Raw genomic sequence first — 57,126 nt, forward strand, 5'->3', positions numbered from 1 at the left:
CTTTTAAAACATCCTCTTAGAGTCAGCTTTGATTCACCAGAATACACAGTAGACGCAGTAGGAATGGGAACATTGCGTCTGTTGGAAGCAATTCGAGACTACCAACATCGTACCGGAATTCAGGTGCGATTTTACCAGGCGGGTTCTTCAGAAATGTACGGTTTAGTACAAGCAATACCTCAAACTGAGACAACGCCCTTTTATCCCCGCAGTCCCTATGCCTGTGCGAAAGTTTACGCTCACTGGCAAACTGTAAATTATCGTGAATCTTATAATTTATTTGCTTGTAACGGCATACTTTTTAACCACGAGTCACCACGGCGGGGTGAAACCTTTGTAACCCGCAAAATTACTAGAGCGGTGGCTGGTATCGTTGCTGGGAAGCAGAAAAAGATTTACATGGGTAATCTAGATGCCAAGCGAGATTGGGGCTATGCAAAGGATTACGTGAAAGCAATGTGGTTGATGTTGCAGAAAGACCAGCCAGACGATTACGTAATTTCGACTGGTGAAACCCACTCAGTGCGTGAGTTTTTGGAACTGGCATTTAGTTATGTGAATCTCAATTGGCAAGATTATGTAGAGTTTGATGAGCGTTACCTCCGTCCATCTGAGGTAGAGTTATTGATTGGCGATTCTACCAAAGCACGCGAGAAGCTAGGCTGGACACCATCAGTAACCTTTGAAGAACTAGTTTCCTTAATGGTAGAAGCAGACTTACAAGCATTGGGCCACACTTCACCCAATGGAAATGGTTCGCAATTTCCAGATGATATTGCGACTATTCGTCAAAAACTAGGCGCTTTGCACTTCTGATTCGGATCACAGAGGATAAAAATATGACAGCCTTAGAACTAAAAAATAAACGCATTCTCGTCACCGGTGGGTCGGGGTTTCTAGGTCGTCAGGTGATAGATCAACTGTGTAAAGCAGGAGCCGATCGCGAGAAAATTACAATACCGCGATCGCGCGATTGCGATCTACGTGTCTGGGAAAATAGCCAACGTGCAGTTGACCAGCAAGACATAATCATCCATCTAGCAGCTCATGTCGGTGGCATCGGTCTGAACCGTGAAAAACCCGCAGAGTTGTTCTACGATAACTTGATCATGGGAACCCAGCTAATTCACGCTGCCTATCAAGCTGGAGTAGAAAAATTTGTTTGTGTTGGCACAATCTGCGCCTATCCTAAATTCACTCCAGTACCATTCAAAGAAGATGATCTTTGGAATGGCTACCCAGAAGAAACCAACGCCCCTTACGGAATTGCAAAAAAAGCACTTTTAGTTCAATTGCAATCTTACCGTCAGCAGTACGGTTTTAATGGGATTTATCTACTGCCAGTCAATTTATATGGCCCAGAAGATAACTTTGACACAGGAAGTTCCCACGTTATTCCAGCATTAGTTCGTAAAGTTCACGAAGCCCAAATTAAAGCGGAAAAACAACTCCCTGTTTGGGGTGATGGTAGTCCCACCCGTGAGTTTCTGTATTCAGAAGATGCAGCGCGAGGGATTGTGATGGGGACTCAATTCTATAACGAATCGGAACCAGTTAACTTGGGAACCGGTTATGAAATCTCCATCCTGGATTTAGTAACTCTAATCTGCGAATTGATGGAGTTTAAGGGGGAAATTGTGTGGCAAACTGACAAGCCTAATGGTCAACCCCGCCGTTGTTTAGATACTGAACGGGCCAAGCAAGCCTTTAATTTCACGGCTCAAGTAAGCTTTGAGGAAGGACTAAAGAATACCATTGAGTGGTATCGTCAACACGCTGTATAACTATGTACTGCTGAATGTAGAGTGATACAAGCTGGGCAATGTCCAGCTTATTTTTTTGGCGATATAAATTTTATGGACAAAGTTAATCATCAACTAAATAAAGCAGAACTGCGTCGCACTCTACTCAAAACACGTCAATCAATGTCCATTGGAGAATGGAGAGAAAAAAGCGATCGCATTAGCTCTCATTTACAAAACTCTACTTTGTTTACCCAAGCAAAAACAATACTTGCTTATTTCAGCTTTCGCCAAGAACCTGACCTCAGTCCCCTATTTGCCAACACCAAATACTGTTGGGGATTTCCTCGCTGCGTTGATAAATCCTTATGTTGGCATATTTGGACACCTGATGATTCTGTCCAAAGCGGCGCTTATGGCATTGCTGAACCACATCCTGACGCTCCAATCTTAGATGCTGCGGAAGTAGATTTGATTCTTGTCCCCAGTGTAGCTTGCGACCATCAAGGATATCGTTTGGGTTATGGCGGTGGATATTACGATCGCTTGCTCAGTTTACCGCAGTGGCAGACAAAGCCGACTATCGGAATTGTCTTTGATTTTGCCTATATCTCCCAAATACTGATTGAACCTTGGGATAAACCACTACAAGCTATTTGTACGGAAACCGGATTGACTCGAAAAGGTTGAAGGATTCAGGATAATGAAGACATCTCATAAAATGTTTTATGACTAACCCAACGTCATCTACCACTGAGCAAGAAGCAATAATCGACGATATTATCGCAACGAGCCTCCAAGCTCAACAAAAAAATGGCCCAGACCTCCGCCAAATTCATAGCAAAAGTCATGGACTCCTTTGGGGAGAGTTTATTATTGAACCCAATCTTCCTGAAGACCTGAGAGTAGGTTTGTTCAAAACGCCCCAAACCTACCCTGTGTGGATTCGTTTCTCTAGCGGTGGTTCACCTCAAAAGCGTGGGAAATTCCACTCCGATAGCCAGCCTGATGTTCGTGGTATCGCCATCAAGGTGATGAATGTGGACGGGCAAAAAGTCTTGGATGATGAAGAAAAAACTCAAGATTTTATACTTAACAATTATCCGATTTTCTTGACTAAAGACGTTCGTGATTATGCCGATCTTTCTCAAGCAGGTAGTGGAAAACTTAGCCCAGAAAGGCTGGAAGAACTTGGTTACGCCTTTGCTATCTTGCAAAAAATTGGCAGCCACAAGGTAGGAAATCCACTTTTGATTCAATATTGGAGTATGGCTCCCTTTAAGTTTGGCGAACGGATTGTAAAATTGTCTGTCAAATCTCAACAGCCTGAACAACCACCAGAAACACTTCCAGAATCAGAAAATTACCTTCGAGAAACGCTGGTAAAATATTTGACTGAAGAAGGAAGAGAAGCGTCTTTTGACTTCCTAATTCAGTTTTATGTAGACGATGAAAAAACGCCAATTGAAGACCATGTTAAAGAATGGCAAGAAGCAGATTCACCATTTATTAAAGTTGCAACTGTCCGCATTCCCAGCCAGAAGTTTGACTTTGAAGAACGCAAACGTTTAGATGAGGGTTCGCTATTTTCCCCTTGGCATACACTGCTAGAACATGAGCCTGTTGGAAGTGTGAATCTCTCTCGCAAGAGGCTTTACAGCGAACTTGCAAAGTATCGACGAGAAGAAATTGCCCAACGTTCGCGGGAACCAAAACCTTATGTCGCGGTTGAAGATTAACTACTGTGAATTTGCTTCAAACTGTAAGAGGTTGTTTGGAAAGTGTGTGTACAAAATCAGACTTTCTAGCAATTAAATCTAATTAGTAAAAATTGAAATACCAAGATTACCGACTTTTAAAATAAGTCAGTAATCTTGGTTTAATGAATAAAGAATTGTATAACTGCTGTAGATCGTTTTTATGAGACTAATGGCTCAAGAATCTGAGAAATATTTAATTTCTGCAACATAATGCCTTTTATAAATTGGGAAAAATTATGAATAAAGATAATGAAATAACTTCAACGACTTCTTTGATATTCTGGAAGAATTAGGGAGTTCAAAAAGTGAAGAGACTTAATTGTATTAATATGTGAATAAATTCCATAACAGAATTAGGTGAATTTCCCAGATTTTTAATGATAGGTTAGAATAAAATTAAGCAAATTCTCAAGTAAAGCCATGTCTGACTCAGTTCAGTATGTCACTAACACAGAGGGAAAAAAAGTTGGAGTACTGTTAGATTTAGAAACTTATCAACAGCTAACTAACTTATCTGTAGATTCAGAATTATTGATTGGTTTAAATCTAGATGAGTTGCAAGCATTGGCAGAAAGTTATTTATCTCCCAAAGCTCAGATACAGTTACAGGAATTATTAGTTAAAAATTCGGATAATGATTTGTCAGATGACGAAACTGAAACCTTAGACAGATTATTGGCACAGGTTGACCAATTAAATATTCTTAAAACTAGAGCTAGATATACCTTAAATATTTTTCAAAATAAACAACAACTAGCGTGAGTGTTTACATTCCTGTTGAATTACAAAATAAAATTTGCAAAATCAAATGCTGAACTGGAAAAAATCACGATCGCAAATTCTGCTAATGTATGCGCTGTTGGGAGCGATCGCACTGGTGATGCTCTTTCCTTTGCTATGGCTAATAAGTACAGCCTTAAAATCGCCTACGGAAAATATTTTTCAGTCACCGCCACAGTTGCTACCCAGTCAACCAACACTAGATAACTTCTCTAGTGTGTGGAACTCTCTACCTTTTGGACAATATCTGTATAACAGTACTTTGGTGTCAGTGCTGACTGTGGGCTTAAATCTGCTGTTTTGCGCTTTAGCTGCCTATCCGTTGGCAAGATTGTCCTTTGTCGGGCGAGACTGGATTTTTGTGGCGATCGTCTCTACGATTATGATTCCCTTCCAAATCGTGATGATTCCCCTCTATATTTTGACAGTCCAGTTAGGTTTGAGAAATACTTATTTAGGGATGATTTTTCCGAGTTTAGCTTCTGCCTTTGGCATTTTTTTGTTGCGCCAAGCTTTCATGAGTGTCCCCAAAGAAATAGAAGAAGCCGCCAGGATGGATGGCAGCTCAGAGTTAGGATTATGGTGGCATATTATGTTACCAGCAGTTCGCCCTGCACTAGTAACTTTAGCTATTTTCGTATTCATTGGTGCTTGGAGTGACTTTTTGTGGCCTTTAATTGTCATCCAAGACGAAAGTTTATACACTCTTCCTTTGGGCGTCGCGAAGCTAGCAGGGACATTTTCCCTTGATTGGCGGTTGGTAGCTGCTGGCTCAGTAATTGCGATCGCCCCAGTCTTGTTACTATTTCTGTTTTTACAACGTTACATTGTACCCACGGAAACTGGTAGCGGCGTCAAGGGTTGAAGGGGGCAGGAGGCAGGGGGCAGGAGGCAAGAGGCAGGAGGCAGGGGGCAGGAGGCAGGGGGCAGGGGGCAGGGGAGGAAAACTATTGATTATTGCCCAATCCCCAATCCCCAATCCCCAATTCAATAAGCACCAGTCTTTTTAAATACCACCCAAATAGTTTTAACAATCAGACTCAGGTCATAAGTTACAGACCACTTGCGCTGATAATCTATATCCATCTTGACAATGGTTTCAAAGTCTGTAATGCTGGAACGTCCATTAGCCTGCCATTCTCCGGTAATGCCTGGTTTGACTCGCAATCTATCCCAGTGGTGTGGATCGTAATGGTTAACTTCATCAAGAGTCGGTGGACGAGTACCAACTAAACTCATGTCCCCTAGCAAAACATTCCAAAATTGGGGTAACTCGTCCAAGCTAGTACGCCGCAAAAATTTACCCACAGGAGTAATGCGAGGATCGTCAACAGATTTAAAGATGTGACCTTTAGCTTGGTTTTCAACCAAATGCTTGAGTTTATCGGCATCGACGATCATGGAACGGAATTTCCAAATGCGGAAAGTTTTTCCGTTTAAACCACACCGAATTTGGGAATAGAATATTGGACTTGGCTCATGAATAAAAGTAGCAATTGCTACAGGAATTGCTACCATAAATGTAATAATCAGCCCTACAATGGCTCCAACAATGTCAATTAATCGTTTTCTCACACTTAAAGTTGAAGGGTGTGAAGGCTGTTGCGAACAATTAACTGAATAAAGATAAAGATTATTCACGAGGGCTAACTTATTTTATAACAGGAATTTTTGCATCAGTAGTGTAGACATAAGACATAATTTTTAGGCGATTTTTACTACTGTTGGTTGTCGCCACTACTGAGTGTTAATATACACAAATTTTAACCAATAAAAAAACCAAAAACCCAAAATTTACAGAATCTTTCAATTAAAGTGATAGATTGTAAATCTACAATATTTTTTCCATCCAATAAAAAAGATCCTACTACGGTACACATCCAAAAAGTTACTTTCTTGAAGTACTAGTAGCACTTTGCAAAACTCCAAATGCTTATGAAGTAAGCATTTGGAGTTTTGAGCCGATACGTATCATTTTTGATGAAAAACTCCACCCATAAGGAGATAAAGTTTTTGGACATGGGGAATGGGGCATGGGAAAGAAGTTACTAATGCCCAATGTCCAATACCCCAAGCGACGGGGCGACTATCCCTATCCACCCACAAGAGGATGGAGTTTTCCGTCGCTTTCAATGAACCTCTAAGGCAAAATTCACTGTGTATGGTTCCTCCAGTGATTGCTGATTACTAGCCTTGATTGCATCTAGATAGCGACGCAAAGACAACAGTTGTTGGGAATTGGGACGATAAGTGAGACTCCCTTGTTTTTCAAAAAGTGGTGCTGTGGCGATCGCCTGATAGTCAGGATTTTCTTGCGAACTCTGGGTGAGCCAGGTTGATTCTGTGACTGAAGGTATCAAACCGGAAGGCAATTCGCCTTCCAAAAAAGCCAGCAAGCGTTGCTGACAAGTGCGAGTATTAATCCCACGACCCTCAAATAACTGGATAACTTCACCGAAAGATAAGGATCGCTCTGGTAGCAACCGTAGCAATTCTGTAAACAAGAAATAATCAGTGTATTGTTGCCTGGGTATATCTAATATTTGGGGATGCAGAGGCAGCATCGCCAAACCATAAGCAACCCGACTGCAATTAGGAGCGCCGTTTTCGCCGAGATATAAATCTTGCATAATCTTGGCACTGGGGAGTTTTTGCCGTAGCCAACGGTTCACCGTCCCGACACAAGCCACTCCACCAGTCAGGATCGCTTGATTAATGGATTCTGTAGGGATGCCACGAGCTACCAATAACTTGTTGAGTTCTCGATTCAGGCGGCGCACAAAGGGGATAAATACCTGGCTTTCTAAGTCTCGTCGCTGCAAAATCCACCGTTGATCGGCTAATTCCAGGGTAAAAGAGTCTTGGTGTTGCAAAATCAGCTTTAAGGCTAATGCCGCATCTAATACCGCCTGTCCCAGTAGAGAACTTTCTAGACGCTGCTGGAGGCGAATTCGAGCGGTGATATCTGGTTCTCCGACTCTGGGTAGTTCTAATTCTTCCAACCCTAAAGTCTGCCAACGCATTTGGTCTAAACCAGGAATTGAGGGTTGCCATTGCCAAGGATTACTGGTAGTAGTTTTGCGGCTTGGTGTTTCTGAGCGTGATTGCCGAGATTTCGGTGGCAATAGCAGTTGGCAAATAATATCTTGCTCAATTCCCTTGCCAGCATAAGCAAAACTGTGGAGCATGAAATCATTGTATGTCAATTGCTGCAAGCTTTCTGGTACATTCACCAGCAACATTTCTGTGGCAGTTGTCCCAATGTTAATCACAAGGGTGTTGCCAACAATGGGATGTTCGCTGGTTTTTGCTGGATGAGAACCTTGAGCATCGCTTAATTTTATTTGCTCACCGTTAGCAGCATCGAGTTCCGGGAGTAAACTAGCGATCGCTTCTTCGACAAAAAAGACTTGCTGTGGATGTTGAATGAGTTTGCTAGTGAGTAAAGCTTCCCGCACGTTAAAGCGGTATTGTTCCGAGCAGCTAGATGGACAGGTGCAAATTACACCAGCAATATTATTGATAATCTTGGGAAAATTTTGTTCGCTGATTCCAACAGCAGCAGCCATTAAACTAGGGGTAGTACAAGTTTTTTCGGATTTGAGGGTTAATAGTAGCTTAGAGAGCGATCGCACAACCCAAATCAAAGGCCCTGCGGAAAATTCATTTAATTGCAAAACAGGTTCCCATTTCTGTCGTTCACTCTTGTAGGGAATGGCTACTTGTAAATAGGGCTTCAACTGAGCCGAGTAGAGATTATTTGTCGTCGAATCTGCTGTTGCTCTCGGTGTTGCAGGAGTGGTAGCCGAGCGATCGGGCACTTTATCTTGGGCAACAGCCGCAGGTGCCGATTGCTCATGTGTTTCTACACTTTCGTTTTCACCGTGAGGGATAGAAGCTGTAGGCAGATAAACCTCTGTTGGTAAACGAAACGATTCCTGGAAGGAACTTGTTCCCGGCGGATTTTCTGCTGACCAATAGATAGGATGTACAACAAAAGTCGAGCGATTTAACAATGCGGCAGAAATTCCTGTTGTACCTAAATCAATTCCTAAATACCAGACTGATTCTAGAACATTGGGCGAAACTTCTGGATTATTTATGGAGTTGGAAATTGATGGTAAAGAACTTTCTTGAACAGGAGTTGTGACTTCCTTTTTTTTTTCAGTTTCTATTAGGGGAACTGCCAAACTGGGTAAAGCAGCAGTTGAGGTATTCTCTACTGCTTGAAGATTTTCAGAGGAAGTTGTGGGGATTGTGTCTTGAATGTTATCAAGTAGTTCCGAGAAAAGATCCAGGTTAGTAGCTGGCTGCAACTCAGAATTTAGCTGCTGATCAAAATTAGCCAAATCCCGATCTAATTGCTGCAACTGTTCTGCATCTAAAGAAATATCAGGTACGGCTGGAGCCTGGTTTGACTCAATAGAAAGCAAGTTTTCTTGGGGTGAAGCAGCGATGTAGTTATCTGAAGAAGGTTCTGGCTGATCATCGGGAATTAATGCTTCCGATGTGGCAATATTTTCTCTGCGATCGCCCGGCGTGTCGTAGACAGACACGAAGCTAACAGTAGGCTTTGGCAACTCAATTTCTGTTACTTCAGGAGTAACTGATGCTGTAATTGTGGTATCCTCCACAGAAGATGATACTTCCAGCAGTTGTTGCTCACTATCAGTATCAGGCAATAGGTCAGTTAGGGTATTAATTGTATCAACACTAGCTGGCTGAGTGTCGAGTTGCACCGGGAAACTGTCTGTTTGTGGGGTAGAGAAGCTAAGAAGTGAGTCTAGGTTAGTCTCCTCTTCAAAAAATAGTTCTTCCTGTGGTTCTGATGAATCTGTGGTTTCTCCTAAAGTCTCTTGGGTTGAAAGACTCGTCTCTGGTGTCACAACCGTAGAATCAACAGTTTGAGGAACAGGTGGAGCCTCAGCAATATTCAACGGTGATGGAGAGGCTGTAGAAGCAGATAAGTCATTTGTGGCAATATCGAGGCTTGAATTATTAACATCACCAACGCCAAATAAACTAGCGTAAAGTTGGTCTACTTCATCACCAATTAATGCAGAAATATCTTGCGATAATTCGGTCGTGGTTTCAGAAGATTCAGAAGAATCTAAACCAAGCTGCAACAGCACTGCATCTAAATCTTCTGTGAGGGTAGTCTCCTGTTCCTCAGAATTAAGAATGAGTGGAGATGAAGTTTCTGGCTGTATAAGCTCCAAAGATTGGGGCGTAACTTCAGCAGCGATCGCAGTTGGTTCAACTAATGATGCTGGTGAAGATAGTGTTTCAGATTCTCCCCTCAAGAAAGATGGCTGGGAACTAGGGGATTCTTGCTGCAAATGCTGGGTCAAATTATTGAGAAAGCTGGCCATCAGCTGTTCGCCTTGCATCCCCTTGCTATGCATTCTTGCTAATGCTTGCGACAGGGATTCGTAATAAGTATTAATGTTGCGCTGTAGTGCCTCAAAGACTACATTCACCGTCCCATCTAGGGATAATAGGCGTTGATCCAACTCCCTGGCTAGATGGGTTAACCGCTCCACACTGTCTGGTGATTCTAAAAAAGTTTGACTTGCAGAGTTTGTGTGATTAGGTGCTCTTGAAGAACTGGCGGAATTTTCCCCCGTCTGTCCTACCAGTGGCGTTAAAGTTGGCACAAGACGACTCATGAGTACCTGTAAAAACTCGGTAATCATCTGCTCCTGGTTTGTCAACTGTTGCGCTAGGGAGTAGTTTTGCAAACGTTTTTGTTCTAACTGTCTAATTTCCTGTATGAGAGTGGCTCGCTCTTGCAAAAGCGATTCTAATTCCGATCGCAACGGCTGAATCAATCTCGAAAATTCATTTTTTAATTGTCCGGCGCCAACACTATTCTGTTCTTGACTGGGTTCAATCTGCGGTAGTGGATACTGGTTATAATCACGATCAATAAATTTTGTTAACAAAGGCGAGCGCGATTCTTCAGAAGACTGATTTGGGATGCCGCTCTCTAATGCTTCTTTTTCTTGCAACTTCACCAAGAAGTCCCGAATTCTTTCTAAAACTTCTTTAGGCTCTTGCGCCTGACCAGAAAGAAATCTAGACAGGCGCTTGCCACCGCTGGCAAGCAAGTTGTCAATGTCTGCAATCAACTTTTGAATTTCATCTGCACTGGAAGTCACTTTTGTCACCTTACGTAGAAAATTATGTCAACTAATGTGACAATTACAAAAAAGGCAGGAGGCAGAAGGCAGGAGGTTAGGAGTATCAATTGAAACTAAAGTTTCACTCTTCTAAAGCCCAGTTTATAAAAAGAATGATACCGAGATGCACAGGGCGAGGTATAAAGCATCCTTATTTCAATCTCACGTTTTTAAACGTGGGTTCCTCCTGCCTCCTGCCTTGTCTACGACACGCTGCGCGAACGACCTCCTGCCTCCTGAATTTACAATCACCGTAATCCTATGGGGATCTTGCTATACGCAGCATCAACCATAGGAAAAATTTTGAGTGGACAAAGCCACTACTTGAACTTGTGACTGTCATTATGTTATGGATTACTGGGAGTCGTGGCAATATTCAGTCAGCGTTTGTGGGAGAAGCTTAGTTTTGCAGGTCAAGTGGTTGCCTATTTTTGCAAATCGCTAAAATACCTGAGCAATAATTTACTCCCTTTAGTATCATTGATGTTGTTTGCCTATATTCTTAACTAATTAAGTTTGCAGTGCAGCTAGCCCCTAAGCAATACAACCGCCGGCTATAAACTACTTTTTGCAAAACTTTTGTCCTGTTTAAACTTATAGGTAAAGATTATTTAGAAAAACGTTTTTGTCGCTTTCTTATGTAGCATAGTTTAGTTTTCTCTTGGAAAGGGAGCTGTGCAATGATGGCTTAGGCTAAAAATGGCGCTCTTGTTTGTTGTGTGTATATAGCAGCTTCAATAAAAATGTGGTAATGGAAGACCGATATAGCTTGCAAGCACAGGCTAATCCCTGGATGATCACCTCCGCTCCCTTTTTTCAAGGGTTGCCAGAACCCGCTGTGGAATCAGCCCTCATCCATCTTGTCACCCGTACTCACCCAGCCAATCAGGTAATTCTGCTGGAAAATGACTGGGGTGGTTCTGTGTATTTTATTATGGATGGATGGGTAAAAATTCGCACCTACAATCTGGAAGGAAAAGAGGTAACACTGAATATTCTTGGCAAAGGGGAATTATTTGGTGAAATGGCGGCGTTAGATGAAGTACCTCGTTCCACAGATGTGATTACCTTAGCCCCGACGGTAATTGGTAGTATGCCTGCTCAGGATTTTGTCAAATTACTTCAAATAGAACCCTTGGCAGGAGTTAGATTGGCGCAACTCATGGCACGACGATTGCGGCAAGTAAATCGCCGATTGCGGTTGCGCGAATCTGATAGCCAGTCACGGGTAGCAGATACATTGCTATTTTTGGCAGAAGGACAGGGAAAAAAAGGGCAGACAGGAACCGAAATACCCAATTTACCTCATCGGGAATTGAGTAGTTTGAGCGGACTGGCGCGGGAAACAGTAACACGAGTGTTGACAAGGCTAGAAAAAAAAGGCTTGATTAAACGGGATCAAGATACTATTTGTATTCCCGATTTGTCAGCCTTAGAAAGAATGATAGTTTAACCGATCGCGCCCAAGATTCCTCAACTTCTCTACGAGACGCTACGCGAACAGCTAAGAAAAGTTGGCGATGAATGGGCGCTCTGGGACTGGGCACTGGGTACTGGGGAGAAATTATGAGTAAGATTTGGTTGGGCTATGAATCTCCATATAAATCTTCCCAATCCCAAGTAAAACCAGTCCCCAATCCCCAATCCCCAGTTTAAGAACTTGTCAGATATGAGTATTTTAGATTCTCTGCCAGATGAGCCGGAGAAAGATCCATCGCCTGAATCTCCAACTCCTCAGAATCATTGGTTAGACAAAGAACAGCAGTTAATGCCTCCTCAAATCAAGGCTGTTGCGCCCTTGAGGATGGTGGAAACGGCGTTTTTAGCCAGTACCGCTAGCCTAATTTGGTTTATTAATTTCTACTTTCCCTTGGGCCCTGTTTTGCGGATATTTTTTCCGGTGCCGATCGCTCTAGTTTATCTGCGTTGGGGCAAACGTGCAGCCTGGATGGCAGCACTCACTTCTGGGTTACTGCTGACAGTATTGATGGGGCCAGCCCGCAGTTTGCTGTTTGTCATGCCCTACGGGTTTATGGGCGTGCTTTTGGGAGCAACGTGGTATCGTCGTCGTGTTCCCTGGATTGTTTCTATCACCTTGGGTACGCTGTTGGGTACTTTGGGAGTTTTTTTTCGGCTGTGGTTGCTTTCTATATTGTCGGGTGAAGACCTGTGGATTTATGTGATTACCCAAGTGACTGAGTTCATTGAGTGGGTATTTTTGAAGCTGAGTTTGTTGGTGAGTCCCAGCGTATTTTTGATTCAAGTGGGAGCGATCGCTTTAATTCTACTCAACAACTTTATCTACCTTTTTGTGGTACACCTAGCAGCATGGTTCCTTTTTGACCGTCTGGGTAACCCCATTCCCCGCCCACCACGCTGGGTACAAGTCCTCATGGATTATGAGGTATAGTCATTTGTCATTTGTCATTTGTCATTAGTTTTTGGTTAAATGATGAGTCCTAACTAATCAGCAATGCCCAATGCCCAATGCCCAATTCCCAAATTCGTATTTATACCCAAAAAGAACAGGGTGAAGAATGGCTACGACGATATCGTGGCTGTCTACCCGTATTTGCTTGTGTTTTAGGATTTACTGAAACTGGTTTAATTCCAGGAATTTCGGCGGCTGGTCGCACTCCAGAGGATCGGAAATATACTGCTTGTGCAGATGCCGAATTTTTGTATTATGGCCCGGAATATAAAGCCCAATATCCCTTACCTCCATTAGCAGCTGGGGCTTCACCTGTGCTGATTTCTCGCGCTGTCTTTGAATCACTAAAGATACCAGTTCATTTATTTAATGCTGGTTTACCTCAGCCTCCTGCTGTGCCAGTAATTGATTTGGGTGGCGCTCCTGCTAAGTGTTTAAGTGGAGGTGCTGCGATGGAAATCACAACGGTACACCACTTGTTTGAACAAGGGCTACTTTGGGGAGAACGCCTTGCTGCCAATATCCAACAGGGGTATCTGATTGTCGGTGAATGTGTCGTTGGAGGCACTACAACTGCCCTGGCAATCTTAACTGGTTTAGGTATAGATGCTGCCGGAAAAGTTAACAGTAGCCACCCTGTTTGTAACCACGCACAAAAATTTGCATTAGTGAAAGCTGGGTTGGAGAAGATGAAGGGGAGCAGGGAGCAGGGAGCAGGGGGAGAAAATTTTACTTTGTCCTTATCTTCCCCTGTTAACCCGTTGGAACTTGTTGCTGCTGTAGGTGATCCCATGCAAGTGGTGGTAGCTGGGATGGCGATCGCAGCTAGTCGTAGTTGTGGTGTAATGCTTGCTGGTGGGACGCAAATGCTGGCGGTTTATGCGCTCATCAGTGCGATCGCTCAAGCTTACGCCTTATCATGGCAACCAGAAGCAGTAGTTGTGGGCACAACCCGCTGGGTAGCAGAAGACCCTACTGGCGCTACAGTTGACTTAGCCCTCAACTTAGGAAAAAGCAGCTTAACTCAGAGTGGAATAACCCCTCCTCTATTGGGAACTTATCTGAGCTTTGCTAATTCTCGTTATCCCCAACTGAGAGCTTATGAGGAGGGCTTTGTGAAAGAAGGTATGGGTGCTGGAGCCGCTTGTATAGCCGCCCATCTTAGCCAAGATTGGCAGCAACCTCAACTTTTGGCAGCTATTGAAGCCCAACTTGAACGACTAAGTACAGCATTTCATTAGGACTTCCAAATACAAAAATACTCAATTATTTCTGCTATTGAGAGCGATCGCACCCTAATAACCCCAATGCACCCTAATACTTGTCCGTTAAGGGAAAAAGGGGAAGGAAAAAACCTTTAACCTTTACCCTTTAACCTTTTCCCAAACCAAATTCTAAGTTTAAAATGCAAAACCCGAATAGTATTGCAATGCACTCAATCAGACGAGAGTGCAACCAGAGATAATTTGATTATTTATAAATATTCAAAAAATACTTCAGGTACTAATCTTAATTCTCCAGATTGAAAGCGAGAGATATCTATCCATAAAGCTCTATGCTTATGATTTTGTGATTCTGAAAAAATTAAACTTTCCAGTTGATAAAATTTTGAATCAGCAAAGTCACATTGATAAAGCTGAATAATTTCATGACCTTGCCTACCATTAAATGTAAACAAGTTCTCTATACAACCTAGATATTTAATATTCGTTAAGTCTGCCTGAATTTCTTCTTGAAACTCCCGTTTTAAAGCGTCGTGGCTGGTTTCCCCAAATTCAACCCCACCGCCCAAAGCACGATAAAAGGTTTCTTGTTTGACGGGATCGTAGCCTTCAGAAAGAAATATGCGTTCGTCATCCCGAATTAGCCCCAAGGCTATTACCCGAATTTCACCTGCTTTATTCATTTTTGTAACTAATTATCGTAAATAGACTGAGGACGACTTTCGCTATCCTCAATCGGCCAATCTGGATTTTCGCCGCCGATGTACAATTCTTCAATGGTGACATATTCCTGACTTAGCTGAGTGAGGGCATTGATTAAAATATCTAGAGCGATCGCATCACTCGTTCCCAAATCAAACCAACAACGCCCCCACTGGCCCTCATATTCAAACTCACCGATATTATGCATCAGTGCTAGCAGACTTTTGTCATATCCTTGTTCATCATAATTCATGTAGCTGATATCAAGTCCAGTGTCCTGCACCTGAAGATTCTCGGCATTAAATGCACCCAATTTACCTAGATAAAACCAGGAATTGAAAACTTCTTCTACATATTGCTTTTCACGCGCAGAAGGATTTGTGCTGAATTTTAGCCAAATCCACATATCAAAAGGATTAATTTCGCGGAACTGAATCTCCATTTTGGTCTAATATCTCAATTACTCTTCTGGAAATAAGCATATCAAAGTAGGGCATGGGGAATGGGGCATAGGGCATTGGGAAAAAGTTAATCGCCAATGCCCAATACTTCAACAAAGTTTCACAGTGAGCCTGTCGAACTGCTCAGTACAAGTCCCTATGCCCGATTATCCAGGATTATTGAGGCTAGCAGCCCTGTTGCGTTCACCCTCAATTTGTTTGACTAAATCACCTGGGAGTTGAGATTTTTTAGTCAATGCTTTGTCAAAATTAGCGATCGCTTCCTGGATCATCTGTTGGCTTTTTTCTTTTTGACCCAGTTGTTTAAGGATTTGGGCTTTGAGATAATAAATTTCCGGATTATCGGATGTGGTTTTAATCGCCCGGTTGACATACTCTAGTGCCTGTGGATACCGTTTTAAATCTCGGTAAGCAAGGGCAACACCCCGATCCACTAGATACTGAGGAGCAGCATTTTGTTCTAAACGTCTAATTGCCTGATCTGGGCTAGCAAAAGGCAAATTAACCGCTAACAGTAAATCCATATAGCCTTTGATTAAATTCAGTTCTGGATCGTTGGCAGAAATTGCTTCGGCTTTGTCTAAATATTCATAAACTTGTCGCAACCGACTAAAAGCTTGCGGTACACCATTTACAGTACCTTCACGGGTAAGAACTACTGCACCCTCTAAAAAATGGCCAACAGCAGTGTATAAATTACCACGCAATGGATCGCTAGAAATCAGTTTTTGTCCGTTTTCTAGAGTTTTCTGACTATAAGTGCCTAGTTTAGCCCAATCTTTATTTCCGTATGCTAAAGATGCCTTCATCGCATAAGCTAAAGGTTCATTTGGCTCTTTGGATACTGCTTGTGCCAGATAACGCTCTGCGGCTGGATAGTTGCCTTGTTGGAAAATTGCTTTAAAAGCTGCTTCTGTTTGGTCACCAATTTGATGAGGTTCGCGATCGCGAAACGGATCGCCAGCCAGGGAGGAATTTACCCCCAAATTAAGTGCGATTGCCCAAGGGGCAACGCCAAAGGCGATCGCAGCAGCAAAAGCAGTCTGAGTAAGGGTAGTGAATTTAGCAGACACTACTAATCGAGGCGAAGAAAACCTTTTAGTCATTTTAACCCTTAGAATAATTGCGGTTGAAATAGTTGTATGTGTTACTTAGAATGCAAAAAATGGTTAATTTTAACTTGCCTCTGCTTCAAGCAAAATTTTTTATATAGAGGTTGACTTTAGTCATTTTTCCATGTTTCCAGGCTGGTTATAGCCATTGTTTAAGGGTGAGTCTGCCACAATGGAGAAAAATGTGGATAATTTTTGCTGCTAGATTAAGGTGTTAATCCTTTCTTTGAATTTTTCAGATGCTCTCAGTGTAGCTAATCAGTAATTTGCTGACTTTTTGGTAATCTTAACAAATGCTCTATCTCCGAAATCTAATTTATCACCCTACAGCGTGTCCAACAGCGATTCTCAAATCGATCAACTTGGAATTAGCACCCCAGCAGCTAGGTCTGATTATTGGCCCGAGTGGTTCGGGAAAAAGTACCTTACTAGAGATTTTGTCGGGACTAGCTGAACCCACTACTGGCGGACTGTTCTGGCGGGAACAAGAACTTATGCCCGAACAGCTACAACAATTGGCTGGGTTGGTATTTCAATTTCCAGAGCGGCACTTTTGCGGTGGTTCAATTTTAGAAGAATTGCGTTTAGGACATCCTGAATTAGGGTCAGAACGAGTCAGACAGGCGTTGAGTGAGGTGGGATTAGAGCATTTATCGCTTTCCGCCGCCCCCCATGCTTTGAGTGGTGGTCAGCAACGACGTTTAGCTTTAGCAGTGCAATTGATTCGCCAGCCAAATTTACTGTTATTGGATGAACCCACAGCAGGATTAGATTGGTCAATGCGTCGGCAACTGGTAAATTTATTAGCGAAACTGAAACAAGATTGGACACTGTTGATAGTGACACACGATCCTGGGGATTTGTTAGCGATCGCAGATCGTTGTTGGACACTCAACCACGGCGAACTACAATCAGTAGACCCAAAGACACTAGAATCCAAAGTTAAAGAACCTCTACCATCCGTATAAGAAAAGAGCAGGGGAGCAGGGGAAGCAGGGGAGCAGGGGGGCAGGGGAGCAGAGGAGAATAATAATTCCTGACAAATGACCAATGACAAATGACAAATGACAAATGACAAATGACAAATTGCCTGAGATGGCAGAAATCTGGCAGCAAACTCTCAATTGGCAGCCAAATGTCGAACAGCAGGAACAATTCCAAAAACTTTATGAGTTAATCCTAGAAGGTAATCGCCAACTAAATTTAACTCGGATTACTGACCCCCAAGAGTTTTGGGAAAAACATCTCTGGGATTCTCTACGAGGAATTGCACCCCTGTTATCAGCAAATTTATCCCCGGCTTCCCCTGCTCTCATCGATATTGGTACAGGCGCGGGTTTTCCGGGTATTCCAGTGGCAATTACTGTACCTAATTGCACCATTACTCTTCTGGATTCCACACGGAAAAAAATTAATTTTCTCGACAATATATTAACTGAACTTACCCTTACCAATGTCAAAACTCTTGTTGGTAGGGCTGAAGAAATCGGTCAGCATCCCCAGCATCGACTAGCTTACGATATTGCATTGATCCGTGCTGTAGGGGCAGCCTCCGTCTGTGCAGAATATACTTTACCACTGCTCAAACAGGGAGGTTTAGCCATAATTTATCGCGGTAATTGGATAGAGGACGAAACAACTGCTTTGCAGAATGCTGTGAAGCAGTTGGGTGGCGTCATTGAATCAATCGAACAATTTACAACACCCCTGAGTCACAGCATCCGGCACTGCGTGTATTTGCGTAAGGTAGCTACCACACCAGTTCAGTTTCCCCGTGCTATTGGTGTACCTACTCAAAAACCCCTTTAATTAATTCGTAATTCGTAATTCGTAATTATAAAGGGTACAAGTGTCTACTCATTGTAATTACGAATTACTTTGACAGGAACGGAAGATCAACTTTTATTTATTTCCTTGTCCCAATGTTTAAGCAAATTTACTTGCTGCTGCAAATCGCTTGTTAATCTCATCCCAATTAATCACGTTCCACCAAGCATCTAAATAATCGGCACGGCGATTTTGGTAATTGAGATAATATGCATGTTCCCATACATCATTACCGAGGATGGGATATTTTCCTTCACTTAAGGGACTATCTTGGTTAGCTGTAGTTGTGACTTCCAGCTTGCCATCTTTGTTACGCACTAGCCAAACCCAACCACTACCAAAACGACCAGCACCAGCTTCGTTAAACTGTTTTTTAAAAGCTGCAAAACTGCCAAAATTTTGATTAATTGCGGAGGCAATATTTCCTGTTGGTTCTCCCCCACCTTTGGGCTTCATAATTTCCCAGAACATTGAGTGGTTGACATGACCACCGCCATTATTGCGTACTGTTCTGCGAATATCTTGTGGTACACTGTCAAGTTTTTGCAACAGTTCTTCAACACTTTTGCCTTTGAGTTCTGGGTGTTTTTCTAACGCTGCATTCAAGTTTTTTACATAAGTTGCATGGTGTTTATCATGATGAAACTGCATCGTTTTGCCATCAATGTGTGGCTCCAGTGCTTCGTAGGCGTAAGCTAAAGGTGGTAGTTGGATAGCCCCTGTTGTATTTGGTGTTGTGTTGGGAGTTGTGTTGGGAGTTGCAGTGTTTCCTTGGTCAGGAGATTTCTCTGCCAATGCACAAGCCTCTAATGTAAAAGCACCCGCACCTGCTGTGAGTAAAAACAAGAAATGGCGTCGATTAATAGTCATATAAGTTTTTGCAGCGAATCCATTAAGTCTCTATTGCAGTTTTTATTTTCTTAGATTCTGGCTACAAAAAATTGGAAATTTGCGATTATTACTGGCAGTTTAATAAACTTTTTTAGATTGCACAATATTTGGCGTGTGCCTGTTCGGTGCTACAAGAATCCGCGAAGCCTGTACCCTGCTGACTGAAGACATTTACACAACCAAGGGTATCGTTAGACTACGGCTGATTATTAAGAAGTCAAACACTAAAAGGAAGCTAGCTACTCGATCAATCCCAGTGGTTGAAGACTTGCGGCGGTTACGGTCTAATTCATCAATAACGCACTGAAAAAGTTTGTTCAACAGTTAGATTTAAATCTGGAAATGTTGGCGACTCTATACGGTCGTCTCCTCTAAACTGTTTACCACGATATTCACCCTCATCACTTAAAGAGTAAATTGTGATTGTTGGCTGTTTGGGGTCGCCTATCAATTCTTTGCTACCCAAAGCAGCATAATCCACAATCCAATATTCTTGAATACCCATTTCTTCATAGTCAGCAAACTTTTTATGATAATCATCTCTCCAGTTAGTACTGATGACTTCAATTACTAATGGAATTGAATCTGGTTTACTAAGAATAGATTGTTTCTCCCATAATGGTTCATTACCCAAGTTAGAAAAATTCATTAATAAAACATCAGGATAGTACCCTGACATTTTATTTTCTGGCTTCACTGTGGCGGTTTTAGGTATACCGTAATTAAGTTTAAGACGAAGACACTCATACCCTAACATCATTGTTAAAAATGCTACTATTTGCTCGTGTTTGCCTGATGGTGGCGGCATTTGAATAATATCTCCATCGTGTAATTCATAACGAATGTTTTCCGGTTGTGTTTCTAAAAACTCTAAATATTCATCAAATGTAAATAGTTTTTGTAGTGATTGAATCATTATTTCATCCTGATTATGGATATAAACACTTCTCACTGCTGTAACCTGAAAATTAACAGTTAACGGGGTGTAGCGGCCAAAGGTGAAAGTAAATCGGCATGGGCCAGCCAAGATTCTTACTCAGCAAGAGATACAGCAAATTTTCGCTATTGGGTTAACAAATGACCGCGATCGCACGACGCAAGAGCAAAGTCAGAGTTACCCGCTTATAATATTCTGTCTCCAGTTTTGGGATCAAACACAAACAATTGATTCAAATCGAGCTGTAGAGAAAGCCGATCGCCTGGACGCGGACGCACATCCCCACCTACCTGAATATTCAACACCACCGCCGAACCAGGTAAACCAGCACGAATCAAAGTTTCCCTTCCCAGAGGTTCCACCAGTCTAACTTCAACCGATAGCAGCCCTGAATTTTGAGTCCTGTTAATGGTTGCGGGATGTTTCGCCCCCTCTGCGTTCGTGTTAATTTTTATATGCTCTGGACGAATCCCCAAATTAAAACTGTGTCCCTGACGCAAATGTAATTTCTCTTTCACATCTGCTGGAATTTCTAATAACTGTCCACTCACATCAAAACCGTTATTTTCATAGATTGCAGGCAAAATATTCATTGGTGGATTGCCTAAAAAACTTGCCACCATCTGATTAGCAGGACTTGCATAAATAGTCTGAGGATCGCCGATTTGTTGAATCCGCCCTCGATTTAGTACGACGATTTTATCAGCCAAAGTCATCGCTTCAACTTGATCGTGGGTGACGTAAATAGTTGTAATGCCTAATTCTTGATGTAGCTGTTTCAATTCTGCCCTTGTATCATCGCGCAATTGGGCATCTAAATTAGATAAGGGTTCATCAAGTAAAAATACTTGTGGTTCACGAGCGATCGCTCTCCCTAATGCTACCCGTTGTTGCTGTCCCCCAGAAAGTTGTTTGGGTTTACGATCCAGCAAGTGATCTAGAGAAAGCGATCGCGCCACATTCATCACCCGTTCTTGAATGATTTTGCGGTCAACCTTCCGCATTTGCAAGCCAAAAGCGATGTTCTCCGCCACACTCATGTGAGGATAGAGAGCGTAGTTTTGGAACACCATCGCTACATCCCGTTGTCTGGCTGGGATATTATTCACCAAGCGATCGCCAATAAAGAGTTTACCTGATGTAGCGGTTTCTAAACCAGCGATCGTTCGCAAAATTGTAGACTTACCACAACCTGATGGCCCGACTAAAACCCAAAATTCGCCATCAGGAATTTCAAAGGTAATATCCTCAATAGCGGTGACATTATTGAATCTACGCTTAATATCTTCTAGACGAACATTTGCCATGATCTGATTAAAGTTAATAGTTAGGAGTTAGGAGTTAGGGATTTTAAGTTTTGAGTTTTAAGTTTTAAATTAAAAACCTCTTCAACTCATAACTAATAACTTCTAACTCATAACTGTGTCCAAGCAGGGTGAGAGAGTAAAGAAGCAAAGACTCGTACTCCCCGAAGTTGATTAGAGAGGGGTAAGTGACCTTTAGGCGCACTCAAATCCCAGGTAAACTCATTAGGGTATCTCGTCCACGTATTACCTGCTTTCCAGCCAATTTTCGGCCAGAAATTCTCCCAATTTTTACCCAAACTTAACCAGATTTCTCGCTGCACTGAAAAGCCAAATTTACCTTCGGAGTGGACTAACCAGAGGTTGTTAATGGTTTGCAAGTCAATAGCCGAGGTATTTTCTACCTCAGTAAAATACAACCATTTTCGTTGTACAGCTGTTGGCCCTGATAGTTCACACATTTTTTCGATGGTGACGCGATCAGCTGCTTGGAAGTCTTGAACAGCAAGTAGCTGTTGCAAAGAATTGTAGTTAATCCCGCACTCTGATTTTAGAGGTACAATTCCCTCAGGAAAACAAGAGCGCAGAAATTCTTTGGCTTGAGGTGCATCAGAGTTGTAGAGGACTTGGTAAGCTTTGCCATCAATCCAATTCGCTGGGTTCTCACGTCGTTTCAGTAAAAATTCCATCAACACGTCTAATCCCTCATTACCCAACTCAGCTAATTGTGGGATTATCTGCTGTTGGACTTTTTCAGACCCAGCGATTAACGGTCGTCGGAGGGAGTCGATGTCATTTGCAGGGCCTGATAAAATCATTGGGTCTGTCATGCCATTCTTGTGTTAACGGTCAGTGAAAGAGCGGTAAGCTATCGGGCATTCTCTAAAGTGAAGCACTGATAGCGAAAAGTAGTTTACTATTTTTGATCGTACAAAATTGCGATCGCTTCACTGAATCCCACACTAAATCCCCAAATAATGTACAAGGGGAATAGGGGGAAAATCTGGAGACTAGGGACTGGGAACTGGGAACTGGGGACTAGGGAATGGGTACTACGACTGAGGGGACATGGAGGACAAGGGTGAATTATTGAAAAAATCACCTCGTGTCTCTTCCCAATCCCCAGTACCCAATACCCAATCCCCAGTACCCAAAATACAAGCCTCCCACATAAGGTTTTTTAACTAGCAGCGTATCGATTAGGAGTGTGTGAACGATGTACGAAAAGATTACCCCCCCCGCAGCCGGAGCAAAAATCACCTTCAAAAATGGTGAACCAATCGTACCGGACAATCCAATTATCCCCTTTATTCGCGGCGACGGCACAGGTATAGACATCTGGCCTGCTACCCAAAAAGTTCTCGATGCTGCGGTAGCTAAAGCATATAAGGGTCAGCGTCAAATTAGCTGGTTTAAGGTTTACGCTGGAGACGAAGCTTGTGATTTATACGGTACTTATCAGTATTTACCTCAAGACACTCTCACAGCAATTGAAGAATATGGTGTAGCTATTAAAGGGCCTTTGACTACTCCCATTGGCGGGGGAATTCGTTCTTTAAATGTGGCGCTGCGACAAATTTTTGACTTGTATGCTTGCGTGCGTCCTTGCCGTTACTATGCAGGTACGCCCTCACCCCACAAAAATCCCGAAAAGCTGGATGTAATTGTTTATCGGGAAAATACAGAAGATATTTATTTAGGCATTGAGTGGCGACAAGGTAGCGAAATCGGCGATCGCTTAATTAAAATTCTCAATGAAGAACTAATCCCCGCCACCCCAGAACATGGGAAAAAACGCATTCCTCTTGATTCTGGTATTGGCATCAAACCCATCAGCAAAACTGGTTCTCAGCGCCTAGTGAGACGTGCCATTAAACACGCCTTGCTATTACCCAAAAACAAGCAACAAGTGACTTTGGTGCATAAGGGCAACATCATGAAGTACACCGAAGGGGCTTTCCGCGACTGGGGTTATGAACTAGCAACTAGTGAATTCCGCCAAGAAACTGTCACTGAACAAGAATCTTGGATTTTGAGTAACAAGGAAAAAAATCCCAATATTTCCTTGGAAGAAAACGCCCGCCAGATTGAGCCTGGGTTTGATAATCTTACCCCAGATAAGAAAGCGCAAGTTGTCAAGGAAGTTGAAACTGTTCTTAACACAATTTGGGCAACCCACGGCGATGGCAAATGGAAAGAGAAAGTTTTGGTGAATGACCGAATTGCTGACAGTATTTTTCAACAAATCCAAACCAGACCGGATGAGTATTCGATTTTGGCGACGATGAACTTGAACGGCGATTATTTGTCTGATGCTGCTGCTGCCATTGTTGGGGGATTGGGAATGGGACCAGGAGCAAATATTGGTGATTCTAGTGCCATATTTGAAGCTACCCACGGCACTGCACCCAAACACGCCGGCTTAGATCGGATTAATCCTGGTTCAGTGATTTTGTCTGGTGTGATGATGCTGGAATTTTTGGGTTGGCAAGAAGCCGCAGACCTAATTAAGAAAGGTTTAAGCGATGCGATCGCCAATAGTCAAGTCACCTACGATTTAGCCCGGTTGCTAGAACCGCCAGTTGAACCCTTAAAATGTTCTGAATTTGCCGACGCAATTATTCAACATTTTGGTTAAGTACACTGATGCCAGTCAACTGATTTACAAACAGGCTGGCAATCCAATACTGCTTGGGTAAAGCATTTTGAACTCGGAATTGGGTTTTGGGAAAATGTTAAAGGGTAAAGGTTAAAGGTTTTTTCTTTCCCCTTACCCCAAACCCAATTCCCCAAAACCCGGCAAGTATTGGCTGGCAATCTTCCGAACACGCAACATCTGTCGATAAACTAGCGCCTTTTGCGTGAGGCGATCGCTTCTTAAATTTGGCAAAATAGTTAGGAGTGCGATCGCCTTTTTCAAAGCATTTGGGATACAAAGCTACCAAAGCCTCTAGTCTTGGGGTAGCGCACCGTACAACAGTACGAATAAGCATAGGACATATTTATAGTAACTATGGCGTAAACTTTTTCAACATAGATACACGACACTAGTTATAATTTCCTATAAGTTGAAAAAACTCTTAAGATTTAGCGTAATTATTGCGCTTCTCTCAGACCGACTAGCTGACAACCACATTAGGAGGACTATCTATGGCGCTTGTACCACTGCGGCTGCTGTTGGATCACGCAGCTGAAAACGGTTACGGCATCCCAGCTTTCAACGTTAACAATTTGGAGCAGATTCAGGCAATCCTGAAGGCTGCTGTCGAGACAGATAGCCCCGTAATTTTGCAAGCTTCACGCGGCGCTCGTAATTATGCAGGAGAAAACTTTCTCCGCCACTTAATTTTGGCGGCGGTAGAAACCTATCCTCACATTCCCATTGTCATGCACCAAGATCATGGCAATGCTCCTGCTACCTGCTACTCAGCAATTAAGAACAACTTCACCAGCGTGATGATGGATGGTTCTTTAGAAGCTGATGCAAAAACACCCGCTAGCTTCGAGTACAACGTCAATGTTACCCGCGAAGTTGTAAATGTAGCTCATGCTTTGGGTGTGAGCGTTGAAGGTGAACTCGGTTGTTTGGGTTCTCTAGAAACTGGTGCTGGTGAAGCTGAAGATGGTCACGGGTTTGAGGGTACACTCGACCACTCACAACTTCTAACCGACCCCGATGAAGCTGTTGAATTCGTAGAAGCAACCCAAGTAGATGCTTTGGCTGTTGCCATTGGCACAAGCCACGGTGCTTACAAGTTTACCCGCAAGCCTACTGGGGAAATTTTGGCAATCAGCCGCATTGAAGAAATTCACCGCCGTTTGCCCAACACCCACTTGGTAATGCACGGTTCTTCTTCTGTACCTGAAGATTTGCTTGCACTGATTAACCAGTATGGTGGTGCAATTCCTGAAACCTACGGTGTACCTGTAGAAGAAATCCAAAAAGGTATTAAGAGTGGTGTACGTAAAGTAAACATCGACACCGATAACCGTTTGGCTATTACTGCTGCTGTACGTGAAGCTTTGGCTAAAAAACCAGAAGAATTTGACCCCCGTCACTTCCTCAAGCCTTCCATCACATATATGCAGAAGGTTTGTGCTGAACGCTATCAGCAATTTGGCACAGCTGGCAACGCCAGCAAGATTAAGCAAATTTCTTTGGAAGATTTTGCTGCTAAGTATGCTAAGGGTGAACTTAACGTTGTTACCAAAGCTGCTGCTAAAGTTTAATTTTGACAACTAAATAAATAGGAGCATAGCAAAACTATGCCCCTAAAAAACTGAGATTTTTAATGTTGTCAGAAACCGGGTAAACACCCGGTTTTTTGTTTTATTCATCAAGGATTAGGAATAAGGCATGGGGCATTGAAAAGAGGCAGAGGGACGGGGGGCTGAGGAGAGGAATTTTCACCCTGCTCCCCATTCCCCATTCCCCATTCCCCATTCCCCATTCCCCATTCCCCAATCCCCATTCCCCAATCCCTAAAACACCCGATGCTGCAAAGAGGGCATTTGACGGCGGACTTGTTCGAGCCTAGTAGGCTTGATTTCTGCGATCGCAATTCCCGGCTTTTCCCCAGCATCGGCTAAAATTACACCCCAAGGGTCAATAATAACGGCATGTCCGTGGGTTAGACGGCGGCTGTAGTTGTTACCTGTTTGGGCAGGAGCAATGACGTAGGCGGTATTTTCGATGGCTCTGGCTTGTAGTAATACTTGCCAGTGGTCTTTGCCAGTAAAGGCGGTAAAAGCAGCGGGAATAAAGATAACATCAGCTCCCTTATCTGCCAGGTGACGATACAGTTCAGGGAAGCGGACATCATAACAAATAGAAAGTCCTAGATTACCGAGTTTTTCTGAGAAATAGACGGGGGGGAGTTGCGTACCAGCTACAACCGTGCTGGATTCGCGATAAGTGTTACCGTCGGGGACATCAACATCAAATAGGTGTACTTTGTAGTAGCGGGCAAGTTCTTGACCGTTTGGGTCAATGAGTAGAGTTGTGTTATAAACTTTGCCTGTATTGTCTACGGGAAGTGGAAAGCTGCCGCCCAAGATCGTAATTTGAAAGCGTTGAGCCATTTTTTTGAGAAATTTTTCACTTTCAAGAGCGATCGCATCCCCTTGTGCGAGTTTATCTTTTTCTTCTCCCATATAGGAAAAGTTTTCTGGCAAACCCACCAATTCAGCACCTTGACGCACGGCAAGCTCTATTAATTCTTCTGCCTGTGCCAAATTTTTCTGTAGATCGGGCACACTGGTCAATTGAATAGCGGCGGCTAAATAAGACTTCATAGATTCAACAACGAACAGTTGATTTATGGAAGATAGATTATCAAAATATATCGCTACTTCAACATTTGTGGAACTTAATTAGAAATACATCAGCTAAGATTTTCTTCTAAGAGACTTGTTTTATTGTTGCTCTTAATCTTCCTCTGGGTTCTAACAAACTAACTAAGATCGCAATTAGGTTGTGATCAAACCCTGATAAAAGCTGTCTGGTATGAAAATTTCTGTATTTACATAGCAACTAATACCAATCTGGACTGGTGTGAATTCTTATGTTTTCAAATCGGTATAAATTTAGTTATTGAAAGCTACGGGAAACTCCATCCCTTTGTGGAGAGGGATAATCGCCCCGTCGCTTGGACATTGGGCATTGGTAACATAACATCATTCCCCATGCCCCATGCTCCATTCTCTAATGAGTTGTTTTTGAGGTAGAAAATTCCTAAATATCTTATCAAACTGTATACAAATGTAAACAAGTTTGAAAAACGATAAATTACGCCTCTCAAACTTGTTTATAAAAATTAACCTCAAGTTAGAAGAACATGGATAACTCAAAAGGATTTTATTGCCTATTGAGTTTCAAAGATACTTTTCAAGAGTGGAAGCTAATGTAGTTTTAGGCACGGCGCCAACCACCATATCGACTTTTTGTCCACCCTTAAAAATCATTAATGTAGGAATGCTGCGGATGCCGTACTGACTAGCAACATTAGGATTTTCATCAGTATTGACTTTTACGACCTTTATTTGACCTTTGTACTGTTCGGAGATTTCATCGACAACAGGAGCTACCATACGGCATGGTCCGCACCAGGGTGCCCAAAAGTCAACTAAAACGGGTACATCGCTATCGAGTACTTCTTGCTTGAAACTAGAATCGGTAACTTGTGCGGCTGTTGACATGCCTAAAACCTTCGCCAATAATATCTGAGCTTGGTGAAAATTCTACCATAGCAAAAACCTCAGCTTGGGAGTGCGAGGATGTACATTTGCAAAGAAGCTCTAGAATTTATTTACAAACATAAGGAACCGCCCGAACAGTAGTCCGGGCGGAGTGTGGTGTGAGGAGTGAACGGAAACATTCGTCTCCGCTATCTCTATTGTAGGTGACATATCGGATTTTTCCAGCAATTGTTTAGGGGGCTGGAAAATTTATTTAAGGATTCAGGAGTAATGAGTGGCGTTTAAGTGTAAGTATTTAATCATCACGCAGTAGAGAGGGTGATTTGAGAGACATTCAGTTGGGAAATGAAGCTTAATAGGCATACAGGCATAAATAGAACCACCACCACTCGCTTGCCACTAGCGATTACCATAGCACACAGATGTATTTCGGCACATTTTGGATGAATAATCTGGGTTTTATGCCAATAAAAACTGCCCTGTTTGCCATCCTTCAACACATTTAATAAGTATTTTGCCTGCTTATCTTATGCCTTTCTTAAATACTTACCCTTGGAAGCCATTAACCACTCCCAAAAATTTTGTATCTTTTAAATACCAAGTTCGCCGGATTGTCAAGTATTTTGTTTAAATTAAGAATACATGCTTGGTCTGTACAGTAGTAGCCTGTGTTAGATTGAGCATACTGACTATAAATTTTCCCTCTGACGCAACTGTCATTATGGTGATTACAAAAAGTAGGCTTGTTTTGGGTGCTACGGCAGTGACACTCTCCACGATCGCTGTTACTAGCCTTGGCATTCATTCGCGAGGTCAGGCTTTATTTAAAGCAAGTCCCAAAGAATTGGTAGATGAAGTTTGGCAAATTGTTCAGCGCCAATATGTAGACGGTACTTTTAATCAGGTAGATTGGCAGGCTGTTCGTAAGGAGTACTTAAGCAAGTCCTACAGTAATCCCCAGGAAGCGTATAAGTCCATTCGGGAAATGCTGAAAAAGCTAGAAGATCCATATACCCGGTTTATGGACCCACAGGAATTCAAGAATATGCAAGTGGATACCTCTGGGGAACTTACAGGGATTGGGATCACGATCAGTCAGGATGAAAAAACAAAGCAATTAGTTGTAATTGCGCCAATCGAAGATACGCCAGCGTTTAAAGCTGGTGTTTTAGCGAAAGATGTCATCCTCCAAATCGATGGCAAAAGCACCAAGGGAATGGATACTAATCAAGCAGTATCCTTGATTAGAGGTGAAGCAGGAACGCAAGTCAGCTTAACTATTCAGCGCAATGGTCAGACGAGAAAGTTTGACATCAAACGAGCGCGGATTGAAATCCATCCGGTTAAATATTCCCAAAAGAAAACTCCAGCAGGGAATCTTGGTTATATTCGCTTAAACCAGTTCAGCGCTGGTGCTAGTAAAGAAATGCAAAGCGCCATCAAAGATTTAGAAAGCAAACGAGTAGCTGGATATATCCTTGACCTACGTGGTAATCCAGGCGGCTTACTTTACTCCAGTATAGATATTGCCCGGATGTGGTTGAATAAAGGCACAATTGTTTCTACCATTGACCGCAAAGGTGAACGAGAGCGAGAAGTCGCAAACGGACGTGCTTTGACAAATAAACCGTTGGTGATATTAGTGGATAAAGGTTCAGCCAGTGCCAGCGAAATCCTGTCAGGAGCGTTGCAGGATAACAAACGTGCAACTTTGGTGGGTACTCAAACCTTTGGGAAGGGATTAGTGCAATCAGTACGTCCACTAGAAGATGGCTCAGGATTAGCGGTGACAATTGCCAAATACCACACGCCCAATGATAGAGATATTAATAAGCATGGTATTGATCCAGATGTGAAGGTGGATTTGACCGATGCCCAGCGACAAGATTTGTGGCTCAACGAACGTGACAAACTTGCTACTTTAGCAGACCCTCAATTCGCTAAAGCAGTGGAAGTGATAGGTAAAAAAATTGCTGTTAAGGGCACAACCACAGCAGAAAAATGAAGAGGCAGGAATAAAGTTAGGAGTTAATAGTGAGGAGTTAGGAATAAAGACTGTCATTGTCAACTCAAAACTTCTAACTCAAAACTCCTAACTTAAACTGGTTGGCACTTCCCAGCCCGAATAAGTCCGACACGCCGAGCGATCGCTTCTTCTTGCGAGCTAAAAGGCCCCCACTGTTCTATAATTTCTAAATTATCGTCGCCAACTTGGTCGCTGGGGATAATTTCGCAGTTTCCAGCAGAATGCTTGACAATATACCAAGTTTGTGGATTATTCATATTTTAAATAAAAATCTTGTTTTTATAGTCAGAATTTTACTGCATATAGAAAATATCTTTGCACTTGCTGAATTTGGGATTTAGCAAGTGTAATCGTATAATCAGTTTTTTACGGATCAATAATATCCTAGATGCTTGAGGGTCGTTTCTGTAGCTAACTCTACACTCAAAAGATTTTCTCTGTTAATTCGCTATCTTTTGGCCGTAGCAGAAAATCTGGATGGACTGATACAGATTAGAAAGTAGTTGGCATTTTAAATATACATGTGTTACATCTATATAGAGAAGAGTAAATACACAAGGATATATGATGCCAGTTATCAGAATACCTGATCCCATTTACAAAAGGCTCCAAGCTCTAGCTGTCCCTTTCGAGGATACACCCATCACTGTTATTGAGAAGTTATTGAATGAATATGAGGCACGTTATCAGCCTCAGCAAGTTTCTGAAACTGAAAATTATAGAGTTATTGAACCTGATGCTGTAAGCAATTTGCACCATACCAGAGTGCTTCGAGCCGTCATTGGTGGTCAGGAAATTCATCAACCGAACTGGAACAAAATTGTTGATGCAGCGCACGAAATTGCTATTCGACAAGGATTTTCTGTAGAGGATCTGATCAAACTAACTCTATCTCATGTCGTTAAGGGTGAAAAAATTAATTCTGGTTTTCACTACTTGCCAGAGGTAAACATTTCTATACAGGGTGTAGATTCAAATCTAGCGTGGCGTAACACTTTGCACTTGATGAAGAATTTGAAAATGCCAATCGAAATATACTTTGAGTGGCGCGACAAAGAGGGAGCAGCGTATCCCGGTGAGAAAGGGAAGTTCATTTGGAATGCTAAATAGGATGCGAGAATCACAACTATGAGAGCATCATTTGATGAGTTTATATGATTAAATGTGTTACATATGAATTCATAAAGATAAACATTCATGTACGATCTACAACCAAGAGTAGAACAGCTACAATCCTTATATAGACTTTGCCATCAACTTACAAATGTGATGTTTCAGCCAATTCACATCGTGCGATTAGATGAACGATCGCTCAATATATTTATATTAGCTGGGCAAGATGAAGGAATAGAGCTAGAAATTAAGCCAGATGGTAGTATAGAACCATGAATGTAGTATAGAACTATGAATCAGGTAAACTATACAGCAATGAGCGACCAAGAGCTAAAGAGTTACCTTCTTACCCACAAGGATGATAAGGAAGCCTTTTATGCTTACATGGATAGACGAAAATCTCGTCATCGTGATGCTGCAATACAATTAAATGATCCGGCTTGGGAAGAAAAGATAATAGCTGTGATTCAGAAACAATTAGGTTCTAATTGATAACTTAATCATTTCATATTCTTAATCGAGGTGGACAAAATTTTTGTAGCCCCTCGATTTCTCACATAAATTTACTTTTGGCTAATACCTCCGCTCTTTTGGCTCAAACATAGTAATTGCCACCGGACGATATTGAATATCAATTCCCGCTGGTGAATAGTAAGCCATTGTATGTTTAAGGAAGTTTGTATCATCTCGCTGAGAATAATCTTCGCGGAAATGAGCGCCCCGACTTTCCTGGCGATTTAAAGCTGATGCCAAAATAGTTTGTCCCACTACCATCAAGCTTCGCAATTCCAAAGCTTCCACGAGTTCGGTATTCCAGCAACTACCTTTGTCATCTAAATAAATTTGCGGATATTGCTGTTGTATTTCTTCTAATTTGTGCAACCCTTCACTCATTAATGCCTCAGTGCGGAAAACACCACAGTACTCAGTCATACAATCCTGAAAAGCTTGACGGACTTGGTTAATTCGGTACTGTCCTGGTTGTTCTAGCAAAGCTTGAATTTGTAGCTGGGCTTCTGTTACATACCGTTGCTCATCTACAGACGGTAACTTACGTTTTTGGACAAATTTGGCGATCGCAGCCCCAGTCCTTTTACCATAAACCACACACTCCAGTAGTGAATTACTCCCCAAACGATTTGCACCATGTACGGAAACACAAGATGTCTCACCCGCAGCAAAGAAAGCATCAACTAAGCCATCGCCACTACTGCGGACTTGCCCATCGGTGTTAACTGGGATACCACCCATACAATAGTGAATTGTCGGCCGGACTGGCATCGGTTGAGTTACCGCGTCAACGCCTACTAAGCGATGGGCTTCTTCCCAACAGAAGGGAACGCGACTCATAATTTTTTCTTTGCCTAAATGACGTAGATCCAAATAGATAAAGGGGCCACCAGCACTTCCATCAAGATGAATACCACGTCCGGCGCGAATTTCGTAAGCGATCGCTCGTGAGGTAATATCACGAGGAGCCAGTTCCATGCGACTAGGTGCATAATTCGCCATAAAGCGATCGCCTTCACTATTAATTAGATACGCCCCTTCTCCCCGTACCGCTTCTGAAATCAGCACCCCTACCGGATATAAACCAGTGGGATGAAACTGCACAAATTCCATATCTTCCAGGGGCAAACCTGCGATCGCAGTCATCGCCAAACCATCACCCGAAGAAGCGTAATCATTAGAGGTAGTGTTATAAACGCGACCATAGCCCCCTGTGGCGAACATCACTGCCTTAGCCCGCACCACTTCAATATGTCCATCCAAAAGATGGAACATTACCACACCCTTCGCCTCATTTTCTTCTAAAATGAGACGCATCACGTACCACTCTTCATAAACTTGCACCCCATAACGCCGCAAATTATTAACCAATTCGTGCAAAATCGCGTGACCAGTTTTGTCAGCGGCGTAGCAAGTGCGGTTGTGGGAATGTCCGCCAAAAGCCCGTTGGGCAATGCGCCCATCGGATAAGCGAGAAAACAAAACGCCCATGTGTTCCAAGTCAATCACCACATCTGGCGCTTCCTGGGCGAGAATTGCCACAGCATCTTGGTCTGCTAAGTAATCAGAACCCTTGACAGTATCAAAAGCGTGTGCTTCCCAACTATCTTCTGAATCAACATTTTTCAGTGACGCAGCCATACCACCTTGAGCCGCAACTGAATGGGAACGAATTGGATGGGTTTTAGCAACCACAGCAATATTTAAACTAGGGTCAGTGCGGGCAATTTCTACAGCAGCGCGACACCCTGCCAATCCACCACCAACAATAATCACATCATGTTCAATCATATTTAGCCCCCGACTGCAAACCACTGCTGTTCTATTGTAGAGATGTGATTAATCAGGTAGTGCATTGCAACAGCGGCATCTCTACAAAAAAAATTCCCTGCCTATAGACAGGGACATTATGACAAATATTTGAAATTAGGAGTGAAAAGTTAAAAATGAAGAGTTATGAGACAGATAAAGTAACTCATAACTGATAACTGATAACTCCTAACTCTTTAGCTAGTTGCTTGTACAGGTTGTTGCTGAGACACATTACCTGGCATGGGTTCCATTTTGGTTCCCGGGCCTACAGGAGTGACTTCAATATGATTTAACAAGGTAGTGACAAACGCAAACAACAAGAAAGGTAGCGATAGCAGAACGACAAGACCCGCCGTCGCTAAAGCGTACACAGGTCGCTTGGCACCCATTAACGCCAAAGCTGATGCCAAACTTAGAGTAATCGTAATTAACCAAACAATTATTTGACCGTAGATATCACCAAAAGTCAGAGTACAGACAAACCGATACTTTTGAATATTATTTTCGCTCATCACATTAGCCTCAAGTCTCTCCTAATAGGTTCTACGTTAGAACTATGTTTGCCTTGTAGACAATTTCTAAATATTTTTGCAAGCTTTGTAATATCACTTCACAATCAAGCCGCCAAAAGTGGCAAGTCAGCTATGCTGAAAAAAAACTTCTCCCTTTCATCAGAAAGGTCGCAATCCTGATGACCTCTTCAACAAATACTCTCTTTTCTTTAAGCCAAGATAGATTTTGTCATCTGCCAAATTCAGGATATTCACAATATATAGCAATCCTATTTAATTTTGTGAAAATTGCAACCCACATATCCCCGACTTGTAAAAGTTGTCGGAGATATTGTTTATCAGGAATGATTCAAGATTGTTATAGTATTTAATTTTTTGCTAGTAAATATTAACGAGAGAAATCAAGTAAAGTACAGGATGTAAAAACCGATTTTTTGGTGTTAAATTTTGAGTACTGCCCGAATTTGTTGACTAAAATCAACAAAAACCTTTATTTTTCGTGGCAATATTGTTTTAGGAGTGAATGTGAATACTATTTTTCTTCGTAAAGGTGTTTTTTGGTTGCCAAGTATAGCTGCTCTTGCATTTCTGAGTAGCGGCTTATCTGCAACTGCTCAGACAGTGGAAACGTTGAACACTCAGCCCTTAACTGAGCCTTCCGCAACCGTAGCGTCTTCCAACGAGTTTAGTGCAGAATTAGACACTGCAAACCAAAATCTCTCTACAGAAACAACTGAGCAATTTACAGTAACAAATTTAACTGAGGTACAGCAGTTACCCAACACTGCGATACAGGAAAACGCCAGTGTAACGTCTACACCTATTCCAGGCACAGTGGCAACCTCATCTGTAACACTCACATCTAAGTTTGTAGAATCGACTTCTCAAACTACTGCTCAACCATCTGATACCAGAGTGGCGCAATCGGATATTGATTTAGGTAGAAGTACCCGTGGCGGCAGCAGCTATGTTGGCATCGCTGCTAACATTGGTTTGAGCGGTGGGGACTCATCTTTAGGCGACGGTAACTTCGCGGTAGTCAGCAAAATCGGACTAACAAATTCTATATCTGTGCGACCCTCAGCCGTAATTGGGGACAACACCACAGTTCTACTTCCCATTACCTACGATTTTAACTTCCAATCAGCAGATGCTTTTAGCGAGCCTTTGCCTATTGCACCTTATGTAGGAGTGGGTGCAGCTTACAAAACTGGTGATGATTCGCAATTTGCCTTTTTAGTATCTGGTGGCATTGATGTGCCTTTAACTCCTCAATTCACAGCGACGGCCTCTGTGAATGCAGGATTTTTCGACCAAACTGATGTGGGCTTATTGTTAGGAGTTGGTTACAACTTCAGTGGGTTTTAAGAATTAGGAGTTAGGAGTTAGGAGTAATTAAGATTAAATTCATAACTAATAACTCCTAACTCCTAGCTTTCTACTTAGGGGTAACTTTGTCAATCACCTTGATTTGTCCATCGTCTCCTACCGTCCAGACATCGTAAACACCGACCACATCACCATTGACATCAACATCTACATTGCCGCTGGCTCCTTGATAGTTGATATCTTGACCCTGTTTAAGCAACTTCAGTCCCTCGCAGACATCGGTCACTTCTGTTCCAGGCGCATTAGCCACTTCACGGATTTTGCTAGCTACAGCAACGCCTGTATTTTCCTTAGCAGCTTGTGCTGCCAACGTCAATAAAGCAGCAGCATCCCAAGCTTGAGGAGCGTATTCCCCTGGCGCACCACCCTTTTTATCCTTCCACAGTTTGTTGAAACTTTCTAGTGCTTTACCATCGGAACCGGGTACTGTACCGATCGCTCCAGTTAAAATATATTTACCATCACTGCCTTTGCCAACTTGTTCTGGGAAAGTAGGTGATTTAACTCCATCTGTCAACAAAATCTGTACTCCCTTGGACACACCTTGCTGATAGGCGGCTTTTAGAAACAAACTACCAGTTTCCGCGTAGAGTACAGCCAGTACTGCATCTGGCTTACCTGCAAATGCCGCCGCCGCTTCTGTATCAAATGTCTGGGCTTTCGGGTCATAGCGGACAGGCTTATCTTTATTAACGATAGTTCCACCCAATTTTTCAAAAGTTTGCACAAATGCTTTTTCAAAGCCAACGCCATAGTCGTTATTAATCACGACTGTAGAAATTCGCTTGAAACCTTTTTTATTGGCAAGTTGGGCTAAAGCTAGTGCTTGGTAAGTATCGGGGGGAGCAGTACGTGCCCAAAAGCCTTTAAAGTCGCCTTTTTGAGCTTTTTCAGTAAAAACGGGACTGGTACTACCAGGGGAAACCAGCATCACTTTATTCGGCGTGGCAATGGAAACTGCTGCACTAGAAACGCTACTGGCAAAGGAACCAACTACACCAGCTACTTTATCTAAGGTTGCTAGTTTGGTCATACCGGCAGCACCAGCTTTGGGGTCGGTTTGGTCGTCTACTTGCACCAAGGTAACTGGTTCGCCATTCACTCCATCGCAAGCGTTGACTGTATCAACAAGTAAAGGGACAGAACCTAGCATCTGCTGTCCTACAGAAGCCAAGTCGCCTGTTGTCGGTAGCAGGGAACCAATTTTTAGCCCTTTAGAACTGCTTGTGGTAGTTGAGTTTGCCGCTGGGGTTGCGGTACTTCCGCTGTTAGCTGTGCCATTGGGGGTACTATTATCGCCACAAGCCCCAACTAGGAACCCAGTTGCTAGGGTAGCTATACCGAAGGTTAAGGCTGCGCTAATTTTTCTCATAAATAAGTTTAACTCCTCAGATATTTAGGAGTCTAAAATAAGATTCAAACTATATTTATAAGTTAGCTGTATCTTAATCAAGACTCCAAAGGATAAATCATATCATCCATCTTCAGGAGTAGAGGTATTTACCCCGGCATTAGTAATTATTTTTGTACACGGAATATATACCGTGTATCAAAGGCTGGAAAACGGAGAGGGAGGGATTCGAACCCTCGGTACGGAGTTGCCTGCCGTACAACAGATTAGCAATCTGCCGCTTTCGACCACTCAGCCACCTCTCCTGACTCACGAATATCAATGTTAGCAGGTTTGTTGGGAAGAGTCAATAGTCATTTGTCATTGGTCATTGGTCGTTGGTTATTTACAAAACACTAGGGACTAAAGACTATGGACAAATGACTAATTTTTTAAAGGACTTGCGATCGCATCCAAGCTACGGGCAAAGAGCGTAACTTTTGCCACTGGGGGACGTAGGCGCGTCGAGTGAAGGCATTATAATCGTTACGTTCAATTACGCTTAATATTCCACTGTAATGCATCAGAGCCGCCCACACAGGCCAACGACCATCAGAAGATAAGTGGGAAATTCCCTTTTCTGCTTTTTTATAAAACTGTCGTGCTCGATCAATTTGAAAGCGCATTAGGGAACGCCAGCGTTCATCCACTACACCCTCGAACAAATCTTGTTCGGTGTAGTTGAATCTTGCCAAATCTTCTAGGGGAATATAGATCCTTCCCCTTCGGGCATCCTCGCCCACATCGCGCAAGATGTTGGTGAGTTGCTTGGCAATTCCTAAGGCAATTTCTTCTTCGATGGGAATATATAGCTGTTTTTCACGGTTCCAGGGAGCTATATTTCTGGTAGTATCCAACCCCATTACTGCTGTTGACATCAAGCCGACAGTGCCAGCAACACGGTAACAGTAGAGGTATAACTCCTCGAAGGTTTCATAACGACTGCGATATAAGTCCATGCGTTGACCGGCAATCATATCCCTAAAGGGTTGAATGTCCATCGGGAAACGTTGAATGGTATCTACCAAGGCTACATCGAAGTTGTCCAATGGGTGTCCAGCAAACATCGATTCGAGCTGCTGTTCCCATAGGTCTAGGGTTTCTGGCGTGGTGATAGCAGATGCGGGCCCATCCACCAGTTCATCTAAACGGCGACACCAAGCATAAATTGCCCAAATAGCAGGACGTTTTTCTTTGCTCAGGAGCAAAGTACTGAGGTAAAAAGTCGTGGAATACTTGGCTATGAGGTGACGACAAAGTTCGTAGGACTCGTCCAGAGAGACCAGCGTTTTCATGCGCGGTGGGGATTCAGGCAGTTGCAGCATTCGTTGCGGGCGGTCGGGTGAGCGTTTGCAGGTTTGAGGAATTTGCTACCGGGAGGGCCTCTGAAATCGCCTGCGCTGTCAGCTTACCAGAAAGTACGGCACCTTCCATACTGGCTAAGTAGCGTTGCATGGTGTAATCCCCGCTGAGATAGAAGTTAGCAATGGGGGTTGTTTGTGAGGGACGGTACTGTTGACGACCAGGGGTCGCTTGGTAAACTGAACGGGGCGTTTTCACCACATGAGATTTCAGCAAAGTTGCTGGATTGTCTCCTCCAAAGTGGTCGGGGAAGAGTTTTTCTAACTCGGCGATAGTTGCAGCCACAATCTCCTCATCGGATTTGGCAATCCAATCTTTTGCCGGGGCTAGAACTAATTCCAGCATCGAGCGATCGGGGTTGGCGTATTCACGGCAGGTATTGCTCATATCAGCATAAACGCTTAGGAGGGGCGATCGCGAAAATAGCAAGTGATCAATTTGCGTAAGTTTACGATCAAACCATAGATGCACGTTAATTACAGGTACGCCTTCCAAGCCTTCTAGCTTTTGGAAAAACTCCATTTGCTTCCAAGGTGCTGGCAAGATGACCTTTAGAGGGTCAACGGGCATGGCAGATACATACAAATCTGCCGTGAAAACTTCATCTTCTTCCCCATTCAACCCCCTAATCAAGTATCCCTTCACGGTGCCATCGGCGTTTAGCAAAATCTCTTTCAAGGGGGCATTCAAGCGGACTTCTCCGCCGCGTTCGGTGATGTAATCTACTAGGGGCTGACACAACCGCTCTGTTGGCGAACCATCCAGAAAGGCCATTTTCGAGCCATTTTTTTCCTGGAGGAAACGATTTAGGGCAGTTAAAAGAATGGTTGCCGAAATTTCATCTGGGCCAATGAAATTCAGCGACTTGGCCATGGCAATAAAAACTTCTTTATTGACCCGTTCTGGAATGTTGTGTTTACGCAGCCAATCTGTCCAGGAATATTTGTCCATTTCTTCAACGTACTTTTGCCCCTGAAGCATGACCGGCAACAACCCGATGCCAAAGCGGATTTTTTCTGGCCATGTCAGCATGTCGTTGTTTCGCAGAATTGCCACTATACCATTAATCGGTGCCGGCAAATCTGGAAAATCAAAACGACTGTAAGTACCTGGTGCATCCGGCTGGTTGAAGATCATTGTGTGTTCTTTCCACTGCAACCGATCTTCAATGTCCAGTTCTTTGAATAACTGCAACATATTGGGATATGCCCCAAAAAAGATGTGCAGTCCTGTTTCGTACCAGTCTCCATCAGCATCTTTCCACGCGGCCACTTTACCGCCCAGAACGTCTCGACGTTCCAAGACAATGGGTGTGTGACCTGCGTCTGTAATATATTTCGCGCAGGAAAGTCCTGCTAGTCCCGCTCCCGCGATCGCTACTCGCATGTAACCCTACTGCTCTTCAATATTTCTTAACCGTTTTATCGTTCTCATTATACGTTGCAATCCGTTACATTTGGCAGTTATTGTGCGATCGCTTCCCCAAAAAACTTTTTGCAAAGGAAATTTTATCTACGCGCACCTGCCCAAGTAAATTGCCAATACCATTGTTGGTAATAGCTTTGCGGCGTGAATTTCATCTATATTTACATGATTAACATGCAGAAGATTTAGGAAAACAAAAGTATTTCCTTTGACTGAAAATAATGTAATCCCAAATGTTGTCTTAAAGTAGTTGATTTCTTTGCTAATTCGTGTATTTGCTTTGAGTAAATGTCTGGTATTGGTTAAAGACTGCTTTGAAAACTTTCTGCTCCCCTCAGGGTAGGATAAATATTTATGTCCTCTAGGTTCAACAACCCAGTTGTTTACCTCACAACTTATAGGTAAAAGATTATGAGTGTATCGCAGGAGCTAAAGCGCTTTGGACATCACCTGATTCTAGGTATTTCTGGCACGACATTAAGCGATGACGATAAACGCGCACTCAATGAATTAAAACCGATTGGGGTGATCTTTTTCGCTAAGAATTTTTTGGATGGCACTCCATATCAGGTTTGGCTGGAAAGCTTCAAGGATTTGAACAGCCAAATACGAGAATATGCTGAACGTGACTCAATGTTCATAACTCTGGATCATGAAGGAGGTCGTGTAATTCGTACACCACCGCCAATTACCCGTTTTCCTCATGGGTTGTTGTTGCGATCGCAGTCCTATGAAGTAGCAAAAGCCACAGCTATAGAATTAAAATCACTGGGCATCAATTTATCATGGGCACCTTTAGCAGATATTTTTTCCCATCCCAACAACCCCGTGATTGGGCCTCGCGCCTTTGGTAACACTCCCGAAACAGCTACTCAAGGTGCGCGTGACTACTACTTTGGACTTCGAGATTCAGGAATTTTGGGATGCGCCAAACACTTCCCCGGACATGGAGACACCAGTAAGGACTCTCACATTGAACTACCAATACTGAATTTAACTCTAGAAGACCTGCGACTTCGAGAACTTATACCCTTCAGAGCTTTAATCGAAGTACAGATTCCTTTGATTATGACTGCTCATATCTTATTTCCCAGGATAGATGCTGAAGTGCCAGCAACCCTTTCCCAAACTATCCTCAAAACCATACTGAGAGAGGAACTTGGCTTTAAGGGAGTTGTTGTATCTGACGACTTAGATATGAAAGCTATCTCAGAGATGTTTATGAAACCTGGTACTGTGGCGCAGTCATTTCATGCAGGCTGCGACCTGTTTATTGTTTCGCGTAATATTAATTCATCATCTATTGAAAGAACATATAAAATTGCTGAAGATTTCGTCGATTCCCTCACCAAGGGTAGTTTAGACGAATCAGTAGTGGAGGCCGCCAGAGAAAGAATTGAGAAACTACTGGCAGTAACACCGCAATATCCCATACATGCTTTGGATAAAGATATATTATTGCAACATGCTCAACTAGCGATCGCTAGTTGCTATTCATAACCCAATGTGCATTCAAATTGCATATCAGCAATTGCCAAAAATCTAGCTAAAATTGCAATTCTTAATTTTTAATTCTTAATTTTAAATTTTTAATTGTTTAGTGGGTGGTATAGGGGTCGAACCTATTTCTGCGGGTTAAAAGCCCGCTGCACAGCCGGTATGCCAACCACCCTAGTTAAGAAAAAGAAATGAGCAAGTGCGATTGCATTACATCGCAATCTTTGTAACACCAACACTACATATAAATCCACCAGGGAGGTACTGCCCCTCCTATTTCTGTGTTATCAGCACAGCGCCTCGCTTTTCGGCTTCAGGTGGAAAAAGAGGAAGATGGAGGAATCGTAGCTTGCTTCCCGTAGGGTACCCCTACAGTTGCCCATACCCTGGTTTTCAAGACCAGTTGCCATCCATTCAGCGGCATCTTCCATTCAGGGGTGTCTGACGGGACTTGAACCCGCTATGACTGGTTCCACAAACCAGCGCCTCTACCACTTTGGCTTCAAACACCATCAGTGGAATCAATGGGAATTGAACCCATAACCTCCTGCTTGCAAGACAGGCGCTCTAACCATTTGAGCTATGACCCCATCAAATAAGTAAAAAGAGCAAAGTAAAAACTAAAAAGAAAGAGAAATAATTAAATTCATTCTTTTGACTTTTGACTTTTGACTTGTTTAGGCGGGAGTGGTAGGACTCGAACCCACAACTTTCGAGGTAGAAGCTCGAAGCTCTATTCCATTGAGCTACACTCCCAATATTTGGTAGTCCTGGCAGGATTTGAACCTGCAACCTCTTGCTTGTAAGGCACTTGCTCTACCGTTGCCGCATATTCACCAATACCCCTGACTGGATTTGAACCAGCAACCTCTTCGTTCTAAGCGAAGCGCCTCTTCCATTGGGCTACAAGGGCAAAATCTTAGTGACAGGGATTAAACCTGCGACCTGGAGTTCCCGAAACTCCCGCGCTCCCATCTGCGCCACACCCAGATATTTTGGTACTCCCGACAGGATTTGAACCTGCAAAATCTGGACTCTGATTCCAGCACGTATGCCAGTTCCGTCACAGGGGCATATCGGGATGGCAGGACTCGAACCTGCGACTCCATGCTCCCAAAGCATGGCTTCTCGCCGCTGAATTACATCCCGTGGTACTCCTGGTGGGAGTCGAACCCACAACTAAACAGATTTTAAGTCTGCCACCTCTTCCAATTGGGCTACAGGAGCAAGTTTTGGTACTCTTGGTGGGAATTGAACCCACAACATACCGTTTTTGAGACGGCAGCCTCTTCCAGTTCGGCTACAAGAGCAGAGTTTGGCAGCCCCGCCAGGACTCGAACCTGGAATCTTCGCCTTCAAAGGGCGCTATGTTGCCAATTACACCACAGGGCTTTATTGCCAGGGCAGGGTTTGAACCTGCAACCTCATCGTTCAGAGCGATGCGACTTACCAATTCGTCCACCCGGCAATGAATGGCTGCCTCAGTAGGACTCGAACCTACAACCGCGCGGTTAACAGCCGCTTGCTCTACCATTGAGCTATGAGGCAACGAAGCCCCCCAGGTCGGAATCGAACCGACGACCTCCTGTTCTTCAGACAGGCGCTAACTACCAACTGAGCTACCGGGGGATAAGAGAAGAGATGATGACGAGAGCGGAGGGAATTGAACCCTCAATTCTTCAGTTTCGTAGACTGAGATGTTATCCAGTTACACCACACTCTCAGAACGGAGAGAACAGGATTTGAACCTGCGACGGATTAATCTACCCGTTTCCTCTTAGCAGGAGGACGCTTTGAGCCACTCAGCCACCTCTCCATAGTGGGTAGAGCAGGATTTGTAGCTTGCTTCCCGTTCGCGTAGCGTCTCGAAGAGAAGGGTACCTGCGTGCAAAAAAGAACAGTTTTACAGACTGTCGCCTTCAGCCACACTCGGCCACCGACCCATAAATCATTCCCTCGACGAGAATTGAACTCGCATCTGTGCTTTGAAAGAACACTGACTTAACCATTCGTCCACGAGGGCATAATTGGAATTTTAGATTTTAAATTTGGGATTTTGGATTAAAAAATTTAATCTAAAATTGGCAATCTAAAATCCAAAATTGTCTGACACAGGGACTAGGATTTGAACCTAGAACATCGGATTTGGAGTCACGAGGTGTTGCCGTTACACCATCCCTGCATAGTCACGAGGTGTTGCCGTTACACCATCCCTGCATTTGGTGGCAGTGGCGGGACTTGAACCCGCATATACCAGGTTATGAGCCAGGGGCTTTACCATTAAGCTACACTGCGATCGCACCAGAGGTCAGGGCGGGATTTGAACCCGCGCTAATCGGTTTTGCAAACCAACGCCTTCGACCACTTGGCTACCTGACCACTTGGGAGTCCCGACGAGATTCGCACTCGCAATCTTCAGCTTGAGAAACTGACGGCTTAAACTATTTGCCTACAGGACTACAACCAGGGTGACGGGATTTGAACCCGCAACATTTCCGCAGACAACGGAACGCTCTAGCCAATTGAGCTACACCCCGATTTTTTGGAATCTGTGCCTAAACTTTGAAGTTTTTAGGCACAGATTTTGTTGGTGAACTTGCCCATTTCTTATTTAGTTTTCAAGGTTCAGATAATTGACTTTTTACTGTTAAAAACTGTTAGGAAAACAACCGAAACTCTAGGTAGCAAGCCTGTTGTGTATTACGGATGTATTCAGTGGTTTTGATGAGTGCAAACTTAGAAGTTTTTTCGTTTATTGCCTCTACTGCCGATGGTTTGCAAGTAGAAACAGCTTTGTTAACTGGAGACTTTGGCTTATTCCAACGCCTGTCCTTTAGTTGTATGTAGAACATAACTTTGACTCTTGGGAAGCTTGTCTTTTGCTTCACTACAAATATACTACAAAATACTACAAGAGGTGTCAAGGGGTTTCAGAAAGTTTTTTAAAATTGCCTAGAAAAGCTTCTGTACTTAGATTTGAACTTAATTAAGCCCTCTTAAAAGTCAAACTACAGTTATGCTTGGATGAATATTTAAAAGCCTGAAGTGACAGACAACTGCTTCAAACGACAAAAGATAATTAGTGTTGTCGCGATCGCCACTATAGATTACAGCTTGTAGTATTGCTCCAGGCACTTCCCTACAATTGGGTTGAACCAGCCTAATAAGCAAAATCCATACTGCATAAGTTCAAGATCATCCAGCAAAAGGGCAAATTAATGCGCCAGTAGTAAACCCTACCTTTACAGTCCCAGCTAAATTTCAAGGAAAAATGCTTGATCAGGTGCAACCCAGCAACAACGAAAAGGTTATTGCTGGGTTGTATTAATGATGACCCACTTTTTCGGTCAGAATATCCAACTGAATTCTGACTCCTGAATTCTGTTCGATAATAAAGGGTGAGAAGTTATACTCACCCTACTATTTCGTTTATTCGCTCATCACAGAAGCACAAGATTGAGCTTCCTGCCAAAGTTTCTGTAAAAAGAACTCAGCGCGATCGCTCATAGTGGTGACAAACACACCGACAGCATCCTTAGAACTAGCTGATAGCCAAGAACCCCGCAGAGTGACTTCCATGTATTCGGCATCGCACGCACAGAGGGCAATGATTTCTCTGTCATCTCTTTTTACCTCAGCCCTGAGTACTTCTACTCCTGGCAAATCAACAGGAAGCAAAAAGGAAGCGGTAGTGGGTTCAATGCATAAACTTTGCCCAACTCGCAGGGCTAAAATCACTCGCTGCGCTACCCATTCTTCTAGCGACAGAGTGACACATTCCAAATCAAAACTGCTTTCAGTGTAAGTTAATTTCAGCATTCCTTATGCTCTCCTGTTATTCCAGGTTTGCTTGCATATCTATCCAAAACTGTTCAGCAAAAGAAATCGCGGGGTGAATTGGCGCTTTTGGTTTGGTATGCAGTTGCATACCAGCTTCAAACAAGGTGCGATCGCCTTTACGGGAGTTACATCTTTCACAAGCTGCGACTACGTTATCCCAAGTGTGAGAACCGCCTTTGGAACGCGGTATCACATGATCTAGCGTTAGATGTTTGCTGCTGCCACAATATTGGCAACTGTGATGATCTCGTCGCAACACTTCCCGCCGATTCACTGGCGGAACTTTCCACATCCGCTCATTGGAAGTGATTGTCAAACGAATGTGTTTTGGCACATCAATTACCAAACTGGGTGAGTGAACTTGCCATCCGCCTTCTGTGGTAAAACCAAGGGGTTGGGCTTTGTTGGTTACTAACAGCACAATTGCCCGCTTGATATTGATCCGACATAGTGGCAAGTAATTTTGAGAAAACACCACCACAGATTGCTCTAACACTTGCATTGCGTTCGCGCCGCGCATGGAAGATATCGTCACAGCTTAACTCCTTATAAAAAAACCCCCGCTTCAAGTTTTCGGTGAAGCGGGGGTTAGAATTGACCGGAAAATTTTCTGGTCTTATATCGGTACAGTATTCCTATGTCTGTACCCCCCGCCTTGTTCATCTAGTTCTGGTTTTGCAATCAGCGCACTAATGCTGAGATGTCTAAAATCATGATTACCCTCTGTGATTTGCCCATAATCTCGGCTACCATCGCCCATAAATAAATACTCCACTTCCATAACAGCGGATTCCCAACCGGCTCGGCGATTGGTGGCACACAAAATTGAAGTAGATATGGGGTAAATGGATTTCACAGAAAATTTCACCTATTGAACATTCCTTTAAACATACTACACTTGTATTACTATCCTGTCCATACCTTTAAGGAGAAAAAGTAATGCATACGATCGCTCGCACCCCAACCACCGACATGGAAGTTACCAGCATCCGCCTAGAGCGGGAACTCAAAGATAAACTCAAAGAAATCGCTGGGAATCAGGGATATCAAGCTCTGATCCGAGATATTCTTTGGAATTATGTCCAGCAAAAATCAGGTGAGTGGAAGCCTAGATTTTCGCGAGCGGACATTCGAGCTAGCATCGCTGCCACAGCTCAGCAGGAAGAACGCTGTGTACTTACAGGTCAACTAATTCAACCCCAACAACCGATGTTGTTAGGACTGACGAGGAATGGCGATATGGTTCCTCTGAGTGTCGAGAGCTTGGCTGGCTAGTCCTATATTCAGATGAATGCAGCCCAGTTATTATTACTAATAATTGGGCTGCATTCAAAATTTAGCTTCATTAAGATTTTACTGAGAGTTACGGAGATAAAAGAGTAACTTGTTAAACCTACTAGCTTTTTACAACCTGTAATAAAAATTTATAAAGAAAGTTAAGTAATTTTACGTGAGCCAAAGGGAGATTTTGCTGGAATTCCAGAGAAATTACGGTTTATGTATACTTACAGAGAAGATAAAGTTAGTAAATTATTTCAAGATAAAGCAGTAAAACATAAGCTAACTGAAGCATTTATAGGATATCTTAAGTATTCTATTTACCTATGTACCAATGTAGCAATTTGCTTGATACAGTGGAAACTTGGCCATCTGAGATAGAAAAGGGCTATAACAGGTGAGAGAAAGTATTCATACAATATTTGTCAATTATCAGGGTGTAGCAACACAACCAACGGTGAAAAATATGCCAATAAGTTGGGTGCAAGAACAATTGGATTATTATCCGAGGGCGTGCCAATAATGAAAAAGCCTTTATCATCGCCGCCACATTACGTAGATGACATAGATCGACTACAACCTTACCAAGTCAAGCTGATGCAGCATCAGGAAGAACCTGCCCGCCAGTTGGTACAAAAGATTAACCAAATCATTGCCAATAGCTCGATAACGGCATTAATGCTGCAAGATATTGCCCAATTGCTAGGAGTTGCTTTTCAAGTAGATTGCTGCTGCTTGGTTTCTGTGACGGGTGAGACATCCGACGAAGCGACTACTACTAATTGGTGTGCTGATGAGTATTTAGGGTTGCCACATCCCGAAGAAATGTTTTCGATGGAACAGTTGCTCATGCACTCGCCTGTGCTGCAATGTGCTGCCCAAGCATTGACTATTGAAGACATTTCCATCATTCAGAACAGTCTGGTAATTGGGTGTCAATATTTGCCACTACCAATAAAAACTGTTTTGGCAATTCCCACCAGATTTGGTGGCAATAATAATGGTGTGATTAATCTGATTAAATTCCAACCCTATGAATGGAGTGAATCAGAAAAACAATTACTCACAGAAGTGGAGTCGGCTTGCGCGATCGCTTTTTCTAGGGTGGCACAAGCTCAACTCATTGCTCATCAAAAGCAGTATGTGCAAAAGAGCGAGCAGCATCAAAGCTTGATCAAGCAATTAACTATATTGAGTCGTAGCAACTTGGAGCTTAATCAAATGCTCCAGTTAGTTATCGCCTCGACTGCCGAATCTCTACAGGCAGATCGGGGTTTACTCATATCACTAAAATATACAGATCCACTATTTAGGACTCAAGCTAAAAAACAAATTCCCAAAGCGAAAGCTACTGTGATTGGTGAATGGGCTAGGGAAACGCAAAATTCCGGTACTAGTAAACCAGGCACCTTGGCTCAGTCTTTCTTGCTTTCAGACTGTGGTTTATGCCAGCGTGCCTTCATGGATTCTGGAAAAGCAGTAATCTTCGATGACTATACAGACCAAAACGATACCTTGACAGCGGCTCCATTATTTGAAATAGAGGAATTGCCAGCGGTACTTTTAGTGCCATTAGAGAGTCAAGGTAAAATCTTAGGTTTCTTAGTGCTACAGCAATCTGTGATTCGTAGTTGGCAACCAGCCGAATTAAATCTTGTGGAAATGGTTTGCGCTCAAGTGAGTAACGCCATAATTCAGTCACAGACATTGCGCCAAGTGCAAACTTTGGTAGATGAGCGGACGGCGAAACTTCAGAGTAGTCTGGAACTGCAAGCGAAATTGCATGAAAGAACACGCCAGTATGTTGAGCAGCTAAGGAAACTCAACGAACTCAAAGATGAATTTTTGAGTAACATGAGCGATCGCTTGCGCTATCCTCTGACAAATATGTTGATGTCAATTCGGAACTTGCGTTTGCCAGGAATAGCACCAGAGCGTCAAGTTAGATACCTAGATATCCTAGAGCAGGAATGTACAAAGGAAATCAACTTGATTAATGACTTGTTGACACTCCAGAAACTAGAGTCGCCTCATGAAGCCCCGCAATTAGAATCTATAGATTTAAATACTAGAATTCTAGATATAGCAGCATCTTTTGAGAAAAAACTTGCAGAGAAGGGATTAAAAATTTCTGTAGATTTACCAGAGGAATCGCTAAAACTGCAAACTGAACTGGAGAGTTTTGATCGCATCCTGCAAGAATTGTTAACGAATGCCTGTAAATACTCAGAGCATGATACTGTTGTCCATCTTGAAGCTGCTCACCGAGTTGATCAACAAATTGATCAAGTTATCATGAAGGTGACGAATACAGGACGTGCTATCTCCGAAGAAGAAGCAACCTATATTTTTGACAAGTTCCGTCGTGGGAAAGGGCGTTGGACTCCGGGGACTGGCTTGGGACTTGCTCTAGTCAAGTCTTTAGTGCAGCATTTGAATGGAGCGATCGCTGTTGAAAGTGTCCAAATATCCGATTCTGAACAGAGCGAAATTTGCTTCACCCTGACTCTGCCCCAATTTTCTGACGAAAGCAAACCATAATTCTGAAAGTGACTAAAAAACAGAACACAACAGAGAACCCTGATTTCCAGTCTCCTAGTGATGACATTAACCTCGAAGGGGATTTGACTGCTGATACAGTCGCTTTGGCAGCTAAGATAGAAGTCCAAATTGAGAAAATAGCAGAGCGACAGCGACAAATCAGCGCTAAAGTTAAAATTCCCCAACCAGTGGAACGAATCTGGAAGGTTCTGACAGATTATGAAGCCTTATCTGACTTTCTCCCCAACCTCGCTAAGAGTCGTCTAATCGAGCATCCTCATGGTGGAATTAGACTTGAGCAAGTAGGTTCTCAGCGCTTACTGAATTTCAACTTTTCGGCGCGGGTGGTTTTAGATTTAGAAGAATGCTTCCCCAAAGAAATTAATTTCCGCATGGTAGAGGGAGATTTTAAAGGCTTTTCTGGTAGCTGGTGCTTAGAGCCTTATTCCCTCGGTGGGTATGTAGGAACAAATCTTTGCTACACAATTAAAGTTTGGCCTAAACTCACTATGCCAGTGGGAATAATTGAAAACCGCTTGAGCAAAGACCTGCGGCTAAATCTTCTGGCTATTCACCAACGTGTAGAAGAGTTAGCTAGTAAAGAACCGTATGTATAATTAAACGATCATTCAGGAGTAACTCTGGATGATCGTTTTTGTTTATAGACTCGCAGAAATACAAACTTCTGCTTTTTTAGTACCCCCAGGGGAATTCGAATCCCCGTTACCTCCGTGAAAGGGAGGTGTCCTAGGCCTCTAGACGATGGGGGCATCGGACTCAGACCTTTTATAAATTAACCAATTTTCTTGCCTTTGTCAACAGGTTTTGCCAAAAAAAGTTTGTGGCAGGTAAACTGGGTGGAGTAAAAGCTTCAAAAAGATACAAAGACATGGAGACGCACAAAAAATTCCGTAGAAGCTTCTGCGGGAAGCCACAGGATGCTGAGGCATCCTGTGCTCAGAAGTTTGGGGGATACACAGATCGAAAAAACGCTAAATTCAGCAATGGACAAAAGGTATGATGTTGTACCCTGTAAAGTTAATGTCTACGGTTTTTTACAAAAGATTTTGAAATAAATCGCTCAAAATCTACAACATGGAAGCATCTTTTGAAATCACCTTACAGATGGCGATCGCCGTCCTTGCAGGCATTAGCGCCCAAGTGCTGGCTGCATATTTTCGTATACCCAGCATCGTCTTGTTATTGCTGTTGGGCATCTTGTTTGGCTCTGATGGCATCGGGCTGTTGCATCCCCATTTGCTAGGCACTGGACTAGAAGTTATTGTCGCTCTAGCAACGGCAATAATTTTGTTTGAAGGCGGACTTAACTTGGATCTACGAGAGTTAGGTAGAGTTTCAGTCAGCCTGCAATTGCTCGTCACTCTAGGAACCCTGATCACATTGCTTGGTGGGAGTATGGCAGCCCACTGGTTGGGTGAATTTCCCTGGAACATAGCTTTTCTCTATGCTTCCATAGTCGTGGTGACAGGCCCAACCGTTGTTGGCCCTTTGCTCAAACAAATCAATGTAGATCGGCAAGTGGCAACTATTTTGGAAGGAGAAGGGGTTTTAATTGACCCTGTAGGGGCTATCCTCGCCTTCGTTGTCCTCGATACCATTTTGAACGGCGATGCTGACCCCATCAATGCGATCGCTGGTTTGTTGATGCGCCTGGGTGTTGGTGCGGCAATTGGTGGTGCTGGCGGTTATCTGATGAGTTTGATTTTCAAACGCGCTGATTTTCTGTCATTCGAGCTAAAAAACTTAGCGGTGTTGGCGATACTTTGGAGCCTATTTACCTTATCGCAAATGATCCGCAGTGAATCGGGAGTAATGACAACAGTAGTTGCAGGAGCCGTATTTGCTAACTCCTCAGTCCCGGAAGAACGTCTGTTAAGGAGTTTTAAGGGTCAGTTGACAATTCTCAGCGTCTCGGTGCTATTTATCTTATTAGCTGCTGATTTATCCATTGCCAGTGTCTTTGCTTTGGGTTGGGGTAGTTTATTCACTGTTTTGGTATTAATGTTTGTCGTTCGCCCGATTAATATTCTGTTGTGTACCTGGAACAGTGACCTAAACTGGCGACAGAAATTATTTTTAAGCTGGGTTGCTCCTAGAGGAATCGTTGCTGCCTCCGTAGCTTCTTTTTTTGCAATTTCCCTAACACAGCGTGGCATTAACGGCGGTGATTCCATCAAAGCTCTAGTCTTTCTCACAATTATCATGACTGTTGTCTGCCAAGGTCTAACAGCTGGCTGGGTTGCTAGATGGCTGCAAATCACTTCCAAAGATGCAACAGGGGCAGTGATTGTGGGTTGTAATCCCTTAAGTCTTTTGATTGCCCGGTTCTTTCAAGAAGGAGGAGAAAACGTGGTCATGATTGATACTGACCCCCAATGTCTTGTTCAAGCCGAGGCGCAAAATCTCAAAGTTATTGCCAGCAGTGCACTAGATGCTGCTGTTTTGGAAGAGGCTGGACTTGCCTCTATGGGTACTTTTTTGGCGATGACAAGTAATGGCGAGGTAAATTTTGTTTTGGCTCAACGAGCATCTGAGGAGTTTAATCCGCCGCGTGTCTTAGCTGTTTTCCCCCGTAATCCGCAAGCGAGTACTTCTGTTAGTAATAAAGTTAATCAAGCTTTTATCCCAGACTTAGCAATTAAGACTTGGAATGAATATTTGAATGATGGGCGAGTCAAGTTAGGAACAACTACCCTAACTGAATCAGAATTTTCTAGTCAAAATGAGCGTATCCAAGAAATGATTAAGACTGGGGCGTTGATACCGCTATTGGTAGAACGAAAAGAACGCTTACAAGTAGTGCCAGCAAAATACGAGTGGGAAATTGGCGATCGCATTATCTACTTGTTACATGATCCTAGACCTAAGCTTTTAAAACGCTTATCTGGTGCTAACCAGTCTACTCGCCTCTCTTTAGAAAAGTTACCGGAAGTTGAAGAAGTCCCCCTCGCCAAAATATCTCAACTTTTCAGTACTGACACCCCTGGGGCATAAGATGGCGGAGGTAATTTTAGATTTTGGATTTTAGATTTTGGATTTTAGATTTTAGATTTTAGATTTTTCCTTCAATCTAAATAGCACTTACGCAAAATACGTCGTAAGTAGCGGTAATTCATAAATTACCGCTACGGAATAATAGGCTTTTCAATTATTTTTGCGTAAGTCCTACTAAAATCCAAAATTGAATGACTCCCAATACTGCTTGGGTAAAGCATTTTGAACTCGGAATTGGGTTTTGGGAAAAGGTTAAAGGGTAAAGGTTAAAGGTTTTTTATTTCCCCTTACCCCAAACCCAATTCCCCAAAACCCGACAAGTATTGGAATGACTCCTAACTCCCAACCTCCCACTCAGCTTGATGCATTTGCGATTCCTGCCAGAGTAAAGCAGACAAATGCACTATGGCAAGGATTAGCGTCGCTACCGAAATCAGATAACTGTGGATTGTGTAAAGGTGTTCGACGGTAATTGTGTTAATGGCTCCACCGCCAGTCAGGATGTCGCGCAGTTGTCCACCAATCAAAGGAATGGCTTCGATGGTTCCTAGCTCAATGCTAAAACGCCAGTATCCTTCCTGAGTCCAATCTAGGATCATCGCTGTCCAATTCAGCCCGATCGCACTTAGGGTCAATAAAATCCCACTAATCCAAGCAGCCAGCCAACTTTTGCGAAATTGCCGACCTAAAAACATCACCACAATTTGAATGAGAGCGATCGCAATTACTGCGTTACCAGCAATATCATGCGCTCTCCAAAACAACCAGCCGTATGGCAGTTGTGTATTAATCATCTTCAATGAGTTATAAGCCCCGCCTGCTGTCGGTTCATAGTAAAAAGAAAGCAAAATTCCGGTAGAGATATAAATTAGGCACAGAGTCAGAATCACGACCGATATTATCGTCGCTACTCGTCGCAAAATCCTATCGAACTGGGTGCTTTGCATAGCTCACCCCTCCTGTTCTTAACTAGGTATTTATTCTTGTTATATTTTAGCTAAGGAATATTAATAAATGTTGCATTCATCATAAAAAGATGAGTTTTTTAAATTAAATATTGCACCCAAGCTTTTAAGGGTTCTGCTGAACCATACCAAATCCCAGGACTTCTCGGAGAATGCCTCACACCTTCAATCACAAGATTTTCTGCCCCTTCTAAATGAGCAGCTTCAATGGGTGTGATTCCATCTCCCCAAGTGTTACCCTTACCACAGGTTAATTGGTAACTACTATAAGCTAACCAACTACCGCGCCGTCTTTCTCCAAAGATAGTTTTGCCAGCGACACAAACGTAACAAACGTTTTTGTGAAAGGCTCCTGGGTAATTATTGGTGACAAAATCAAGATTGAAGCGCGTCCAGCGTTCTTGGCTAATGTGGGGTGTACCCAAGGTGATGAGAGTAGCAACCAGGGGATGCGCTTCCCAAAGAAATGGCTTGACATCGCCGCGTGCTAAATAGGGCTTTCCTCCCATGTAGATGCGGGATATCCAACCTCCGGCTGAGTGACCAATCAAGTTAACTTGAGTAGCATTATATTGCTGCAATGTATGGTTGATCGTGCGATCTAGTTGTTGCAAAATTGGCGTTACAGGTCTTCCTCCAATAGTGGGTAGCCAGTCGCGCCGTCGCAGTGGAACTGTAGTTGTGGGAAAATCTAACTGCTGTAGAGATTGTTCTAGTTGGCGATAAGCAATCGCGCTTTCCAGATATCCAGGCAAAATAACTGTTGGTAACGGCATTTTAATCTTGGATGCAATATTGAGGGTTTGAACTTTTTTAATGAAGGAGTCGTCATGATTCGGAAGCTAGAATTGCGATGTCTGACTGACTCCCTTGATAAAAACCCAAATTGCTTTAGTGGGGTTTAGGGCGAGAATGTCAATAAAATTGTACAGTTTGCAACAGTTTTAGGGGCTGCTGATGTGATAGTATTTTCACATAGGGACTAGTCTTGGACAAGCAAGTGTGCCATCTATTACAAGCGCGTAGTTGAGTAAAAAAAACAGGCAACTTCAGCAAATGTTGTGATGTACTCAGACTTGTGGGTTCACTTAAACTTTATAAATATCCCAAATATAAATTTTAATTGTGTGCGCCATAACAATAAAAAATCGAAGGTAGTAATTTTTCAAATATCTCTATTAGCAAGATTGAATTGAAAAATATGATACACCGTCATTGATCAATTAAAAATTTGAATAAATGGCAATTTTAGCGATTTTGATTGCCAAAAGAGGAAATTATTATTTCCTTAGAGGGACGCATATATTGCAAAATATTGCAATATAGTCGGAAAGAGAAAATCGCTAGTCAACTGCAACTGAGTCGAGTGAACGATAACAGCTATGTCTTACGTCTCCCTGCTGAAAAATATACCAGATATCTTAAGCCAGCCAATTGGGATAGCAGCTATAGCTTCTCTTGGCATTCACGGTGCGATCGCGATGATTGTGCCATTGATGCCTATGGAGTCTAACAAGCCCAAAGAAACAGCATCATCCAAAACAGTCGGACTTTTGGCATTGAGTCAAGCCGACCAGAATCGGTTGCCCCAAACCACACCCCAAATTGGTTTACAACAACTTCCTCCAATAGCGCCACTTTCTGCTCCAAACTTTAGTGCCCAAACTGGATTACCTCCATTAGCGCCACCGCCATCCAGTCAGTTAGTACTCCCTCCGCTACCCCCATCATCTAATAACTATCGAGTCTCCTCTTTGCCTACAAGGCAGTCTTTGCGGATGATTCCTAGTGATAATTTGCGATTTGATGCCTCTAGAGTTGACACCTCTAAATTCAATACTGGCCCCAGATTCTCTCCGTCGGTTCCTAGTGTGAGTGAGAGTGCCAGCAAATACGAGCCACCTAAGCCCCTAGCTGTAAATAGGTTGCCAGAATTGCAGTCGCAGCAAATACCTGATGATATTTTGCGGAATGCCCAATCTCCAAACTTATCTAACACTGCCCCCATTGCAACAGCACAGGTCAATACGAATGCACAAATGACGCCATCGGCGAATGATGCGTCTAAAATGACTCAAAACCAGCTGATAAATTCTCTCAAACAAGCTCCAAGGACTGAGAATACTGTAATCGGAACTAGGTTAAGCACATCCCAGACAGCCGATTTATCGTTGAAGGGAACTCAACAGACAATTGCACAGCTAGACTCTTACGCAAACCTGAGAAAAGAAGTCCAGCAAGAATACCCTAACGCTGAACAAAAATCAGTCATCCGTCAAATATTACCCACAGATAAGCCGAATCTTGAAGGTGCTGTTTTGGGTGTATTAGTGGTAGATCCTGATGGCAAGGTCTTAGATATCAAATTTCAAGACAAGTTAGTTTCCCCTGAATTGCAATCAAAAGCAAGAGAATACTTCAACAAGCAATCCCCCAAGGGAGATAAACAAATCAGTTCTTATCCCTTTAACCTCGTTTTCCAAAACAACACTAGCAATACCACTGGGGCTACTCAAGAGCAAAAGCCCTCATTATCTGCACCGGGAGTCAATAACAATCAGCTTATTACCCCCTTACCAGCAGCTACTTCTAAACCATTTCCTGATCTGCAAATCAGAAATAACCAGCCCAAGCCTGCATCCACAGGTACTCTCAAACCATTAGCTGCACCAGGAGTTAATAGCAATCAGCCTGAGTTATCACCCACAACTACTCCCAAACCATTATCTGAACTACGAATCAGAAATAATCAGCCCACACCTTCATCGGCTGCTACCACTTCCGAACCATTAGTGCTGCCGAGAGTAAATAGTGGTCAGGCTACATCCTCTGCTGAATCTGATCAAAAATTAGTAGAACGGTTGCGCGAATTGAAAGAAAACAGACAAAAGTCTAATCCAGAAAAATAATCACCAGTGGGTGGTTTTGGATTAATAAACAAGCTAGAAGCGATGAATGATAAAAATTGGAAATTTATCATTCATCTTTAGAATGTCGTTTTTAGCAGTTGACGAACTGGCGATCGCTAGTTCGTCATTTAAAAATGGGATTTTATTCCTGAACTAACTTGCGTAGTCAAGGATAGAAAATAGGAAAGGAAAAATAGATGTGTACTGAGTTTTTTACGCAATCGAATAGGATTTAGATATATAAAAGAATACTCAATTAAATTCTTGTGGAGTGAGTGTTTGCCTGCCCGTAGCCTAAAGCTAGCAAGATGCTTACCCCACAAGAACTAGACGGTATGGTAATTTACCAGCCTTGTTCTGCATTTTGAAATACGTAAGCAGCTACCTCAAGAATATCCTCATGACTTAACTTGCCTTTAAAGGCAGGCATGGCATTTTTGCCATTTTGTACTTGGTGGATAATTGCCTGGATTGAGTCGCGATCATAATTTTCTAAGTACTTTGACAATGCTTCCTTTTTCAAGGTTTTCTGGCTGATAAGGATGTTACCGCCACCTATATGGCAAGAAGCGCAGTTAGCCTCAAAAATTTTAGCCCCTTTAGATGGTTCGGCAGCGAGTGCTGGACTAATGAATGTCAATTTGAATAGAGCGATCGCCGACAGTAAAATTAATAAAAGTATTCTCAACAGAATTTCCTCGCAACAAGCCTCCAGCAAGAGTATAAACGCGATTAATCCCCGATTAAGTCAAATTTGATCAAAATTGGCGGTAACGAGTTCATCATTCCTTCGCCACAGGTTGTTTAGCGTCTTAGGAGAAGATGGGACTCATTACCGCCATTTATACATTTTGTGCGTCACTCTAGGAGTGTGGCGTGTTGCCATGAGCTAATTTCACTGAGAAATCATCTTGTGCCAACGACAATGTTTCTAGCCTTCGACAGTGATTGTACCAACCATGCCAGCACCACGGTGGGGTTCACAGTAGAAGGTGTAGTCACCAGGTGCCGCGTCTGCGGGGAAGGTGGTTGTTTCCTTTTGACCAGGACTCATCAACATCTTTTTATGAGACAGAGATTTTGCTAAATCAGCGCTCTTAGCGGGGTTTTTGGCAGAATCAAACACAACATTATGGGGAGGAACTTTATTGTTCACCCATTCAATTGTGTCGCCTGGTTTGATACTCAACTTTTTCGGTTCAAATGCGAGCATTCCTTTATCGCTACCCAATTTCACCTGATAGGTTTCAGCCGAAGCACTGGGAGTAAAAACAGCAAAGCTGCTAACAACTAAAAGGATTGTTAACACAGCTAAACTAAGGCGTCTCCAGCTTGCCGAAATTAATTTCATAGCTCTCTCCTAACATCTAATTTTTTTCCCTTTCTCATTTTAAATAAAATCAACGCCAAATATGACAATCTGTCATAGATACAATTTTTTTTTAATAATGGGGAGCAATTTATGGCAAAAAGCTGTGCAATCAGTAATGAATGGGGAATGGGGAATGGGGAATGGGGAATGGGGAATGGGGAATGGGGAATGGGGAATGGGAGAAGAGTTTTCCCCCTACCCCCTGCATCTCTGCCTCTTTCCAATGCCCTATGCCCTATGCCCCAATACGCAATACTAATTCCGGGATTTAGTAATAGATTTTTCCACCTCCCCACTTAGTACCAACAATTTTGGGTTGTAAGAGAATATGACCAGCGATCGCTTCCAAGTCATCATCTGTCAGATTTCGCATTGCTGTGAAAATATCTGAACTTTTGATACTGGGGTGTATTTCGGAAATTTCTTCTTCGCCGTCGTAAGTAGTGGGATTTTTCAGGTAATCCACCAAGCCTTCAATGTTATTACGGTTGGGTGTTGCCAGTGCCAAATCCTCTGGAGTGAGTCCCACGTTCTGGTTTACTTTGGTAACTCCCCCGGCATGACATTGGGCGCAAGCGTAATTAAATAAGCGTTTGCCTTCTTTGACTTGTTTAAGGCTG

General features: G+C 43.0%; 51 protein-coding genes and 25 tRNA genes (1 of these 76 only partly in view). 25 read left to right on the top strand and 51 right to left on the bottom strand.

The window, feature by feature from the left end:
- The 6 genes from A4S05_RS16045 to A4S05_RS16070 form a co-directional block, all read left to right on the top strand.
- Positions 1-816: GDP-mannose 4,6-dehydratase (locus A4S05_RS16045; protein ID WP_069070823.1), on the top strand; the 816-nt coding region annotated here is incomplete at its 5' end.
- Positions 817-839: 23 nt separating this feature from the next.
- Positions 840-1,784 carry a GDP-L-fucose synthase family protein gene (locus A4S05_RS16050; protein ID WP_069070824.1) on the top strand — a complete coding sequence of 315 codons (945 nt, stop codon included), beginning with the start codon at positions 840-842 and terminating at the stop codon, positions 1,782-1,784.
- Between the two features lie 72 nt (positions 1,785-1,856).
- Positions 1,857-2,432 (top strand): 5-formyltetrahydrofolate cyclo-ligase, encoded by a 576-nt coding sequence (locus tag A4S05_RS16055; protein ID WP_069070985.1) that lies wholly within the window; start codon positions 1,857-1,859, stop codon positions 2,430-2,432.
- A gap of 38 nt (positions 2,433-2,470) precedes the next feature.
- On the top strand, positions 2,471-3,481 hold the full coding sequence (locus A4S05_RS16060; RefSeq protein ID WP_069070825.1) for a catalase family protein: 1,011 nt from the start codon (positions 2,471-2,473) through the stop codon (positions 3,479-3,481).
- 441 nt (positions 3,482-3,922) lie between these two features.
- Complete coding sequence (locus A4S05_RS16065) at positions 3,923-4,264, top strand: hypothetical protein (protein ID WP_069070826.1); 342 nt, start codon at positions 3,923-3,925, stop codon at positions 4,262-4,264.
- A gap of 46 nt (positions 4,265-4,310) precedes the next feature.
- On the top strand, positions 4,311-5,147 hold the full coding sequence (locus A4S05_RS16070; RefSeq protein WP_069070827.1) for a carbohydrate ABC transporter permease: 837 nt from the start codon (positions 4,311-4,313) through the stop codon (positions 5,145-5,147).
- 122 nt (positions 5,148-5,269) lie between these two features.
- Here A4S05_RS16070 and A4S05_RS16075 read toward each other — a convergent pair whose 3' ends face one another.
- Both A4S05_RS16075 and A4S05_RS16080 read right to left on the bottom strand, forming a co-directional pair.
- Positions 5,270-5,923 carry a sugar transferase gene (locus A4S05_RS16075; RefSeq protein WP_069070828.1) on the bottom strand — a complete coding sequence of 218 codons (654 nt, stop codon included), beginning with the start codon at positions 5,921-5,923 and terminating at the stop codon, positions 5,270-5,272.
- 488 nt (positions 5,924-6,411) lie between these two features.
- A complete protein-coding gene (locus tag A4S05_RS16080) occupies positions 6,412-10,443 on the bottom strand; it encodes a hypothetical protein (protein ID WP_069070829.1) in 4,032 nt (1,343 codons plus the stop codon).
- A 772-nt stretch (positions 10,444-11,215) separates the two neighbouring features.
- Between A4S05_RS16080 and A4S05_RS16085 the strand changes: the two genes are divergently transcribed.
- From A4S05_RS16085 to cobT, 3 genes are all read left to right on the top strand, one after another.
- Positions 11,216-11,917 (top strand): Crp/Fnr family transcriptional regulator, encoded by a 702-nt coding sequence (locus A4S05_RS16085; protein WP_012409873.1) that lies wholly within the window; start codon positions 11,216-11,218, stop codon positions 11,915-11,917.
- Between the two features lie 216 nt (positions 11,918-12,133).
- Complete coding sequence (locus tag A4S05_RS16090; RefSeq protein WP_069070830.1) at positions 12,134-12,874, top strand: DUF2232 domain-containing protein; 741 nt, start codon at positions 12,134-12,136, stop codon at positions 12,872-12,874.
- Positions 12,875-12,951: 77 nt separating this feature from the next.
- A complete protein-coding gene (cobT, locus tag A4S05_RS16095) occupies positions 12,952-14,136 on the top strand; it encodes a nicotinate mononucleotide-dependent phosphoribosyltransferase CobT (RefSeq protein ID WP_069070831.1) in 1,185 nt (394 codons plus the stop codon).
- Positions 14,137-14,369: 233 nt separating this feature from the next.
- On the opposite strand, the gene A4S05_RS16100 is transcribed toward cobT, so the two are convergent.
- The 3 genes from A4S05_RS16100 to A4S05_RS16110 form a co-directional block, all read right to left on the bottom strand.
- The gene (locus A4S05_RS16100) at positions 14,370-14,801 is read right to left on the bottom strand and encodes an NUDIX hydrolase (protein ID WP_069070832.1); all 432 of its coding nucleotides are present in this window, start codon (positions 14,799-14,801) and stop codon (positions 14,370-14,372) included.
- An 8-nt stretch (positions 14,802-14,809) separates the two neighbouring features.
- Positions 14,810-15,262: a DUF3531 family protein gene (locus tag A4S05_RS16105; RefSeq protein WP_069070833.1), complete on the bottom strand. Its 453-nt coding sequence runs from the start codon at positions 15,260-15,262 to the stop codon at positions 14,810-14,812.
- Between the two features lie 165 nt (positions 15,263-15,427).
- Positions 15,428-16,387: a Sll0314/Alr1548 family TPR repeat-containing protein gene (locus A4S05_RS16110; protein ID WP_069070834.1), complete on the bottom strand. Its 960-nt coding sequence runs from the start codon at positions 16,385-16,387 to the stop codon at positions 15,428-15,430.
- Between the two features lie 299 nt (positions 16,388-16,686).
- On the opposite strand from A4S05_RS16110, the gene A4S05_RS16115 reads away from it, so the two are divergent.
- Entirely contained in the window at positions 16,687-17,361 is a 675-nt protein-coding gene (locus A4S05_RS16115) for an ABC transporter ATP-binding protein (RefSeq protein ID WP_069070835.1), read from the top strand.
- Positions 17,362-17,464: 103 nt separating this feature from the next.
- The gene (gene rsmG / locus A4S05_RS16120) at positions 17,465-18,202 is read left to right on the top strand and encodes a 16S rRNA (guanine(527)-N(7))-methyltransferase RsmG (protein WP_069070836.1); all 738 of its coding nucleotides are present in this window, start codon (positions 17,465-17,467) and stop codon (positions 18,200-18,202) included.
- A 117-nt stretch (positions 18,203-18,319) separates the two neighbouring features.
- Here rsmG and A4S05_RS16125 read toward each other — a convergent pair whose 3' ends face one another.
- The 4 genes from A4S05_RS16125 to A4S05_RS16140 form a co-directional block, all read right to left on the bottom strand.
- On the bottom strand, positions 18,320-19,090 hold the full coding sequence (locus A4S05_RS16125; protein ID WP_069070837.1) for a superoxide dismutase: 771 nt from the start codon (positions 19,088-19,090) through the stop codon (positions 18,320-18,322).
- Between the two features lie 313 nt (positions 19,091-19,403).
- Entirely contained in the window at positions 19,404-20,027 is a 624-nt protein-coding gene (locus tag A4S05_RS16130) for a Uma2 family endonuclease (RefSeq protein WP_069070838.1), read from the bottom strand.
- Positions 20,028-20,233: 206 nt separating this feature from the next.
- The gene (locus A4S05_RS16135; RefSeq protein ID WP_069070839.1) at positions 20,234-21,355 is read right to left on the bottom strand and encodes an ABC transporter ATP-binding protein; all 1,122 of its coding nucleotides are present in this window, start codon (positions 21,353-21,355) and stop codon (positions 20,234-20,236) included.
- 107 nt (positions 21,356-21,462) lie between these two features.
- The gene (locus A4S05_RS16140; RefSeq protein ID WP_069070840.1) at positions 21,463-22,182 is read right to left on the bottom strand and encodes a GUN4 domain-containing protein; all 720 of its coding nucleotides are present in this window, start codon (positions 22,180-22,182) and stop codon (positions 21,463-21,465) included.
- A gap of 386 nt (positions 22,183-22,568) precedes the next feature.
- Here A4S05_RS16140 and A4S05_RS16145 point away from each other — a divergent pair, with 386 nt between their 5' ends.
- Positions 22,569-23,990, top strand: a complete 1,422-nt coding sequence (locus A4S05_RS16145) for an NADP-dependent isocitrate dehydrogenase (protein WP_069070841.1) — start codon at positions 22,569-22,571, stop codon at positions 23,988-23,990.
- Positions 23,991-24,087: 97 nt separating this feature from the next.
- Here A4S05_RS16145 and A4S05_RS16150 read toward each other — a convergent pair whose 3' ends face one another.
- Positions 24,088-24,345 (bottom strand): hypothetical protein, encoded by a 258-nt coding sequence (locus tag A4S05_RS16150; protein WP_069070842.1) that lies wholly within the window; start codon positions 24,343-24,345, stop codon positions 24,088-24,090.
- Between the two features lie 157 nt (positions 24,346-24,502).
- On the opposite strand from A4S05_RS16150, the gene fba reads away from it, so the two are divergent.
- The gene (gene fba, locus A4S05_RS16155; RefSeq protein ID WP_069070843.1) at positions 24,503-25,582 is read left to right on the top strand and encodes a class II fructose-bisphosphate aldolase; all 1,080 of its coding nucleotides are present in this window, start codon (positions 24,503-24,505) and stop codon (positions 25,580-25,582) included.
- Positions 25,583-25,834: 252 nt separating this feature from the next.
- Here fba and A4S05_RS16165 read toward each other — a convergent pair whose 3' ends face one another.
- Positions 25,835-26,647 (bottom strand): carbon-nitrogen hydrolase family protein, encoded by an 813-nt coding sequence (locus A4S05_RS16165; protein ID WP_069070845.1) that lies wholly within the window; start codon positions 26,645-26,647, stop codon positions 25,835-25,837.
- Positions 26,648-27,226: 579 nt separating this feature from the next.
- On the bottom strand, positions 27,227-27,550 hold the full coding sequence (trxA, locus tag A4S05_RS16170; protein WP_069070846.1) for a thioredoxin: 324 nt from the start codon (positions 27,548-27,550) through the stop codon (positions 27,227-27,229).
- A 721-nt stretch (positions 27,551-28,271) separates the two neighbouring features.
- Between trxA and ctpC the strand changes: the two genes are divergently transcribed.
- Complete coding sequence (gene ctpC, locus A4S05_RS16175; protein WP_069070847.1) at positions 28,272-29,555, top strand: carboxyl-terminal processing protease CtpC; 1,284 nt, start codon at positions 28,272-28,274, stop codon at positions 29,553-29,555.
- Between the two features lie 92 nt (positions 29,556-29,647).
- Here the strand turns inward: ctpC and A4S05_RS16180 are convergent, their stop codons facing one another.
- A complete protein-coding gene (locus A4S05_RS16180; RefSeq protein ID WP_069070848.1) occupies positions 29,648-29,833 on the bottom strand; it encodes a DDE transposase family protein in 186 nt (61 codons plus the stop codon).
- Between the two features lie 307 nt (positions 29,834-30,140).
- Between A4S05_RS16180 and A4S05_RS16185 the strand changes: the two genes are divergently transcribed.
- The 3 genes from A4S05_RS16185 to A4S05_RS16195 all read left to right on the top strand — a co-directional run bounded on the left by A4S05_RS16185 (position 30,141) and on the right by A4S05_RS16195 (position 31,181).
- Entirely contained in the window at positions 30,141-30,686 is a 546-nt protein-coding gene (locus A4S05_RS16185) for a T4SS efffector SepA family protein (protein WP_256090994.1), read from the top strand.
- A gap of 87 nt (positions 30,687-30,773) precedes the next feature.
- A complete protein-coding gene (locus tag A4S05_RS16190; protein WP_069070850.1) occupies positions 30,774-30,965 on the top strand; it encodes a DUF6888 family protein in 192 nt (63 codons plus the stop codon).
- Positions 30,966-31,004: 39 nt separating this feature from the next.
- A complete protein-coding gene (locus tag A4S05_RS16195; protein WP_370684453.1) occupies positions 31,005-31,181 on the top strand; it encodes a DUF6887 family protein in 177 nt (58 codons plus the stop codon).
- 81 nt (positions 31,182-31,262) lie between these two features.
- On the opposite strand, the gene A4S05_RS16200 is transcribed toward A4S05_RS16195, so the two are convergent.
- Both A4S05_RS16200 and A4S05_RS16205 read right to left on the bottom strand, forming a co-directional pair.
- Positions 31,263-32,990, bottom strand: a complete 1,728-nt coding sequence (locus tag A4S05_RS16200; RefSeq protein ID WP_069070852.1) for a succinate dehydrogenase/fumarate reductase flavoprotein subunit — start codon at positions 32,988-32,990, stop codon at positions 31,263-31,265.
- Positions 32,991-33,205: 215 nt separating this feature from the next.
- Entirely contained in the window at positions 33,206-33,523 is a 318-nt protein-coding gene (locus tag A4S05_RS16205; protein WP_069070853.1) for a hypothetical protein, read from the bottom strand.
- A 525-nt stretch (positions 33,524-34,048) separates the two neighbouring features.
- Between A4S05_RS16205 and A4S05_RS16210 the strand changes: the two genes are divergently transcribed.
- On the top strand, positions 34,049-34,891 hold the full coding sequence (locus A4S05_RS16210; protein WP_069070854.1) for a hypothetical protein: 843 nt from the start codon (positions 34,049-34,051) through the stop codon (positions 34,889-34,891).
- 70 nt (positions 34,892-34,961) lie between these two features.
- Here A4S05_RS16210 and A4S05_RS16215 read toward each other — a convergent pair whose 3' ends face one another.
- The 4 genes from A4S05_RS16215 to pds all read right to left on the bottom strand — a co-directional run bounded on the left by A4S05_RS16215 (position 34,962) and on the right by pds (position 39,050).
- On the bottom strand, positions 34,962-36,284 hold the full coding sequence (locus tag A4S05_RS16215; RefSeq protein ID WP_069070855.1) for an ABC transporter substrate-binding protein: 1,323 nt from the start codon (positions 36,282-36,284) through the stop codon (positions 34,962-34,964).
- A gap of 192 nt (positions 36,285-36,476) precedes the next feature.
- A tRNA-Ser gene (locus A4S05_RS16220) sits at positions 36,477-36,568 on the bottom strand.
- A 126-nt stretch (positions 36,569-36,694) separates the two neighbouring features.
- Positions 36,695-37,627, bottom strand: a complete 933-nt coding sequence (gene crtB / locus A4S05_RS16225; RefSeq protein WP_069070856.1) for a 15-cis-phytoene synthase CrtB — start codon at positions 37,625-37,627, stop codon at positions 36,695-36,697.
- Positions 37,611-39,050 (bottom strand): 15-cis-phytoene desaturase, encoded by a 1,440-nt coding sequence (pds, locus tag A4S05_RS16230; protein WP_069070857.1) that lies wholly within the window; start codon positions 39,048-39,050, stop codon positions 37,611-37,613. Before pds ends, crtB begins: the two co-directional genes overlap by 17 nt.
- A gap of 450 nt (positions 39,051-39,500) precedes the next feature.
- Here pds and A4S05_RS16235 point away from each other — a divergent pair, with 450 nt between their 5' ends.
- Complete coding sequence (locus tag A4S05_RS16235; protein WP_069070858.1) at positions 39,501-40,589, top strand: glycoside hydrolase family 3 N-terminal domain-containing protein; 1,089 nt, start codon at positions 39,501-39,503, stop codon at positions 40,587-40,589.
- Between the two features lie 101 nt (positions 40,590-40,690).
- Here the strand turns inward: A4S05_RS16235 and A4S05_RS16240 are convergent.
- The 23 genes from A4S05_RS16240 to A4S05_RS16345 all read right to left on the bottom strand — a co-directional run bounded on the left by A4S05_RS16240 (position 40,691) and on the right by A4S05_RS16345 (position 43,123).
- Positions 40,691-40,761 (bottom strand) — tRNA-Lys (locus A4S05_RS16240).
- A gap of 261 nt (positions 40,762-41,022) precedes the next feature.
- Positions 41,023-41,096, bottom strand: a tRNA-His gene (locus A4S05_RS16245).
- Positions 41,097-41,102: 6 nt separating this feature from the next.
- Positions 41,103-41,176, bottom strand: a tRNA-Ala gene (locus A4S05_RS16250).
- A 92-nt stretch (positions 41,177-41,268) separates the two neighbouring features.
- Positions 41,269-41,342, bottom strand: a tRNA-Arg gene (locus A4S05_RS16255).
- Positions 41,343-41,426: 84 nt separating this feature from the next.
- Positions 41,427-41,499, bottom strand: a tRNA-Leu gene (locus tag A4S05_RS16260).
- A gap of 3 nt (positions 41,500-41,502) precedes the next feature.
- Positions 41,503-41,577: transfer RNA gene (locus tag A4S05_RS16265), tRNA-Pro, on the bottom strand.
- 5 nt (positions 41,578-41,582) lie between these two features.
- Positions 41,583-41,659, bottom strand: a tRNA-Leu gene (locus A4S05_RS16270).
- Between the two features lie 3 nt (positions 41,660-41,662).
- Positions 41,663-41,735: transfer RNA gene (locus A4S05_RS16275), tRNA-Pro, on the bottom strand.
- Positions 41,736-41,813: transfer RNA gene (locus A4S05_RS16280), tRNA-Leu, on the bottom strand.
- A gap of 6 nt (positions 41,814-41,819) precedes the next feature.
- Positions 41,820-41,896, bottom strand: a tRNA-Leu gene (locus tag A4S05_RS16285).
- 6 nt (positions 41,897-41,902) lie between these two features.
- A tRNA-Gln gene (locus A4S05_RS16290) sits at positions 41,903-41,978 on the bottom strand.
- Between the two features lie 3 nt (positions 41,979-41,981).
- Positions 41,982-42,054: transfer RNA gene (locus A4S05_RS16295), tRNA-Gln, on the bottom strand.
- 5 nt (positions 42,055-42,059) lie between these two features.
- Positions 42,060-42,134, bottom strand: a tRNA-Asn gene (locus tag A4S05_RS16300).
- 6 nt (positions 42,135-42,140) lie between these two features.
- Positions 42,141-42,215: transfer RNA gene (locus A4S05_RS16305), tRNA-Phe, on the bottom strand.
- Between the two features lie 19 nt (positions 42,216-42,234).
- A tRNA-Arg gene (locus tag A4S05_RS16310) sits at positions 42,235-42,309 on the bottom strand.
- Between the two features lie 4 nt (positions 42,310-42,313).
- Positions 42,314-42,402: transfer RNA gene (locus A4S05_RS16315), tRNA-Ser, on the bottom strand.
- A gap of 4 nt (positions 42,403-42,406) precedes the next feature.
- Positions 42,407-42,529, bottom strand: a tRNA-Tyr gene (locus A4S05_RS41665).
- Positions 42,530-42,537: 8 nt separating this feature from the next.
- Positions 42,538-42,608, bottom strand: a tRNA-Glu gene (locus tag A4S05_RS16320).
- Between the two features lie 88 nt (positions 42,609-42,696).
- Positions 42,697-42,768 (bottom strand) — tRNA-Trp (locus A4S05_RS16325).
- A gap of 38 nt (positions 42,769-42,806) precedes the next feature.
- Positions 42,807-42,881: transfer RNA gene (locus A4S05_RS16330), tRNA-Ile, on the bottom strand.
- 10 nt (positions 42,882-42,891) lie between these two features.
- A tRNA-Cys gene (locus A4S05_RS16335) sits at positions 42,892-42,965 on the bottom strand.
- A 3-nt stretch (positions 42,966-42,968) separates the two neighbouring features.
- A tRNA-Glu gene (locus tag A4S05_RS16340) sits at positions 42,969-43,045 on the bottom strand.
- Between the two features lie 4 nt (positions 43,046-43,049).
- Positions 43,050-43,123: transfer RNA gene (locus tag A4S05_RS16345), tRNA-Asp, on the bottom strand.
- A gap of 187 nt (positions 43,124-43,310) precedes the next feature.
- Between A4S05_RS16345 and A4S05_RS43345 the strand changes: the two genes are divergently transcribed.
- Positions 43,311-43,433 (top strand): hypothetical protein, encoded by a 123-nt coding sequence (locus tag A4S05_RS43345; RefSeq protein WP_256090996.1) that lies wholly within the window; start codon positions 43,311-43,313, stop codon positions 43,431-43,433.
- 582 nt (positions 43,434-44,015) lie between these two features.
- Here the strand turns inward: A4S05_RS43345 and A4S05_RS16350 are convergent.
- The 3 genes from A4S05_RS16350 to A4S05_RS16360 form a co-directional block, all read right to left on the bottom strand.
- A complete protein-coding gene (locus A4S05_RS16350; RefSeq protein ID WP_069070859.1) occupies positions 44,016-44,405 on the bottom strand; it encodes an alr0857 family protein in 390 nt (129 codons plus the stop codon).
- A 16-nt stretch (positions 44,406-44,421) separates the two neighbouring features.
- Positions 44,422-44,928 carry an HNH endonuclease gene (locus tag A4S05_RS16355; RefSeq protein ID WP_141699732.1) on the bottom strand — a complete coding sequence of 169 codons (507 nt, stop codon included), beginning with the start codon at positions 44,926-44,928 and terminating at the stop codon, positions 44,422-44,424.
- Between the two features lie 114 nt (positions 44,929-45,042).
- Positions 45,043-45,294, bottom strand: a complete 252-nt coding sequence (locus A4S05_RS16360; RefSeq protein WP_069070861.1) for a hypothetical protein — start codon at positions 45,292-45,294, stop codon at positions 45,043-45,045.
- 71 nt (positions 45,295-45,365) lie between these two features.
- On the opposite strand from A4S05_RS16360, the gene A4S05_RS16365 reads away from it, so the two are divergent.
- The 3 genes from A4S05_RS16365 to A4S05_RS16375 all read left to right on the top strand — a co-directional run bounded on the left by A4S05_RS16365 (position 45,366) and on the right by A4S05_RS16375 (position 48,862).
- Positions 45,366-45,701: a ribbon-helix-helix domain-containing protein gene (locus tag A4S05_RS16365; protein WP_069070862.1), complete on the top strand. Its 336-nt coding sequence runs from the start codon at positions 45,366-45,368 to the stop codon at positions 45,699-45,701.
- 525 nt (positions 45,702-46,226) lie between these two features.
- Entirely contained in the window at positions 46,227-48,245 is a 2,019-nt protein-coding gene (locus tag A4S05_RS16370; protein WP_069070863.1) for a GAF domain-containing sensor histidine kinase, read from the top strand.
- 8 nt (positions 48,246-48,253) lie between these two features.
- Positions 48,254-48,862, top strand: coding sequence for an SRPBCC family protein (locus A4S05_RS16375; protein WP_069070864.1), 609 nt, complete (start codon positions 48,254-48,256; stop codon positions 48,860-48,862).
- Between the two features lie 80 nt (positions 48,863-48,942).
- Here the strand turns inward: A4S05_RS16375 and A4S05_RS16380 are convergent.
- A tRNA-Glu gene (locus A4S05_RS16380) sits at positions 48,943-49,015 on the bottom strand.
- 325 nt (positions 49,016-49,340) lie between these two features.
- On the opposite strand from A4S05_RS16380, the gene A4S05_RS16385 reads away from it, so the two are divergent.
- Positions 49,341-51,260 (top strand): cation:proton antiporter, encoded by a 1,920-nt coding sequence (locus A4S05_RS16385; RefSeq protein WP_069070865.1) that lies wholly within the window; start codon positions 49,341-49,343, stop codon positions 51,258-51,260.
- Between the two features lie 335 nt (positions 51,261-51,595).
- On the opposite strand, the gene A4S05_RS16390 is transcribed toward A4S05_RS16385, so the two are convergent.
- Together A4S05_RS16390 and A4S05_RS16395 are read right to left on the bottom strand one after the other, a co-directional pair.
- A complete protein-coding gene (locus A4S05_RS16390) occupies positions 51,596-52,207 on the bottom strand; it encodes a cytochrome b N-terminal domain-containing protein (protein WP_069070866.1) in 612 nt (203 codons plus the stop codon).
- 98 nt (positions 52,208-52,305) lie between these two features.
- Positions 52,306-53,001 (bottom strand): esterase/lipase family protein, encoded by a 696-nt coding sequence (locus tag A4S05_RS16395; RefSeq protein WP_069070867.1) that lies wholly within the window; start codon positions 52,999-53,001, stop codon positions 52,306-52,308.
- Positions 53,002-53,607: 606 nt separating this feature from the next.
- Between A4S05_RS16395 and A4S05_RS16400 the strand changes: the two genes are divergently transcribed.
- On the top strand, positions 53,608-55,134 hold the full coding sequence (locus A4S05_RS16400; protein ID WP_069070868.1) for a hypothetical protein: 1,527 nt from the start codon (positions 53,608-53,610) through the stop codon (positions 55,132-55,134).
- Positions 55,135-55,477: 343 nt separating this feature from the next.
- Here the strand turns inward: A4S05_RS16400 and petJ are convergent, their stop codons facing one another.
- The 3 genes from petJ to psbV all read right to left on the bottom strand — a co-directional run.
- Positions 55,478-55,822: a cytochrome c6 PetJ gene (petJ, locus tag A4S05_RS16405; protein WP_069070869.1), complete on the bottom strand. Its 345-nt coding sequence runs from the start codon at positions 55,820-55,822 to the stop codon at positions 55,478-55,480.
- A gap of 243 nt (positions 55,823-56,065) precedes the next feature.
- A complete protein-coding gene (gene petE / locus A4S05_RS16410) occupies positions 56,066-56,485 on the bottom strand; it encodes a plastocyanin (RefSeq protein ID WP_069070870.1) in 420 nt (139 codons plus the stop codon).
- A 289-nt stretch (positions 56,486-56,774) separates the two neighbouring features.
- Positions 56,775-57,126: the 3' portion of a photosystem II cytochrome c-550 gene (gene psbV / locus A4S05_RS16420; protein WP_069070872.1), read on the bottom strand. The gene runs 140 nt beyond the window's last position; only the last 352 of its 492 coding nucleotides appear in the window; the start codon falls outside the window, past its right edge — the gene reads right to left on this strand; the stop codon is at positions 56,775-56,777.

Source organism: Nostoc sp. KVJ20 (assembly GCF_001712795.1).
Classification (GTDB): Bacteria; Cyanobacteriota; Cyanobacteriia; order Cyanobacteriales; family Nostocaceae; genus Nostoc.

Bases quoted from the DNA above. Each gene is read 5' to 3' on its own strand.
- ctpC (WP_069070847.1), top strand. From the start codon at position 28,272: ATGGTGATTACAAAAAGTAGGCTTGTTTTGGGTGCTACGGCAGTGACA.
- A4S05_RS16085 (WP_012409873.1), top strand. From the start codon at position 11,216: ATGGAAGACCGATATAGCTTGCAAGCACAGGCTAATCCCTGGATGATC.
- A4S05_RS16370 (WP_069070863.1), top strand. From the start codon at position 46,227: ATGAAAAAGCCTTTATCATCGCCGCCACATTACGTAGATGACATAGAT.
- A4S05_RS16150 (WP_069070842.1), bottom strand. From the start codon at position 24,345: ATGCTTATTCGTACTGTTGTACGGTGCGCTACCCCAAGACTAGAGGCT.
- A4S05_RS16235 (WP_069070858.1), top strand. From the start codon at position 39,501: ATGAGTGTATCGCAGGAGCTAAAGCGCTTTGGACATCACCTGATTCTA.
- fba (WP_069070843.1), top strand. From the start codon at position 24,503: ATGGCGCTTGTACCACTGCGGCTGCTGTTGGATCACGCAGCTGAAAAC.
- A4S05_RS16385 (WP_069070865.1), top strand. From the start codon at position 49,341: ATGGAAGCATCTTTTGAAATCACCTTACAGATGGCGATCGCCGTCCTT.
- A4S05_RS16105 (WP_069070833.1), bottom strand. From the start codon at position 15,262: ATGGAGATTCAGTTCCGCGAAATTAATCCTTTTGATATGTGGATTTGG.
- A4S05_RS16125 (WP_069070837.1), bottom strand. From the start codon at position 19,090: ATGACTATTAATCGACGCCATTTCTTGTTTTTACTCACAGCAGGTGCG.
- A4S05_RS16110 (WP_069070834.1), bottom strand. From the start codon at position 16,387: ATGACTAAAAGGTTTTCTTCGCCTCGATTAGTAGTGTCTGCTAAATTC.
- A4S05_RS16065 (WP_069070826.1), top strand. From the start codon at position 3,923: ATGTCTGACTCAGTTCAGTATGTCACTAACACAGAGGGAAAAAAAGTT.
- A4S05_RS16200 (WP_069070852.1), bottom strand. From the start codon at position 32,990: ATGATTGAACATGATGTGATTATTGTTGGTGGTGGATTGGCAGGGTGT.
- A4S05_RS16130 (WP_069070838.1), bottom strand. From the start codon at position 20,027: ATGATTCAATCACTACAAAAACTATTTACATTTGATGAATATTTAGAG.
- A4S05_RS16195 (WP_370684453.1), top strand. From the start codon at position 31,005: ATGAGCGACCAAGAGCTAAAGAGTTACCTTCTTACCCACAAGGATGAT.
- A4S05_RS16390 (WP_069070866.1), bottom strand. From the start codon at position 52,207: ATGCAAAGCACCCAGTTCGATAGGATTTTGCGACGAGTAGCGACGATA.
- A4S05_RS16145 (WP_069070841.1), top strand. From the start codon at position 22,569: ATGTACGAAAAGATTACCCCCCCCGCAGCCGGAGCAAAAATCACCTTC.
- petE (WP_069070870.1), bottom strand. From the start codon at position 56,485: ATGAAATTAATTTCGGCAAGCTGGAGACGCCTTAGTTTAGCTGTGTTA.
- A4S05_RS16395 (WP_069070867.1), bottom strand. From the start codon at position 53,001: ATGCCGTTACCAACAGTTATTTTGCCTGGATATCTGGAAAGCGCGATT.
- A4S05_RS16215 (WP_069070855.1), bottom strand. From the start codon at position 36,284: ATGAGAAAAATTAGCGCAGCCTTAACCTTCGGTATAGCTACCCTAGCA.
- A4S05_RS16350 (WP_069070859.1), bottom strand. From the start codon at position 44,405: ATGCTGAAATTAACTTACACTGAAAGCAGTTTTGATTTGGAATGTGTC.
- A4S05_RS16205 (WP_069070853.1), bottom strand. From the start codon at position 33,523: ATGAGCGAAAATAATATTCAAAAGTATCGGTTTGTCTGTACTCTGACT.
- A4S05_RS16060 (WP_069070825.1), top strand. From the start codon at position 2,471: ATGACTAACCCAACGTCATCTACCACTGAGCAAGAAGCAATAATCGAC.
- A4S05_RS16190 (WP_069070850.1), top strand. From the start codon at position 30,774: ATGTACGATCTACAACCAAGAGTAGAACAGCTACAATCCTTATATAGA.
- A4S05_RS16070 (WP_069070827.1), top strand. From the start codon at position 4,311: ATGCTGAACTGGAAAAAATCACGATCGCAAATTCTGCTAATGTATGCG.
- cobT (WP_069070831.1), top strand. From the start codon at position 12,952: ATGCCCAATTCCCAAATTCGTATTTATACCCAAAAAGAACAGGGTGAA.
- trxA (WP_069070846.1), bottom strand. From the start codon at position 27,550: ATGTCAACAGCCGCACAAGTTACCGATTCTAGTTTCAAGCAAGAAGTA.
- A4S05_RS16050 (WP_069070824.1), top strand. From the start codon at position 840: ATGACAGCCTTAGAACTAAAAAATAAACGCATTCTCGTCACCGGTGGG.
- A4S05_RS16090 (WP_069070830.1), top strand. From the start codon at position 12,134: ATGAGTATTTTAGATTCTCTGCCAGATGAGCCGGAGAAAGATCCATCG.
- A4S05_RS16140 (WP_069070840.1), bottom strand. From the start codon at position 22,182: ATGACAGACCCAATGATTTTATCAGGCCCTGCAAATGACATCGACTCC.
- A4S05_RS16055 (WP_069070985.1), top strand. From the start codon at position 1,857: ATGGACAAAGTTAATCATCAACTAAATAAAGCAGAACTGCGTCGCACT.
- A4S05_RS16365 (WP_069070862.1), top strand. From the start codon at position 45,366: ATGCATACGATCGCTCGCACCCCAACCACCGACATGGAAGTTACCAGC.
- rsmG (WP_069070836.1), top strand. From the start codon at position 17,465: ATGACAAATGACAAATTGCCTGAGATGGCAGAAATCTGGCAGCAAACT.
- pds (WP_069070857.1), bottom strand. From the start codon at position 39,050: ATGCGAGTAGCGATCGCGGGAGCGGGACTAGCAGGACTTTCCTGCGCG.
- A4S05_RS16165 (WP_069070845.1), bottom strand. From the start codon at position 26,647: ATGAAGTCTTATTTAGCCGCCGCTATTCAATTGACCAGTGTGCCCGAT.
- crtB (WP_069070856.1), bottom strand. From the start codon at position 37,627: ATGCTGCAACTGCCTGAATCCCCACCGCGCATGAAAACGCTGGTCTCT.
- A4S05_RS16135 (WP_069070839.1), bottom strand. From the start codon at position 21,355: ATGGCAAATGTTCGTCTAGAAGATATTAAGCGTAGATTCAATAATGTC.
- A4S05_RS16100 (WP_069070832.1), bottom strand. From the start codon at position 14,801: ATGAATAAAGCAGGTGAAATTCGGGTAATAGCCTTGGGGCTAATTCGG.
- A4S05_RS16115 (WP_069070835.1), top strand. From the start codon at position 16,687: ATGCTCTATCTCCGAAATCTAATTTATCACCCTACAGCGTGTCCAACA.
- A4S05_RS16185 (WP_256090994.1), top strand. From the start codon at position 30,141: ATGATGCCAGTTATCAGAATACCTGATCCCATTTACAAAAGGCTCCAA.
- A4S05_RS16355 (WP_141699732.1), bottom strand. From the start codon at position 44,928: ATGCAAGTGTTAGAGCAATCTGTGGTGGTGTTTTCTCAAAATTACTTG.
- A4S05_RS16180 (WP_069070848.1), bottom strand. From the start codon at position 29,833: ATGAATAATCCACAAACTTGGTATATTGTCAAGCATTCTGCTGGAAAC.
- A4S05_RS43345 (WP_256090996.1), top strand. From the start codon at position 43,311: ATGAGTGCAAACTTAGAAGTTTTTTCGTTTATTGCCTCTACTGCCGAT.
- A4S05_RS16400 (WP_069070868.1), top strand. From the start codon at position 53,608: ATGTCTTACGTCTCCCTGCTGAAAAATATACCAGATATCTTAAGCCAG.